This window comes from Arthrobacter sp. 10T416 (assembly GCF_056394165.1).
This window is the reverse complement of sequence record NZ_JBFTHI010000001.1, coordinates 739,057-796,193: the sequence shown is the minus strand read 5'-3', so window position 1 is coordinate 796,193 and position 57,137 is coordinate 739,057. Positions and strand designations below refer to the sequence as shown.

General features: G+C 67.6%; 48 protein-coding genes, 2 tRNA genes and 1 pseudogene (2 of these 51 only partly in view). 24 read left to right on the top strand and 27 right to left on the bottom strand.

Annotated features, from left to right (window positions below; translation table 11 throughout):
* The 6 genes from hpaD to AC1DBE_RS03635 form a co-directional block, all read right to left on the bottom strand.
* A protein-coding gene (gene hpaD, locus AC1DBE_RS03660) for a 3,4-dihydroxyphenylacetate 2,3-dioxygenase (protein ID WP_476969625.1) crosses the window boundary here: on the bottom strand, window positions 1-819 show its 5' portion. 255 nt of this gene lie to the left of the window's left edge; 819 of the gene's 1,074 nt are visible here — the first part of the coding sequence; it begins with the start codon at window positions 817-819; its stop codon lies beyond the left edge, outside the window.
* A gap of 69 nt (window positions 820-888) precedes the next feature.
* The gene (hpaE, locus tag AC1DBE_RS03655; RefSeq protein ID WP_476969624.1) at window positions 889-2,394 is read right to left on the bottom strand and encodes a 5-carboxymethyl-2-hydroxymuconate semialdehyde dehydrogenase; all 1,506 of its coding nucleotides are present in this window, start codon (window positions 2,392-2,394) and stop codon (window positions 889-891) included.
* A gap of 42 nt (window positions 2,395-2,436) precedes the next feature.
* Window positions 2,437-3,381, bottom strand: coding sequence for a 4-hydroxy-tetrahydrodipicolinate synthase (dapA, locus tag AC1DBE_RS03650; protein WP_476969623.1), 945 nt, complete (start codon window positions 3,379-3,381; stop codon window positions 2,437-2,439).
* 48 nt (window positions 3,382-3,429) lie between these two features.
* Window positions 3,430-4,122: a GntR family transcriptional regulator gene (locus AC1DBE_RS03645; RefSeq protein WP_476878033.1), complete on the bottom strand. Its 693-nt coding sequence runs from the start codon at window positions 4,120-4,122 to the stop codon at window positions 3,430-3,432.
* Window positions 4,119-5,624, bottom strand: coding sequence for a fumarylacetoacetate hydrolase family protein (locus tag AC1DBE_RS03640; RefSeq protein WP_476878011.1), 1,506 nt, complete (start codon window positions 5,622-5,624; stop codon window positions 4,119-4,121). Before AC1DBE_RS03640 ends, AC1DBE_RS03645 begins: the two co-directional genes overlap by 4 nt.
* 94 nt (window positions 5,625-5,718) lie before the next feature.
* On the bottom strand, window positions 5,719-6,435 hold the full coding sequence (locus AC1DBE_RS03635; protein WP_476878012.1) for an IclR family transcriptional regulator: 717 nt from the start codon (window positions 6,433-6,435) through the stop codon (window positions 5,719-5,721).
* Window positions 6,436-6,812: 377 nt separating this feature from the next.
* Between AC1DBE_RS03635 and AC1DBE_RS03630 the strand changes: the two genes are divergently transcribed.
* The gene (locus tag AC1DBE_RS03630; RefSeq protein WP_476969622.1) at window positions 6,813-8,147 is read left to right on the top strand and encodes an MFS transporter; all 1,335 of its coding nucleotides are present in this window, start codon (window positions 6,813-6,815) and stop codon (window positions 8,145-8,147) included.
* A gap of 92 nt (window positions 8,148-8,239) precedes the next feature.
* Here AC1DBE_RS03630 and AC1DBE_RS03625 read toward each other — a convergent pair whose 3' ends face one another.
* The 5 genes from AC1DBE_RS03625 to AC1DBE_RS03605 form a co-directional block, all read right to left on the bottom strand.
* Window positions 8,240-9,067 carry an alpha/beta fold hydrolase gene (locus tag AC1DBE_RS03625; RefSeq protein WP_476969621.1) on the bottom strand — a complete coding sequence of 276 codons (828 nt, stop codon included), beginning with the start codon at window positions 9,065-9,067 and terminating at the stop codon, window positions 8,240-8,242.
* 4 nt (window positions 9,068-9,071) lie between these two features.
* Window positions 9,072-9,401 (bottom strand): biotin/lipoyl-containing protein, encoded by a 330-nt coding sequence (locus tag AC1DBE_RS03620; protein WP_476969620.1) that lies wholly within the window; start codon window positions 9,399-9,401, stop codon window positions 9,072-9,074.
* Window positions 9,394-10,377, bottom strand: coding sequence for an alpha-ketoacid dehydrogenase subunit beta (locus tag AC1DBE_RS03615; RefSeq protein ID WP_476969672.1), 984 nt, complete (start codon window positions 10,375-10,377; stop codon window positions 9,394-9,396). The genes AC1DBE_RS03620 and AC1DBE_RS03615 overlap by 8 nt, the downstream gene beginning before the upstream one ends.
* Before the next feature lie 67 nt (window positions 10,378-10,444).
* Window positions 10,445-11,494 (bottom strand): thiamine pyrophosphate-dependent enzyme, encoded by a 1,050-nt coding sequence (locus AC1DBE_RS03610; protein ID WP_476969619.1) that lies wholly within the window; start codon window positions 11,492-11,494, stop codon window positions 10,445-10,447.
* Between the two features lie 129 nt (window positions 11,495-11,623).
* Entirely contained in the window at window positions 11,624-13,000 is a 1,377-nt protein-coding gene (locus AC1DBE_RS03605) for an amino acid permease (protein ID WP_476878018.1), read from the bottom strand.
* A gap of 172 nt (window positions 13,001-13,172) precedes the next feature.
* On the opposite strand from AC1DBE_RS03605, the gene AC1DBE_RS03600 reads away from it, so the two are divergent.
* From AC1DBE_RS03600 to AC1DBE_RS03575, 6 genes are all read left to right on the top strand, one after another.
* Window positions 13,173-13,646, top strand: a complete 474-nt coding sequence (locus AC1DBE_RS03600; RefSeq protein WP_476878019.1) for an Lrp/AsnC family transcriptional regulator — start codon at window positions 13,173-13,175, stop codon at window positions 13,644-13,646.
* A gap of 163 nt (window positions 13,647-13,809) precedes the next feature.
* Window positions 13,810-14,520, top strand: coding sequence for an NUDIX hydrolase (locus AC1DBE_RS03595; protein ID WP_476878034.1), 711 nt, complete (start codon window positions 13,810-13,812; stop codon window positions 14,518-14,520).
* Window positions 14,517-15,815, top strand: coding sequence for a quinolinate synthase NadA (nadA, locus tag AC1DBE_RS03590; RefSeq protein WP_476878020.1), 1,299 nt, complete (start codon window positions 14,517-14,519; stop codon window positions 15,813-15,815). Before AC1DBE_RS03595 ends, nadA begins: the two co-directional genes overlap by 4 nt.
* Window positions 15,812-17,596, top strand: a complete 1,785-nt coding sequence (locus AC1DBE_RS03585) for an L-aspartate oxidase (protein WP_476969618.1) — start codon at window positions 15,812-15,814, stop codon at window positions 17,594-17,596. The genes nadA and AC1DBE_RS03585 overlap by 4 nt, the downstream gene beginning before the upstream one ends.
* A complete protein-coding gene (gene nadC / locus AC1DBE_RS03580) occupies window positions 17,593-18,507 on the top strand; it encodes a carboxylating nicotinate-nucleotide diphosphorylase (protein ID WP_476969617.1) in 915 nt (304 codons plus the stop codon). Before AC1DBE_RS03585 ends, nadC begins: the two co-directional genes overlap by 4 nt.
* 8 nt (window positions 18,508-18,515) lie before the next feature.
* Window positions 18,516-19,667: a cysteine desulfurase family protein gene (locus AC1DBE_RS03575; protein WP_476969616.1), complete on the top strand. Its 1,152-nt coding sequence runs from the start codon at window positions 18,516-18,518 to the stop codon at window positions 19,665-19,667.
* On the opposite strand, the gene AC1DBE_RS03570 is transcribed toward AC1DBE_RS03575, so the two are convergent.
* Both AC1DBE_RS03570 and AC1DBE_RS03565 read right to left on the bottom strand, forming a co-directional pair.
* Entirely contained in the window at window positions 19,664-20,182 is a 519-nt protein-coding gene (locus AC1DBE_RS03570; RefSeq protein ID WP_476969615.1) for a GtrA family protein, read from the bottom strand. The genes AC1DBE_RS03575 and AC1DBE_RS03570 overlap by 4 nt on opposite strands.
* Window positions 20,183-20,186: 4 nt before the next feature.
* A complete protein-coding gene (locus AC1DBE_RS03565) occupies window positions 20,187-20,861 on the bottom strand; it encodes a DUF1684 domain-containing protein (protein ID WP_476878025.1) in 675 nt (224 codons plus the stop codon).
* Between the two features lie 85 nt (window positions 20,862-20,946).
* Here AC1DBE_RS03565 and AC1DBE_RS03560 point away from each other — a divergent pair, with 85 nt between their 5' ends.
* Genes AC1DBE_RS03560 through AC1DBE_RS03550 form a run of 3 tightly spaced genes read left to right on the top strand, consistent with a single transcriptional unit; the run spans window position 20,947 to window position 24,027 of the window.
* Window positions 20,947-22,341 (top strand): M20/M25/M40 family metallo-hydrolase, encoded by a 1,395-nt coding sequence (locus AC1DBE_RS03560; RefSeq protein ID WP_476969614.1) that lies wholly within the window; start codon window positions 20,947-20,949, stop codon window positions 22,339-22,341.
* A gap of 29 nt (window positions 22,342-22,370) precedes the next feature.
* Window positions 22,371-23,204: a hypothetical protein gene (locus AC1DBE_RS03555; protein ID WP_476969613.1), complete on the top strand. Its 834-nt coding sequence runs from the start codon at window positions 22,371-22,373 to the stop codon at window positions 23,202-23,204.
* Window positions 23,205-23,220: 16 nt separating this feature from the next.
* Entirely contained in the window at window positions 23,221-24,027 is an 807-nt protein-coding gene (locus tag AC1DBE_RS03550; protein WP_476878028.1) for a transglutaminase-like domain-containing protein, read from the top strand.
* Between the two features lie 23 nt (window positions 24,028-24,050).
* On the opposite strand, the gene AC1DBE_RS03545 is transcribed toward AC1DBE_RS03550, so the two are convergent.
* On the bottom strand, window positions 24,051-24,509 hold the full coding sequence (locus AC1DBE_RS03545; RefSeq protein WP_476878029.1) for a MarR family winged helix-turn-helix transcriptional regulator: 459 nt from the start codon (window positions 24,507-24,509) through the stop codon (window positions 24,051-24,053).
* Window positions 24,509-25,612: an LLM class flavin-dependent oxidoreductase gene (locus AC1DBE_RS03540; protein ID WP_476902995.1), complete on the bottom strand. Its 1,104-nt coding sequence runs from the start codon at window positions 25,610-25,612 to the stop codon at window positions 24,509-24,511. The genes AC1DBE_RS03545 and AC1DBE_RS03540 overlap by 1 nt, the downstream gene beginning before the upstream one ends.
* A 195-nt stretch (window positions 25,613-25,807) precedes the next feature.
* Between AC1DBE_RS03540 and AC1DBE_RS03535 the strand changes: the two genes are divergently transcribed.
* Window positions 25,808-27,265 carry an MFS transporter gene (locus AC1DBE_RS03535; RefSeq protein WP_476902994.1) on the top strand — a complete coding sequence of 486 codons (1,458 nt, stop codon included), beginning with the start codon at window positions 25,808-25,810 and terminating at the stop codon, window positions 27,263-27,265.
* Window positions 27,266-27,301: 36 nt separating this feature from the next.
* On the opposite strand, the gene AC1DBE_RS03530 is transcribed toward AC1DBE_RS03535, so the two are convergent.
* The 6 genes from AC1DBE_RS03530 to bcp all read right to left on the bottom strand — a co-directional run bounded on the left by AC1DBE_RS03530 (window position 27,302) and on the right by bcp (window position 35,641).
* Complete coding sequence (locus AC1DBE_RS03530) at window positions 27,302-30,508, bottom strand: efflux RND transporter permease subunit (protein ID WP_476969612.1); 3,207 nt, start codon at window positions 30,506-30,508, stop codon at window positions 27,302-27,304.
* Window positions 30,509-30,591: 83 nt separating this feature from the next.
* Window positions 30,592-32,097 carry a malate:quinone oxidoreductase gene (locus tag AC1DBE_RS03525; RefSeq protein WP_476969611.1) on the bottom strand — a complete coding sequence of 502 codons (1,506 nt, stop codon included), beginning with the start codon at window positions 32,095-32,097 and terminating at the stop codon, window positions 30,592-30,594.
* Between the two features lie 79 nt (window positions 32,098-32,176).
* Window positions 32,177-33,832: an ABC transporter substrate-binding protein gene (locus AC1DBE_RS03520; RefSeq protein WP_476877974.1), complete on the bottom strand. Its 1,656-nt coding sequence runs from the start codon at window positions 33,830-33,832 to the stop codon at window positions 32,177-32,179.
* A gap of 228 nt (window positions 33,833-34,060) precedes the next feature.
* Window positions 34,061-34,735 (bottom strand): fasciclin domain-containing protein, encoded by a 675-nt coding sequence (locus AC1DBE_RS03515; RefSeq protein ID WP_476877949.1) that lies wholly within the window; start codon window positions 34,733-34,735, stop codon window positions 34,061-34,063.
* Window positions 34,736-34,982: 247 nt separating this feature from the next.
* Window positions 34,983-35,064: transfer RNA gene (locus tag AC1DBE_RS03510), tRNA-Leu, on the bottom strand.
* A 103-nt stretch (window positions 35,065-35,167) separates the two neighbouring features.
* A complete protein-coding gene (bcp, locus tag AC1DBE_RS03505; RefSeq protein WP_476969610.1) occupies window positions 35,168-35,641 on the bottom strand; it encodes a thioredoxin-dependent thiol peroxidase in 474 nt (157 codons plus the stop codon).
* 96 nt (window positions 35,642-35,737) lie between these two features.
* On the opposite strand from bcp, the gene AC1DBE_RS03500 reads away from it, so the two are divergent.
* From AC1DBE_RS03500 to AC1DBE_RS03490, 3 genes are all read left to right on the top strand, one after another.
* Window positions 35,738-36,211, top strand: a complete 474-nt coding sequence (locus AC1DBE_RS03500; protein WP_476877975.1) for a MarR family winged helix-turn-helix transcriptional regulator — start codon at window positions 35,738-35,740, stop codon at window positions 36,209-36,211.
* 81 nt (window positions 36,212-36,292) lie between these two features.
* The gene (locus AC1DBE_RS03495) at window positions 36,293-36,427 is read left to right on the top strand and encodes a hypothetical protein (RefSeq protein ID WP_476969609.1); all 135 of its coding nucleotides are present in this window, start codon (window positions 36,293-36,295) and stop codon (window positions 36,425-36,427) included.
* Window positions 36,428-37,242: 815 nt separating this feature from the next.
* Window positions 37,243-39,477 carry a S8 family serine peptidase gene (locus AC1DBE_RS03490; RefSeq protein WP_476969608.1) on the top strand — a complete coding sequence of 745 codons (2,235 nt, stop codon included), beginning with the start codon at window positions 37,243-37,245 and terminating at the stop codon, window positions 39,475-39,477.
* On the opposite strand, the gene AC1DBE_RS03485 is transcribed toward AC1DBE_RS03490, so the two are convergent.
* Window positions 39,474-40,214 (bottom strand): ABC transporter permease, encoded by a 741-nt coding sequence (locus tag AC1DBE_RS03485; protein WP_476969607.1) that lies wholly within the window; start codon window positions 40,212-40,214, stop codon window positions 39,474-39,476. The genes AC1DBE_RS03490 and AC1DBE_RS03485 overlap by 4 nt on opposite strands.
* A gap of 218 nt (window positions 40,215-40,432) precedes the next feature.
* Here AC1DBE_RS03485 and AC1DBE_RS03480 point away from each other — a divergent pair.
* Window positions 40,433-41,429: pseudogene (locus AC1DBE_RS03480) on the top strand (NADP-dependent oxidoreductase).
* A 45-nt stretch (window positions 41,430-41,474) separates the two neighbouring features.
* Entirely contained in the window at window positions 41,475-42,338 is an 864-nt protein-coding gene (locus AC1DBE_RS03475) for an alpha/beta fold hydrolase (protein ID WP_476969606.1), read from the top strand.
* Here AC1DBE_RS03475 and AC1DBE_RS03470 read toward each other — a convergent pair.
* Complete coding sequence (locus tag AC1DBE_RS03470) at window positions 42,329-42,910, bottom strand: SDR family NAD(P)-dependent oxidoreductase (RefSeq protein ID WP_476969605.1); 582 nt, start codon at window positions 42,908-42,910, stop codon at window positions 42,329-42,331. The genes AC1DBE_RS03475 and AC1DBE_RS03470 overlap by 10 nt on opposite strands.
* A gap of 189 nt (window positions 42,911-43,099) precedes the next feature.
* On the opposite strand from AC1DBE_RS03470, the gene AC1DBE_RS03465 reads away from it, so the two are divergent.
* Window positions 43,100-43,702: a TetR/AcrR family transcriptional regulator gene (locus tag AC1DBE_RS03465; RefSeq protein WP_476969604.1), complete on the top strand. Its 603-nt coding sequence runs from the start codon at window positions 43,100-43,102 to the stop codon at window positions 43,700-43,702.
* A 30-nt stretch (window positions 43,703-43,732) separates the two neighbouring features.
* On the opposite strand, the gene AC1DBE_RS03460 is transcribed toward AC1DBE_RS03465, so the two are convergent.
* The 4 genes from AC1DBE_RS03460 to AC1DBE_RS03445 all read right to left on the bottom strand — a co-directional run bounded on the left by AC1DBE_RS03460 (window position 43,733) and on the right by AC1DBE_RS03445 (window position 46,929).
* On the bottom strand, window positions 43,733-44,350 hold the full coding sequence (locus AC1DBE_RS03460; protein ID WP_476969603.1) for a hypothetical protein: 618 nt from the start codon (window positions 44,348-44,350) through the stop codon (window positions 43,733-43,735).
* A 97-nt stretch (window positions 44,351-44,447) separates the two neighbouring features.
* A tRNA-Lys gene (locus AC1DBE_RS03455) sits at window positions 44,448-44,523 on the bottom strand.
* Window positions 44,524-44,641: 118 nt separating this feature from the next.
* Window positions 44,642-45,820, bottom strand: a complete 1,179-nt coding sequence (locus AC1DBE_RS03450; protein WP_476969602.1) for a PQQ-dependent sugar dehydrogenase — start codon at window positions 45,818-45,820, stop codon at window positions 44,642-44,644.
* Window positions 45,821-45,852: 32 nt separating this feature from the next.
* Entirely contained in the window at window positions 45,853-46,929 is a 1,077-nt protein-coding gene (locus AC1DBE_RS03445) for a sunset domain-containing protein (RefSeq protein ID WP_476877960.1), read from the bottom strand.
* A gap of 104 nt (window positions 46,930-47,033) precedes the next feature.
* Here AC1DBE_RS03445 and AC1DBE_RS03440 point away from each other — a divergent pair, with 104 nt between their 5' ends.
* The 7 genes from AC1DBE_RS03440 to AC1DBE_RS03410 all read left to right on the top strand — a co-directional run.
* Window positions 47,034-47,972, top strand: a complete 939-nt coding sequence (locus AC1DBE_RS03440; protein WP_476969601.1) for a LysR family transcriptional regulator — start codon at window positions 47,034-47,036, stop codon at window positions 47,970-47,972.
* Window positions 47,973-48,110: 138 nt separating this feature from the next.
* The gene (ilvD, locus tag AC1DBE_RS03435; protein ID WP_476969600.1) at window positions 48,111-49,832 is read left to right on the top strand and encodes a dihydroxy-acid dehydratase; all 1,722 of its coding nucleotides are present in this window, start codon (window positions 48,111-48,113) and stop codon (window positions 49,830-49,832) included.
* A gap of 436 nt (window positions 49,833-50,268) precedes the next feature.
* Window positions 50,269-52,167, top strand: a complete 1,899-nt coding sequence (locus tag AC1DBE_RS03430; RefSeq protein ID WP_476877963.1) for an acetolactate synthase large subunit — start codon at window positions 50,269-50,271, stop codon at window positions 52,165-52,167.
* Between the two features lie 2 nt (window positions 52,168-52,169).
* Window positions 52,170-52,682: an acetolactate synthase small subunit gene (ilvN, locus tag AC1DBE_RS03425; RefSeq protein WP_476877964.1), complete on the top strand. Its 513-nt coding sequence runs from the start codon at window positions 52,170-52,172 to the stop codon at window positions 52,680-52,682.
* 84 nt (window positions 52,683-52,766) lie between these two features.
* Window positions 52,767-53,792: a ketol-acid reductoisomerase gene (gene ilvC / locus AC1DBE_RS03420; protein ID WP_476969599.1), complete on the top strand. Its 1,026-nt coding sequence runs from the start codon at window positions 52,767-52,769 to the stop codon at window positions 53,790-53,792.
* 128 nt (window positions 53,793-53,920) lie between these two features.
* Window positions 53,921-55,516, top strand: a complete 1,596-nt coding sequence (gene serA / locus AC1DBE_RS03415; RefSeq protein WP_476902989.1) for a phosphoglycerate dehydrogenase — start codon at window positions 53,921-53,923, stop codon at window positions 55,514-55,516.
* A gap of 203 nt (window positions 55,517-55,719) precedes the next feature.
* A protein-coding gene (locus AC1DBE_RS03410) for an ABC transporter permease (RefSeq protein WP_476902988.1) crosses the window boundary here: on the top strand, window positions 55,720-57,137 show its 5' portion. Its footprint extends 1,372 nt past the window's final position; the window shows 1,418 of its 2,790 coding nt (coding positions 1-1,418); the start codon lies at window positions 55,720-55,722; its stop codon lies off the right edge, out of view.

Sequence of the window (57,137 nt, the reverse complement as noted above, 5' to 3'; positions counted from 1 at the left end):
GTAGTCCTGCGTGTAGATCTCCACCCGGTGGCCGTCCGGATCCAGGATGTACAAGTAGAACGCGTTGGACACGCCGTGCCGGCCGGGCCCGCGCTCGATCCGGTCCGAGATCCGCAAAGCGCCCATCTTGTCGCAGATCTGGATGATGTTGTGCTTCTCGTGGGTGGAGAACGCGATGTGGTGCAGCCGCGGGCCGTCCCCGCCGGTCAGGGCGGTGTCGTGCACGGTCTGCTTGCGGTGCATCCAGGCCGCGTACGTCACGCCGTCGGAGTCCTTGATGTCCTCGGAGACGCGGAAACCCAGGTCCTCCAGGTACTTCCGGCCCCGGGGGACATCCGGCGTGACCTGGTTGAAGTGGTCCAGCCGGACCAGCTCGCCCGCGCTGTAGAGGTCGTAGCGCTGGGTGAGGCGCTCCACGTGCTCCACCTCGTAGAAGAACTCGTAGGGGAAGCCCAGCGGGTCCTCCACCCGGACCGCGTCGCCGATCCCTCGCGCGAAACCGTCCTTGCGGCGCTCCGTGCGGCAGCCCATCTCCGCGAAGTAGGCCTCGGCTTTGTCAACGTCCCCGGGGGTGCGGACCCGGTAGGCGAACGCGGCGGCGGCGGCCACCGGGCCCTTGCGCAGGACCAGGTTGTGGTGGATGAATTCCTCGAAGGAGCGCAGGTAGATCGCGTCCTGGTCCTCGTAGGTGACGTGCAGGCCCAGCAGGTCCACGTAGAACGCGCGGGACTTCTCCAGGTCGGTGACCACCAGGTCCATGTAGGCGCAGCGGACAATGTCCGGTGCGGGGGACGTGGGGGTGATGATGTCGTTAGGCATGGTGGGGACTCCTCTTTGAGTTCGCGGGTGAGTTCGCGGGTGGGGCGGCGGGGCGGGTCGGTGGAGGCGTCAGTGCGCCGCCGCGGCACCGAACTTCGGCGTGTGGACGCCGCCGAGGGTGATGTGGACGGCCTGCTGGTCGGTGTAGAAATCGATCGAGCGGTAGCCGCCCTCGTGGCCCAGTCCGGAGGCTTTGACGCCGCCGAACGGGGTCCGCAGGTCCCGGACGTTGTGGCTGTTGAGCCAGACCATCCCCGCCTCGAGGTTCTGCGAGAAGTTGTGCGCCCGCGTCAGGTCGTTGGTCCAGACATACCCGGCCAGGCCGTAACGGGTGTTGTTCGCCAGGGCCAGCGCCTCGGCGTCGTCCTCGAACGGCGTGATCGCCACGACCGGTCCGAAGATCTCCTCCTGGAAGATCCGGGCATCCGGCTTGACGTCGGCGAAGACGGTGGGCGCAATGTAGTTGCCGGTGGGCAGGCCCTCCGGGCGGCCGCCGCCCGCCAGCAGGCGGCCCTCGGACTTGCCGATTTCCACGTACCGGGCGACCTTCTCGTAGTGCTCGGGATGGACCAGCGCACCCACCTCGGTCTTCGGATCGTGCGGGTCGCCCACCACGATGTTTTTGGCCCGCGCGGCGTATTTTTCGCAGAACTCCGCGTAGATGCCGCGCTGGACCAGGATCCTGGAGCCGGCGGTGCAGCGCTCGCCGTTGAGGGAGAAGACCCCGAAGAGGGTGGAATCAATCGCCGCGTCGAGGTCAGCGTCGTCGAAGATGACAGCCGGGCTCTTGCCGCCGAGTTCCATCGAGAGGCCCTTGAGGTGTTCCGCGGCGTTGCGGAAGATCGTCTTGCCCGTGGTGGTTTCGCCGGTGAAGGAGATCAGGGGCACATCCGGGTGTTTGACCAGGGCGTCGCCGGCTTCCTCGCCGAGCCCGTTGACCAGGTTGAACACCCCGTCGGGCAGGCCGGCGTCCTTGAAGATCTGCGCCCAGAGCGAGGCGGAGAGCGGCGTGAATTCGGCCGGCTTCAGCACCACGCAGTTGCCGGTGGCCAGCGCCGGGGCCAGCTTCCAGGACTCGAGCATAAACGGCGTGTTCCAGGGTGTGATCAGGCCTGCGACGCCGATCGGCTTGCGGTTGACGTAGTTGATCTGCGCGCCCGGGACCTTCATGGCGTCGTCGAACTGCGCCACGATGAGGTCGGCGAAGAAACGGAAGTTCTCCGCCGCCCGGAGCGCCTGCCCCTTGGCCTGGGTGATCGGCAGTCCGGTGTCGAACGTCTCAAGCTGCGCGAGCCGGGTTTCCTGGGCCTCGACGGCGTCCGCGATCCTGTTCAGGACCCGGGCACGTTCGCGCGGCTTCATCCGCGGCCACGGGCCCTCGGTGAATGCCGTCCGTGCCGCGGCGACGGCGCGGTCAATGTCTTCCTTCTGCCCGGCAGCCGCGGTGGCGTAGGTCTCGTTGGAGACCGGGTCCAGGACGTCGAAGGTCTCACCGCTGACGGAGTCGACGAATTCGCCGTTGATGTAGTGCTGGATGCGGGTGGGCAGCCCGTCCGGAATGTAGTGCTCGGCCATGGGGTTCAGTCCTTTGCTTCGGCGGTGAAGTGTACGGGCGGGTTACTGCGAGAGCCGGAAGCCGTCGACCGGAGTGAGGTACTCGCGGCCGGCTTCCATCAGTTCGTTGATCTTTTTCAGCCCGGCGTCGGTGGGCGTGATCAGCGGCGGGCGGACATGGGCGGAGGAGATCAGCCCGGCCTCGGCCATCAGCCACTTGCTGGGGGCCGGGTTGGTCTCGACGAACAGGAGGTCCACCAGGGGGTGGACGCCGTAGTGGATTTTGCGGGCCGTCTCGAAGTCGCCCTCCACCCAGGCCCGGTACATGTCCGCGGAGGCCTTCGGCGCGATGTTCGCCAGCGCCGAGATGAAGCCGACGCCGCCAATGGCCATCAGCGGCAGGCACAGCAGTTCGATGCCGGACCAGACCAGCAGGTCCTTGCCGGCGAGGTGCATCACGCGGGAGAAGTGCTCGAAGTCCTTGGTGGTTTCCTTGATTCCGACGATGTTCTCGAAATCGCGGAACAGCCGCGCCACCGTTTCGGGGGCCATGTCCACGGCGGTGCGGGAGGGCACGTTGTAGATCACGAACGGCATGTCGGGGAACTCGGTGGCGATGGTGGCGTACCAGCGGTACAGCGCCTCCTGCGTGGGCCGGGAGTAGTAGGGCGTGATGATCATCGACGCGTCCGCGCCGGCGTCGACGGCGGCCTGGGTCAGTTCCAGGGTTTCCTGCAGCTTGGCCGTGCCGGTGCCCGCCATAAAGGGGACGCGGTCGCCGATGGCCCCGGCGGTGGCGCGGATGGCGGCGGCACGTTCCTCGACGGACTGGGCGCTGGGTTCGCCGGTGGAACCGCCGATGGTGATGCCGGAGGAGCCGCTGGCGATCTGCCACTCCACCATGTTCCGCAGGCTGTGGTGGTCGACGTCTCCCGCCTCGGTGAACGGGGTGAACATGGCGGCGAGGGAGCCTTTGAGGTGGAGCTGGGGATCGGAACGGAACTTCATTGTTTTTCCTTGTCGCTCGGGGCGGGGGCTGTAACGGCCCGCCGGGGTTCAGTGTGCGGTGGCCCGGTGGGCGAGATATGCGTCGAGGGTGGCGGCGCGGTGCGCCCTGGCGGCGCGTTCGACGTCGTCCGCCGGTGCGCCCGCTTCCAGCAGCCGCAGCAGTGCCTCATGTTCTTCCACCGACTGGCGGGCGCGGCCGGGCACGTAGCTGAAGGTGGAGGACCGCAGCGCCTGCAGCCGGTTCCAGCCGCGGTGCACCAGGTCCAGGATGTGCGGATTGGGGCAGTGTTCGAACAGCACCCCGTGGAAGTCACGGTTCAGGCTTGTGAAGCGGACGGGGTCGAAATCCGCCAGGCAGTCGCGCATGAGCTCGTTTACGGCACGGGCGCGGGCGATGTCGGCTGCGGATATCAGCGGTGCCGACAAGGCGGTTGCGGCGCCCTCCACAATCCCCAGCGTCTGCATGGTGTAGAGGTATTCGGTGGGATCGATACCGGCCACCGTGGCGCCGACGTTGCGTTCGAAGACCACCAGGTTTTCGGCTTCAAGCCGCCGGATGGCCTCCCGGACGGGCACCACGCTGAAGCCCAGGTCCTCGGCTATTTTGCCCAGCACCAGGCGGTAGCCGGGGGAGTACTCGCCGCTGAGGATGCCGGCCTTGACCGCGGCATAGGCCTGCTCGGACTTGCTGCCCGCGCCAGTTGGGGACGCTGCGCTGGCTGTGGAGGCGGCGCTGGTCATGGCGTCGGCTGCCCGTTGTCCGCGGACCACTCCCGGTACTTTTCCCGCCACTGGGCGTTCATCGGGTAGAGCCCGTCCACGCTGTGCCCGGCGGCAACCATGTGGGCGATGAAGGACTCCTCGGCCTCCTGGATGATGGCGTCGTCGGCCACTTCCCCGGCGATCGCCGGCGGGATCACGAGGATGCCGTCGGCGTCGCCCACGATGATGTCCCCGGGCTGCACGGTGGCCCCGCCGCAGGAGATGGTCAGGTCCACGTCCCACGGGATATGGCGCCGGCCCAGGACGGCCGGGTGGGCGTTTGCAAAGAAGGTGGGCATGTCCAGGGCGCCGACGGCGGTAACGTCGCGGACGCCGCCGTCGGTGATGACGGCCACGGCGCCGTTGACCTGGGCGCGCAGGGCCAGGATGTCCCCGACAGTGCCGGTGCCCTTCTCCCCGCGGGCCTCCATCACCAGGATCTCGCCCTCCCGGAGCGAATCAATGGCCCGCTTCTGGGCGTTGAAGCCCCCGCCGTGGGTCTTGAAGAGGTCCTCGCGGTTGGGCACATACCGGAGGGTCCTGGCCACCCCGACGACCGTGCGGTCCGGCCGGGTGGAGTGCAAACCATCGATGCTCACATTGTTCAGCCCGCGCTTACGGAGCTGCGAGCTCAGGGTGGCGGTCGCAACGGATTCCAGCTTGGCCTTCAGCTCGGGTGAGAGTGCCCCGGCGGGTGCGCTCTCGGCGGCGGGCGCGGATGCCTCGGCGGCGGGCGCGGGCTGGGCCGCCGGGGTGCCGTAAGCCTCGGCCCGCTGGGCTTCGTCGCTGCGCGGCTGGGCCCCGTAGCCGGCCAGCGGCACCGTCCCCTGGGCCGCCGTCGTGGTCAGCCGGCCCGTGCTGAGCCCGGACGCGGGGGCGTCCACCTCCACTTCCATCACGTCGCCGGGCTGCGCGACCGAGGCGCCGGCGGGTGTGCCGGTCAGGATGATGTCGCCCGGTTCCAGGGTGAGGAGCTGGGAGAGGTCCGCCACCAGCTGGCTGAAGGGGAACAGCAGGGTGCCGGTGGAGTCCTCCTGGACCAGCTCGCCGTTGAGCCAGGTGCGGATCCGCAGGCCGGCGGGGTCCAGGCCGGCCGCCGGGAGGAGTCCCGGGCCCACCGGGGTAAAGCCGTCGCCGCCCTTGGAGCGGAGGTTGGAGCCTTTGTCCGCGTAGCGGAGGTCGTAGACGCCGAGATCGTTCGACGCGGTCACGTGGCCAACGTACTGCCACGCCTCGTCGGGGGCGACACGGCGGGCCCGGGTGCCGATCACCAGGGCCACTTCACCCTCGAAGGCGAGCAATTCGCAGCCGGCGGGACGTTCGACGACGCCGCCGGTCAGGCTGAGCGAGGAAGAGGGCTTGAGAAAGTAGGACGGCTGGTCCGGGGTGCGGCCGCGCTGGGCGGCACGGCTGGGGTAGTTGATGTGCACCGCGATGACCTTGCCGGCGGCGGCCAGGCCGTCCTGCGACAGCTGCTCCATCGCATCCTCCTCATTGAGTATGAAATCGTATACGATACAAAACTGCCTGAGCGGGAGCCGGTTGTCAAGGAAGCCACCTCTGCGGCCGGGGCGTTCAGCCCAGCTGGGCTTCGATGCGCGCGGCGCTCGCGGTCAGGGCGGCGGCCACCTCGTCGGGATCCTGCGCGGCGCGGATGTAGACAACCGCCAGCGCCGCGGGCCGGCCGCCGGGAACCTGGATCGGCACCGCTAGGGAGGAAACGCCGGGGATCACTTCATCGTGGCTGGCGGCATAGCCCCGCCGGCGGGCTTCGGTCGCCTCGGAGCGGTAGGGGACCCCCGGGGCGAGGCGGTGCCACTCGGGCTCGGTGAGGGCCGACTGGATCGCGATGCCGGGGGCCCCGGCGTTGATCGGGTGCCGGGATCCGGGGTGCTGCACGACGGCAGGACCCGTGTGGCGGGGGTCGACCGTCACGAGGGTGACGCAGTCCTCCCGGTCCCAGACGGCCACAAAGGCGCTCATGGTGAGGGCGTTGGCCAGCTGCGTAAGTTCTGGCAGGGCCGCGGTCTGCAGGCTGCGCGCCACCCCGCGGGCCAGGACTGCGAGTCCGGGGCCAGGCTGGACCCGGCCGCCGTCGTCGCGGACCAGCAGCGAGTGGTCCTCGAGGGTGCGCAGGATGCGGTACGCGACCGACCGGTGAACGCCAAGGGCATCGGCGAGTTCGGCAATGGTGAGCGGCTCCGCGGCATCAGCCAGGATTTCCAGGGCCCGGATGCCGCGGGAGAGCGTCTGGGACGGTGAGGCCTGGGCGCTGCCGGCGTTCGGGGTCATGCTGTCCATCCTAGGCGGGGAGCGGGCGGCCGGGCAGCAGCCCGACGGTGGACCCTTGTGCTCGGGGTCACTCTCACGTAGCGTTCCATATACGAACTGTCTGTTCAATTATAGAACGCACAGGTAGCGCACGGGAAACACGCCGCCGCCGCGACGGGTGGTCGGGTGCCAGCGCTGCGTCCGGGCGTCCGACGGCGCGGGTCGGCGTCATTTTCGGCACACAGCGGAGTGTTTCCGCCGGGATGTGTGATTTACCACACGCTTCAGGGTAGTATCGCGGATACCAACTGACCGTTCGATCAGTAATTCAAGAGGCACTCACCAAGTCACAACGCACCCACCCGGGCAGTACCTCTGCCCCCAGCAACGGAGTTCCAATGACCGCAACTTCAACCGTCGATTCAGCGACGGGCCCCAGCAGCAAACATGAGGAGCGCAAGGTCCTCGCCGGGACGCTGGTCGGTACCACCATCGAGTGGTACGACTTCTTCATCTTCGCCCAACTGACAGCAACGCTGCTCTCACCGCTCTTCCTCGCTCCGCTGAACTCATCCAATCCCGGCCTGGCACAGATCCTGTCCTTCGCCCTGATCGGTATCAGTTTCCTGTTCCGGCCGCTCGGCGCCATCATCGCAGGCCACCTCGGCGACCGGCTGGGCCGCAAAGCGATGCTGGTCTTCACCCTGGTCATGATGGGTGCCGCCACTGCCCTGATCGGCATGCTGCCCACCTACGGCCAGATCGGCGTCTGGGCGCCGATCCTGCTGATCACCCTGCGCATCATCCAGGGCTTCTCCGCGGGCGGCGAATGGGGCGGAGCTGCCCTGATGGCCGTCGAACACGCCCCGCTGGGCAAGCGCGGCCTCTTCGGCGCGTACCCGCAGATCGGCGTCCCCGTCGGCATGATCCTCGCCACCGGCCTGCTGTACTTCCTCAACACCGGCATGTCCAAGGAAGACTTCGCCGCGTGGGGCTGGCGGGTGCCGTTCCTGCTCTCCATCGTGCTGATCGTCGTCGGCTACCTGATCCGCCGAGCCGTGGCCGAGAGCCCGGTCTTCAAGGAGATGCAGGACCGCAAGGAAGAAAGCAAGGCCCCGCTCGGCGAACTTATCCGCAAGCACAAGAAGGCCGTGCTGTACTCCACGATGATCTTCATCGGCAACAACGCCGCCGGCTACCTGCTGATCGCGTTCTTCATCTCCTACGCCACCAAGTCGCTGAAGATGCCCACCCCGCAGATCCTGCTGGCCACCACGCTGGCGTCGTTCGGCTGGCTCATCTTCACCCTGGTGGGCGGCTGGCTTTCGGACCGGATCGGCCGGGTCAAGACCTTCCTGATCGGCTACGGAATCGTCTTCGCCTGGATGATCCCGATGTTCGCCCTGATCGACACCAAGGAAATTGTGCTCTATGGCGTCGCGCTGTTCGTACTGACCATCGGGCTCGGCCTGTCCTACGGCCCCATGTCCGCCATGTATGCCGAGATGTTCCCGGCGAACGTCCGTTACTCGGGCATCTCCATCGGCTACGCTTTCGGCGCCATCCTCGGCGGGGCCTTCGCGGCCACCATCGCCGAGGCCCTGCTGCAGGGCACGCACTGGACCGGTTCCATCGGCATCTACATCATGATCCTCTGCGTCATTTCGGCCGTCGGCGTCGTCCTGGCCAAGGAGACCCGCGGGCGCCCCTTGGGCGTCAGCAGCCACCACTAGCCCGGACAGCCCACAAACGCGGGGCCACGTGCCGCCCATCCGGAATTTCGGATGGGCCGCCCGTGGCCCCGCGGTGCTTTAACGCTGATGAACTAGACGCCCAGGAAGCTGATGGCTCCCTGCTTGAAGGCCCTGCTGGTCACTGCGTTGGTGTGGTTCCGGGCGGGGAGGATGAGCTGTTCCACCATCGCTCCGGCTTTCGCGCCCAGGGCGGCCAGTTCCGGCATCGATGCGGCCCGCTCGTCCTTCTCGCCGGCCACCAGCAGCATCGGCATCGGCGGAACCGCCTCGGCCGGGTCGAACGGTTCGTCCTTGATCGCCTCGACCAGCGAGAGCAGCGCGAAGATGTTGTTGCTCGGCAGCAGCTGGGCCATCTTCAGGAGCCCGGCGGTGGATTCATCGGCGATCGGCGTTCCGTCGGCCAGGTAGTGCTGCGCCGCGACCAGGTCGAACTCGGCCAGCGGGTCGGCGACGTTGGGGCCGCCCAGGACCAGCCGGTGGACCAGCTCATGCTGAGTGGCGCCGAATTCCCACGCCAGCCGCGATCCCAGGGAGTAGCCGATGACGTCCAGGCCGCTGGCGGGGTCCCCATCACGCAGCGGGCGGGCGCCGGCGTCGAACGCAATCTGCAGGAGGTCCGCGCGGATCCGGCTGGGGGAGTAGGAATCGCGGTCCTCAGGGGCGCCGCTGCGGCCGTGGCCGGGCAGGTCTACCGTGATGACACGCCGGCCGGCCTCGGTCAGTGCGCCGATCCAGCCTGTGTCCTCCCAGTTGAGCTTGGCGGAGGAGGAGAAGCCGTGCAGCAGCAGGACCGGCCGGAGCCCGGCGTCGTCCTTGGGGTCGTGCACCGCCACAAACAGCTGCGGGTCGGTGCCCTCAACGGTGTGCGAATGCTGTTCGCCGGTGTGCCTGCCGCTCATGGTGTCAGTCCTCATCAAGTACGGCGCTCAGGCGGACCCGGCGCTTCGGTGCCTCTTCCTTCGGTACCGTGCCCACGATGCCGGCCGTGTTGTCCGGCACCTCGAACACGATCAGCGGCTCGCCAACGTTGATTTTCTCACCCGGTTCGCCGTGAATACGCACTACCTTACCCGCCTGCGGGCTSGGCAATTCGACGGCGGACTTGGTGGTYTCGACCTCCACCAGCGGCTGGTTCCGCTCCACCTGGTCCCCGGGCGAGACGAGCCATTCGAGCACGGTCGCCTCGATCAGGCCCTCGCCGAGGTCAGGCAACGGAAAGGAAATTTCAGCCACGTTTGTACTCCAATACTCGCTGGATGCCGAAGAGGATCCGGTCAATGTTCGGGATGTATTCGTCCTCGAGGTCACCCGAGGGGTAGGGCACGTCGAAGCCGGTCACACGCTCCACGGGCGCCTTAAGGGTGTCAAAGCAGCTTTGGGTGATCAGCTGCGCTACCTCGGCGCCCAGGCCGGAGGTCAGCGGCGCCTCATGGACGACGACGGCGCGGCGCGTCTTGCCCACGGAGGCGGCCAGGGCCGCGGCGTCGATCGGCTTGAGCCAGCGCAGGTCCAGGACCTCGACGTCGATGCCGTCCTCAGCAGCCAGCTCCGCCACCTGCAGGCAGCGGGCCACCATGGCGCCCCAGGCCACCAGGGTCAGGTGCCGGCCCTCCCGCATGACCTTGGCGCCGGTCGGAGCTCCGCCGTCGGCGTCACCCTGGGCCAGGTCCACCTCGCCTTTTTGCCAGTAGCGGGACTTCGGTTCCATAAAGATCACCGGGTCCGGGCGCGTGGCGGCGTACTTGAGCAGGTGGTAGGCATCGTGCGGGTTCGACGGCGAGACCACCTTGAGCCCGGGTGCGTGGGCGAAGAGCGCCTCGAGGCTCTCGCCGTGGTGTTCGGGGGCGCGGATGCCGCCGAAGCTGGGGACCCGCAGGGTGATCGGCATCGGCAGGGTCCCGCGGCTGCGGTAGTTCATTCTGGCAATCTGGCAGACAATCTGGTTGACGGCCGGATAGGCGAAGCCGTCGAACTGGACCTCGGGGATGGGGTGGAAGCCCGCCATGGCCAGGCCGACGGACATGCCGAGGATGCCGGACTCGGCCAGCGGTGTGTCGAAGACCCGCTCCGCACCGTGTTTGGCCTGCAGGCCGTCGGTGATCCGGAAGACGCCGCCCAGCTGGCCGCAGTCCTCGCCGAAGATGACGGCCTTCGGGTTCTCGGCCAGGACCTCGTCCAGGGCCCGGTTCAGCGCCTGCTGCATGGACATCACGGTGCCGGGCGCCGGGGTGCCGGCGCTGGTGCCGCCGGCCGCGCGCGGGCTTTCAAGCATCGAGTTAGACATGTTCGGACTCCTCGCGCCAGTTGGCGGCCTGGGCCTGCAGGGCAGGGGTGGTTTCCTGGAAGACAAGGTCGAACATCTCGGCGCCGGGGCGGGAGCCCAGGGCCTGGATGCCGGCCCGGATCTGTTCCTCTTCGGCCTTGGCGGCGGCCAGGGCCGACTCGAAAAACGCCTCATCGGCGAGGCCGTCTGCCAGCAGCCGCTGCTTGAGGCGGGCCAGCGGGTCCTCGCCGGCGCCGGTCCGTTCCTCATCGAGGGACCGGTAGCGGCCGGGGTCATCGGAGGTGGAGTGCGGGCCGCGGCGGTACGTCATCGCCTCAATGAGCACCGGGCCGTTCCCGGACCGGGCGTGCGCGAAGGCGCGGCGGGTGGCCTCGACGACGGCGACGACGTCGTTCCCGTCAATCTGCAGGGCCGGGATGCCATAGCCGGCGGCGCGTGCGGCGACCGAGCCGCCGGCCACCTGGCGCTCGGTGGGGACAGAGATGGCCCAGCCGTTGTTCTGGACGAAGAAGACCACCGGGGCCTTCATCACTGCGGCGAAGTTCATCGCCTCGTGGACATCACCCTGCGAGGATGCGCCGTCGCCGAAGTAGGTCAGCGCAACGCCGGTGGTGCCGTCGGCGGTAGCGGAAAGGGTCTGGCCGTGGGCCCAGCCGACGGCGTGCAGCACGGACCCGGCGACGACGGCCTGGATCGGGGCCAGCCGGGATTCCATCGGATCGTAGAGGCCCCCGTGCCAGGTGGCCTTATGGGTGGACATGTACCCCACCATGTCCACGCCCATGGTGCGGGCGACGCCCATCTCGCGGTAGGTCGGGAAGACGAAGTCGCGGGCGGTATCCACAACGTAGCCGCTGCCCACCTGGGCCGCCTCCTGGCCGAGTTCCGGGGCGTAGCCGGGGATGATGCCCTGCCGCTGCCAGGCGATGGCCGAGGTGTCGAGGTGCCGGACGGCGACCATCAGCGAATACAGCTCGCGGAGCTGGGCGGGGCTAAGCGGCCCGGCGTCGTCGCCGGGAACCGCGAGGGGGAGAGTGTCCATGCCTGTGACCCTAGTCACGGACGCCGGGCTGGGCAATCAGCTCAGGATGTATTGACCATTCTGCACAAACCTGCCCAGCCCGGCGGTATCGCGCATAGCAATTTGTTTACTACGGCGGATACCCGGGGACTAGTCGGAGGTGCGGGTCCTCGCGACGCGGGCGCCGATCCAGCAGGCGGCCGCGATCCCGGCGATCAGGGCGATGGTGCTGAAGAGCTGCCTGCTGCTCTCCGGGCTGCTGAAGCCGACGGCGAAGATCAGGGCGAGGAGGACCAGCCCGAAGATGGTCAGGCCGGGGAAGCCCTTCATCCGCAGGGGCAGTTCCGTGCCTTCCCGGTCCGCCCGGCGCCGCAGGATCAGCTGCGAAACCAGCGCAGAGCCCCAGACCACCAGGCAGGTGGAGCCCACCAGCTGGAAGAGGGCGGGCAGGACCCGGTCCGGGAACAGCAGTTCCAGGACCGCGGCCAGGAACCCGAACGCCACGGAAATGCTGACGGCAATGACCGGCACGCGCGCCTTGTTCAGCCGGGACAGGAACCGCGGTGCCTCGCCGCGCTCGGAAAGCGAGTAGGCCATCCGGGAGGCACCGTAGAGGTTGGCGTTCAGCGCGGAGAGCAGCGCGACGACGGCTACCAGGGTGATGGCCGTTCCGGCGCCGGGGATGCGTGCCAGGTCCAGGACGCCGGCGAACGGCGACTTCAGGGCGGCCGAGGTGGTGGGCAGGACGGCCGCGATGACAAAGACGGAGCCGATGTAGAACACCAGGATCCGCCAGACCACCGTGCGGATTGCGTGGCCCACGCTGCGGGCCGGGTTCTCCGTCTCGGCCGCGGCCACACTGACGATTTCCGTGCCGCCGAAGGCGAAAATCACCACGAACAGGGCCGTCGCAATGCCGCCCAGGCCGGCGGGGGCGAAGTTGGTGGTGATGTTACCCAGTCCGGGGCTGGCCACGTCCGGCAGCCAGCCGAAGAGGAGGGCGGCGCCGATGGCCAGGAACACCAGGATGGCGGCCACCTTGAGGATGGCGAACCAGAATTCGAATTCGCCGAAGTTCTTCACGCCGGCGAGGTTGATGGCCGTGAACACCGCCATAAAGACCAGGGCGAGTCCCCAAACCGGAATGGCGGGCCATACAGTGAACAGGAGGCCGGCCGCACCGAGGGCCTCGGCGGCGATGACCACCACAAGCTGGAGCCACCAGAGCCAGCCCACGGTGGCACCGGCCGTTTTTCCCATGGCCTTTTCGGCGTAGACGGAAAACGCGCCGCTGTTGGGGTTGGCGGCGGCCATCTCGCCCAGGGCCCACATGACCAGGATGATCAGTGTTCCCGCGACGAGGTAGGAGATCAGGACGGCCGGACCGGCGGCCTGGATTCCGGCCCCGGATCCGAGGAACAGGCCGGCGCCGATGGCGCTGCCGAGTCCCATCATGGTGAGCTGGCGGGGCTTCATGCTGTGGCCGAGTGTGGGGGCCGGGCGCTCCGCGGTGGACTTCATTGTCATGCTTGCGAACCTTCTTACGGTGATGGAGTTGTCCTTTTGGGACCATTTGAATTTACCGTCCCCGGGGCGTGTTTCCGGACCGCGCGCGTGAGAGCATGGTTGCAGTTTGTTGATAAACCGGCCCGAATCGTGACGATTTGTGCTGTTGATTCCCGCAGGCAAGGACCCGGATATGAATGTTGACCCGCTGGACGCGAAAATTGTCCGGTTCTTCACGGACTCGCCCCGGGCCTCGGTCCTGGAGGCGTCCCGGGTGCTCAAGGTTGCCCGCGCCACCGTGCAGTCGCGCCTGGACAGGATGCAGGACAGCGGCGTCATTGGCGCCTGGGTCCCGCAGCCGGACCCGGCGCACTTCGGATATCCGGTGGTGGCCTTCTGCTCCCTGACCATCAACCAGGACCTTGGGCATGATGCCGTCGTGGAGGCCCTGGCGCGGATCCCCGAACTCATTGAAATCCACACCGTCTCCGGCAGCTCGGACCTGATGGCGCGGATCGCGGCGCGCTCCAACCCGGACCTGCAGCGGGTTCTGGACGCCATGATCGCGACCCGTACGGTGTTGCGCTCGTCCTCGGTGATCGTCCTCAATACCCATTTCGAGGGCCGGACGCTGCCGCTGCTCGAGGCCGCTGCCCGCGGTCAGTAGTTCCCGCCGGAACCGGCTCTCCGCAATATTTGGTGCCGCGCCGGCGCCGTCGTAGAATTAGTTCTAGTCAAAGTGACTATAACTACTCCGGCGGTCAGGCCGGAACCGTCCGGGCAGCCGTTCCCACCACGGCCCGGGCCCCGGAACGCGGGGGTCGATCTCCATCTACACCTCTCCAGCCAACGTCTCCGAGCGCCAGCTCGCGCCGCCGTCGCTGGCCATCTCCACGGTGATTTTCGCCCTGCGGCCCAGCGAGCGCTCCGGCCGCCCCACCCTGTGGATCCCCCTGGTGCGCAGAATCAGGGAACCGTTCAAAGGGCTCTGGGCGCTGCCCGGCGGACCGCTGACCCATTCGGAATCGTTGCAGGACGCCGCGTCCCGCAACCTGCGTGAGACCACCGGGCTTGCCCCCAATTACCTTGAGCAGCTCTATGCGTTTGGCGGCCTGCACCGCTCACCCTCGCAGCGGGTGGTGTCGATCGTCTACTGGGCGCTCGTCCAGCCCACGGAGGCCGCCCTCGCCGACGAATCCGAAAACGTCCGCTGGTTCCGGGCAGACCGCCTCGGCGAGCTGGCGTTCGACCACAACACCATCGTCGACTACGCCCTGTGGCGGCTCCGCAACAAGATGGCCTACGGCTCCATCGCCTACCACCTGCTCGGCGAATACTTCACCCTCGGTCAGGTCCGCGAAGTCTACGAAGCCGTCCTGGACCGCGAACTGGATCCGGCCAACTTCCGCCGCCAGATCAAGGCCACACCGGAGATCGAAGAAACCGACGAATACCTGCAGGGCGGCAAACACCGGCCTCCCCGTCTTTACCGCTTTACCGGCCGCCCCGGCCTTGACCCAGACAACAGGAGCACACCATGAGCAGCGTCAACACGGCGATCCAGCTGATCACCCGCGACCAGGCCGAACGCAGCACGCCGGGCTCCACCTGCAGCCCGGCCCTGGCCCGCGGCCCCTGGGACTTCGACCTGGCTGAAGCCCTGGCCGGCGTGCCCGCCTACGGCCCGGGCGCCTCCGTGGCCGACGTCGCTCCGCCCTCGACCCCCCGGCAGGGCCAGCTCCCGGAGGAATACCGGCTTGCCGGCGACGCCGAACTCGACGCCCGGATCCGGGCCGCCAAGGCTGAGCTGGGGGACCGCGCCGTCATCCTGGGCCACTTCTACCAGCGCGACGAAGTGGTCGAATACGCCGACTTCGTGGGCGACTCCTTCCAGCTTGCCAACGCCGCCCTGACCCGGCCGGACGCGGAGGCCATCATCTTCTGCGGCGTGCACTTTATGGCCGAAACGGCGGACATCCTCTCGGCCCCGGACCAGGCCGTCATCCTGCCCAATCTCGCCGCCGGCTGCTCCATGGCCGACATGGCTGACATCGACTCGGTCACCGAATGCTGGGAACAGCTCGAGGAACTGTTCGGCACCGAGCCCGACGCCGACGGCCGGGTTCCGGTCATCCCGGTCACCTACATGAACTCATCGGCCGCGCTGAAGGGTTTCTGCGGCGAGCACGGCGGGATTGTCTGCACCTCGTCCAACGCGGCCACGGTGCTGGAATGGGCGTTCGAACGGGGCCAGCGGGTGCTGTTCTTCCCCGACCAGCACCTGGGCCGCAATACCGCCAAGGCCATGGGCGTGCCGCTGGAACAGATGCCCATGTGGAATCCGCGCGAAGACCTCGGCGGCAATACCGTGCAGGACCTTGAAGACTCCCGGGTCATCCTCTGGCACGGCTTCTGCTCGGTGCACAAGCGCTTCAACGTGGCCCAGATCGAGAAGGCCCGCGCCGACTTCCCGGGCGTGCAGGTCATCGTCCACCCGGAGTGCCCCATGGAGGTGGTCGACGCAGCCGACTCCGCAGGTTCCACCGACTTCATCCGCAAGGCCATCGCCGCCGCCACCGAGCCCACCGTGTTCGCCGTGGGCACGGAGATCAACCTGGTCAACAGGCTGGCCGCCGAGTATCCGCAGCACACCATCTTCTGCCTGGACCCGGTGATCTGCCCCTGCTCCACCATGTACCGGATCCACCCCGGCTACCTCGCCTGGGTCCTGGAAGCCCTGGTGCGCGGTGAGGTGGTCAACCGCATCACGGTGGCGGACGGCGTCGCCGCCCCCGCCCGGGTTGCCCTCGAGCGGATGCTGGCGGCGCGGCCGTGACCAGGCGGCTGGTGGTTGTCGGTTCCGGAATCGCCGGACTGTACGCCGCGCTCCTGGCCTCCGAGCCGGCCGGGGGTCCCGGCGGGGCTCCGGCCGCCGAGGTGGTACTCCTGACCAAGGGCACGCTTGAGGACAGCAACACCTTCTACGCCCAGGGCGGCGTGGCCGCCGTGCTGTCACCGGGGGAGGCCGCGCCGGGAGACTCCGTGGCGGCGCACATCGCCGACACACTCGCCGCAGGGGCCGGGCACAACGATCCCGAGGCCGTCCGGATCCTGTGCACGGAAGCCGTGCGGGACATCGCCGGGCTGCGCCGTTTTGGCGTGGACTTCGACGTCCGGGACGACGGCGGACCGGCGCTGGGCCTTGAGGCGGCACATTCGGCCGCCCGTATCCTGCACGCCGGCGGTGACGCCACGGGAGCCCGGATAGCCCGCGGGCTGGTGGCTGCGGTCCTCGACCGCGCCGTCCAAGGCCTGCTCCGCGTCGAGACCGGTGCCTTCGTCACCGGGCTGCTGACCGGTGACCCGGGAACCGGGGACCAGGCCGGATCAGTCACCGGCGTCGCCTACCTCGCCGGCGGGCGGCCGAAACAGCTCGACGCCGACGCCGTCCTGCTCGCCACCGGCGGCGCGGGCCGGCTCTTCGCCAGGACCAGCAACCCCGCCGTTGCCACCGCCGACGGCCTGGCCCTGGCCTGGCGCGCGGGTGCGGCCGTCCGGGACCTTGAGTTCTTCCAGTTCCACCCCACCACCCTCGCCGCGGCAGAAGTCCCCGGCGGCCCGCCCGCACTGCTGATCTCCGAAGCGGTGCGGGGAGAGGGTGCCGTCCTGCTGGATCCGGCAGGCTACCGCTTTATGCCGGATTACCACCCCGACGCTGAACTGGCACCGCGCGACGTCGTCTCCCGCAGCATCGCGCTGCACCTGGCCGCCGCAGGACTGCCGGCCGACACCCCGGTGTACCTGGACGCCCGGGGCGTCGAAGCCAGCCGCGGCACCGGGTTCCTGGCCGGGCGCTTTCCCACCATCACCGCAGCCACCCGCGCCACCGGTTACGACTGGACCACCGAGCCGTTGCCCGTCTCTCCGGCGGCACACTACTGGATGGGCGGCGTGGCCACGGACCTGCACGGGCGCACCACCGTGCCCGGGCTCTACGCCGCCGGCGAGGCCGCCTGCACCGGTGCGCAGGGCGCCAACCGGCTGGCCAGCAACTCGCTGCTCGAGGGGTTGGTGTTCGGGCGGCGGGCCGTGGAGGATTTCCTCAGAGTTGCAGCCCCGCGCGACGGCACTGCTCCGCGTGCTCCCCACGATCGCCCTAACCTCGCAAGCTCGGCCAGGGAACCCGGATCGTGTGGGCCCACGGCCGCTGGCGGCCTCCACTTGACGCACGCTTCCGCAGCATCGTCGCGCGACTCCTCCCGGGCAGGAACCTCCCCGGCGGTTTCCGAAGCTGGGGAGAAGCCCGGGCCCGGTCCGGGGGAGTTTTCGCGGGCGGCACTTCGGCAGCTGATGACCACCCACGCCGGGGTGCTCCGCCGTGGCGACGGGCTCACTGCCGCCGCGGAGCAGCTGGACCGGTGGGCCGCCGTCGTGCAGCCGGAGGCCCTGACCGACGCCGTCGACCCGCGGGAGCACGAGGACCGCAACCTGCTCCTGGCCGCCCGGCTCCTGGTAGGCGCGGCCGGGGCCCGGACTGTTTCCCTGGGCGCCCACTATCGCGCCGACACGGACCCGGCACCCGGCCCGACCCACTTCATGCAAAGGATCTCGCTATGACCACCCTTCAGGAATCACCGGCGCAGACCCGCCCGGATCTCGCCGGAAGCCTTCCCGCGGCCGCCGTCGATGCTGTGTTGCGCGCCGCCCTGCTGGAAGACGCCCCGCACGGGGACATCACCTCGCAGACGCTGATCCCGGCCGACGCCCGTGCCACCGCGGTGCTGGCTGCCCGGGTGCCCGGCGTCTTCAGCGGCGGGGACGTCTTCGCCGCGGCCATGATGCTGGCTGACCCCTCCGCCGTCGTCGATATACTCGTGCCGGACGGCACCGCCTTCGACGCCGGCACGGCCCTGGCGCGGGTGACCGGCAACGCCCGCGGGGTGCTCCTGGCCGAACGGGTGGCGCTGAACCTGGTGCAGCGGATGAGCGCTATCGCCACCCGGACAGCCGAATTCGTGGCGCTGGCGGCAGGCACCGGGGCCCGCATCACCGACACCCGGAAGACCACCCCGGGGCTGCGTGTACTGGAACGCTACGCCGTGCGCTGCGGTGGCGGCGCGAACCACCGGTTCAGCCTCTCCGACGCCGTCCTGGCCAAGGACAACCACTTGGCCGTGCTCACCGGCGGCGACCCCGCGAAGCTCACCGCCGTCCTGCGCAGTGCCAGGGAACAGCTGGGGCACACCACGCACTTCGAAGTGGAAGTGGACAGCATGGCCCAGATCGAGCCGGTGCTGGCCGCCGGCGTGGACACCATCATGCTGGACAACTTCTCGCTGGCCGAACTCGCCGACGGGGTCAAGCTCGTGGCCGGCCGGGCCCGGGTGGAGGCCAGCGGCAACGTCAACCTGGCCACCGTGGCCGGCATCGCAGCCACCGGCGTGGACGTCATCTCCGTCGGGGCGCTCACCCACAGCGTCACCGCTCTGGACCTTGGCCTCGACGTGGAACTCGAACCGGCCGGCTGAGGCAAGCCGTGATCTTCCTGGACGCCGCGGCCACCACACCGGTCCGCCGCGAGGTGCTCGAGGCAATGTGGCCCTACCTCAGCGGCGACTTCGGCAACCCCTCGAGCCACCATTCCCTGGGTGACACGGCAGCCGCGGCGCTGGCCGCGGCCCGGGCCACCACAGCTGAAGCGCTCGGTTGCCGCCCCGGCGAGGTTATCTTCACCTCCGGCGGCACCGAGGCGGACAACCTCGCCGTGAAGGGCATCGCACTGGCCCGGCAGAGCGCGGATCCGCGACTTGACCGGGTGGCGATCAGCGCCGTCGAGCATCCCGCGGTGGAAGAGTCAGCACGCTACCTCGAACGCGTCCACGGTTTCGCGGTGGACGTGATTCCCGTGGACCGCTACGGGCAGGTCACCGACGAGGCGCTCGCGGCAACGCTCCGGCCCGAAACGGCGCTGGTCAGCGTGATGTACGCCAATAACGAGGTGGGGACGGTCCAGCCCGTGGCCCGGCTCGCGGCGATGGCCCGCGAACGTGGCATTCCCTTCCACACCGACGCCGTGCAGGGAGCGGGCTGGCTGTCCCTCGACACACGGGCACTCGGCGTTGATGCCCTGAGTATTTCCGGCCACAAGATCGGCGCCCCCAAGGGCTGCGGCGCGTTGTATGTCCGCGGCCGGACCCGGCTGGAGCCGCTGGTCCACGGCGGCGGGCAGGAACGCGGACGCCGCTCCGGGACCGAAAACGTCGCTGGAGCGGTGGCCCTGGCGACCGCATTGCGCCTCGCCGGGGCGTCCCGCCCGGAGGCCGCAGCGCGGGTCGCGGACCTGCGGGACGGCTTTATCCGTTCGATCCTGGCGGAGGTGCCAGGGGCGGTGCTCACCGGGCATCCGGGGGAGCGGCTGCCCTCGGTCGCGTCCTTCTGTTTCCCCGGGACCAGCGGGGAATCGGTGCTGCTGGAACTTGAGCGGCAGGGTGTCATTTGTTCCAGCGGTTCGGCCTGCGCCGCGGGCGCCGACGAGCCCTCGCCGGTGCTGCTGGCGATGGGCGTCAGCGCCGAGGTGGCCCAGACCGCCGTTCGCTTCAGCTACGACTCCAGCATTACGGAAGCCGAACTGTCCGATGCCGCGGCCGCGGTGCGCACCGCCGTCGGCAGCATCCGCTCCCTCGGCTAGCGGTGCCTGGCCCGGCGGAAGATCCAGTGCCGCAGCATCGTGAACCGTACCGCCGTGGCCAGGAAACCGGACAGCGTGGTGGTCCAGAGCTCGTCGGCCACGCTGGCGTCCGGGTTGATCCAATGCAGGATGCCGAGGCTTCCGCCGGTGATCAGCAGGGCCACCAGGATGACAATCAGCCCGTTGAGGTGATCGCGCTTCATCCGGTGGCGCTCGGTGATCTTGAAGGTCAGGCGCCGGTTCAGGGCCGTGTTCAGCAGCGAGGTGATGATCAGCGCGGCGGCGTTGGCCGGCTGCGGCCCGATCCACGGCCGCAGGAACGCATACAGCGCCAGTGAACAGAGCGTGCAGATAGCTCCGACGCCGGTGAACCTCAGGAGCTGGCGGACCAGGGGATACCGAAGCAGGCCCCGGTACCGCCGGCGCGTGGCAACACCCGACGCCGGGACACCTGGCGCGGACACACCGGGCGGGGACTGCGGGGGCGGATCTGCCTGTTGAAGCTGCGACTCCATCCGGTTAGTACAGCTCGCCGGCCGGCAGCTCCACGGCGAGGCGGTTGGAGGGCCCGGCCAGCGGGCACGCCCACGCCTCGTTGTAGGCGCAGGAAGGGTTGTACGCAAAGTTGAAGTCGAGCACGAACTCGGCACCGGATCCCGTGCCGGAGACGCCGTGGAAGGAGCCCTTGATGGTGTCCAGCAGGTAGCGGCCCGCCCCGTAGCTGCCGCCGGGCCGGCCCGCGGTGGCATCGCGGAACGGCACGAAGATTCCGCCGCCGTAACCGTTGAGCTTCCACACCGCCAGCTGCCCCATCTCCGGCAGGTCGAAGGTGCCGAGCCGGACAAACCGGACCACCCCGTCGGTTCCGGTCTCGACGTTCATCTCCCGGCCGGCGCCCTCCGGGGTGATGGGGACGTGGAAGCGGTAGATCGGATCGTAGTCCGCGGTCTTCAGGCCGCCGAAGCTGGCCTTTGCGGCGTCGGTGAGCGGCGAAGCGGGGTGCGTGCCGAACATCCGGTCCCGTTCCTGCCGCCAGTAGGAGTGGGCTTCCGCGGGATTATCCGCCGCGATCTTCCGGACGGTTGCGTAGAGCGCAAAGGTCCGGAGCCGCCAGTCCGCGATGTCGACGGCGGACATTCGGGTGACGCTGTCCTGTTCGTCGAGGTCCGCTCCGTCAAAGTGCTCATCAGCCATCCCCCAAGCCTAGCCCCGATCCCGTGCCGGAAACGCAGCCGCTGCTGCGGACCTCCCCGGGCTGCCGGCCCGTAGACTTTCGCGCATGCACAACACCGCCGCCGCCGGGGCCGCCGCCCGCGCCGCTGTCCCCGCGGACCGCGCCCGCCGCGCCGCCGCATCCCTGGCTGAACTGGTCAGGTACCGTACCGTCTCCTCCCGGGTTTCCGCCGAGGTGGACGCCGACCAGTTCGAGGCCTTCCTGGCCGCACTCCCGGTTCTGTACCCCGCAGTCCACGCAGCGCTGGAGGTGGAACGCGTCAACGGCCATGCCCTGCTCTTCCGCTGGCCGGGGACCCGCGGAACGGACAGCACTGACAACGGAAACGGCCCGGCGGTACTGATGGCCCACTACGACGTGGTCCCCGCAGGGGACGAGCAGGCGTGGACCCACCCGCCCTTCGCCGGCCACAACGACGGTACCCATCTGTGGGGCCGCGGTACCCTCGACGACAAGGGCCAGCTGGTTGCCATCCTGGAAGCCGCAGAGGCCCTGCTCCTCGATGGCTTCGCCCCGGCACAGGACGTCTACTTTTCCTTCGGGAACAACGAGGAGACCGCCGGCGACAGTGCCGTGGCGGCGGCGGCCCTCCTCGAGGAGCGCGGGATCCGGCCCCGGCTGGTGCTCGACGAAGGCGGCGCCGTGGCCGGTGGCGCCTTTCCCGGCGTCAGCAGGCCGGCCGCCGTGGTGGGCGTTGCCGAAAAGGGGATCCTCGACGTCGAACTCCTCACTCGTGACCCCGGCGGCCACGCCTCGACGCCGCCGCGGATGGGAGCGACGGCCCGGCTGGCCAGGGCCATCACCCGGCTGGAGCGCAGCCCGTTCCCGCAGCGGCTCCCGGACGTGACCGTCGAGATGCTCCGGCGCTTCGGCCCCCATGCACCCGTCCCGCTGCGGATCGCCTTCGCCAACCTGTCCCTGCTCAGGGTCCCGATGACCTGGCTGTTCGGCCGGCTCGGCAACGAAACCAACGCCATGACCCGCACCACAGTGGCCGTCACCACCCTCGAGGGCAGCCCTGGCGCCAACGTGCTCGCGGCCACGGCACGGGCCAACGCAAACATCCGCGTCGCGGTGGGGGATACCGTAGCCGGCACCGTGGAGCGGCTGCGCAAGGTCATCCGCGATCCGAAAGTCGAGCTGCGCGTCGTGGAGGGCAACGAACCCACCCCGGTGTCCGCTTCCACCGGCCCGCAATGGGAGCTGCTGGAAGGCTGCATCGCTGCGACCTTCCCGGAGGCGATCATCACCCCGTACATCATGATGGGGGGAACGGATTCACGCAGGTTCACCGCGATCTGCGATGCCGTGTACCGCTTCGCCCCCTTCGCCATGGATGCGGCGGACCGCGGGTCCATTCACGCCGTTGACGAAAAGATCTCGCTCGAAACGCTGGGCCGTGGCGTCAGCTTTTACGAAACGCTGCTCCGGAAGCTTTGATGCCTAATGGGCCCGGCTACGCTGGCAGCATGACTGGCACGGCACCCTCCCGCGGACTCCGGATCACTGTTGCGCTGGCGCTCGCTGCGGCAGCGCTCGCCGGCTGCAGCAGCGAAAGCAAGGGTGCGCCCACCTGGACGGCGGGCACCCCCGGCGGGAGTACGACGGCGGAGTCTTCCGGCGGCGCTTCGACGCCTGCCGCAGCCGGATCGGCCGGCGGGACGGCGCCGGGGACGGCGACTGCCGGCGCGAGCTCTTCTGCCGGAGCCACCGCCGGAGCGACCGCCGCGGTATGGAAGACCTTCTACGACCCCGGCAAGACTGTCAGCTTCGACCTCCCGCAGGAGTGGATAGCACAGTCGGTCACACCGGCGCAGGGCACCCTCCCTGGCGCCCTCAGGATCGAGGTCAAGGATGCGGAGGGCCGGTACCTGGCCACCCTGCAGACCGGACTTCCGCCGCAGGCACCGGCCGCTTGCAAGTCCGGGGCCGCCAAGCCGTACGTGGTGGTCAGCAGTGTTCCCGTGGAGCTGCCACACCAGGCCGGGGAAGGAACCATCGACCCGCACGTGGTGTTCCGGGTCATCCAGGGCTACAAGTACTTCGGCTCCTACGGCATCACGAACGTGGTCGGCGGTGCGGCCGGAAAGTCCTGCTCCCTGCGGAACATCGTGCGCGGCCCCGGCGGCAAGGGGGACTACGCCTTCGGCGACCTGGCCGAGCTCAAGGCGTTCGCCCCGGACCAGAAGGTGGCACCCGCCAAATCCTTTGACACCCTGGCGCAGGCCGACAAATACGTGAACGACGGCTCGGAATTCGCCAACGTCCAGCGGATGCTACTGTCGCTGAAGATCAATAACTAGCACCCTCCGGAGATTCATGGAACGCATTGTGTCCGCACGCCTGGCATTCAAAACCGTGGCTAATACCAAGGTTGCGATGGCGGTGGCCGCGGCTCTCAACCCCGGCTACAGCGGGTTCGAGGAGTCGCTGTCCGTGACCGCCGGCGGGGAGGACGTGGCGCTGACCGAACTCTCGGACCACCACGGCGGGCGCTTCCACTACATGGAGTTTGCCGAACCCACTGAAGTCCTGGTCGAATACGGTGCCACCGTCACGGGGTTCGCCGCCCCGGAGGAGCCCTCCCTCATGGAGCTGATCCGCTACGTCCGGCCGAGCCGGTATGCGGAGTCGGACCGGCTGCTTCCGACCGCCTACGCCGAATTCGGCGGGCTCGACGGTCCCGAACTGCTGTATGCCGTGCGGGACTGGGTCTTTAGCGAACTCCGGTACGTCAGCGGGTCCTCGCGCGGGACCGACGGCGCCGTCGAAACACTCCTGCACCGCCGCGGGGTGTGCCGGGACTTCGCCCACCTGGCCATCTCGCTGCTGCGGTCCAAGAACGTGCCCGCGCGGCTGGCAGCCGTGTACGCTCCGGGACTGACCCCCATGGACTTCCATGCGGTGGCGGAGGCCCACATCAACGGGGCCTGGCACGTCATCGACCCGACAGGACTGGCACCGCGGGAAAGTATGCTCAGGATTACCGCCGGCCGGGATTCTTCGGATACGGCGTTCCTGTCGACGGTGGGCGGCAGCCTCTCGCTCAGGGAGCTCAAGGTTACCGCCACCGTCACCGGCGAGCTGCCGGCCGAGGACCCCGCGGAACTGGTCGCTCTGCGCTAGTCCCGCCGCCGGTGCCGGCGCGGTCAGCGCGCCTGGACCGAAGCCCTGAGCTTGTCCGTCAGCCGGAGCAGCTCGCGTTGTTCCTCGGCGGTCAGGGCGGGTGCCACCAGCGAGGCGATGTCGCGGACGTGTTCGCGGCCAATTTCCTTTTGCAGTTCCCGCCCCGCGTCGGTCAGCCGGACCAGCACGCCGCGGCCGTCGTCGGGGGCGGGTTTGCGCTCCACGAAGCCCCGCTTCTCCAGCCGCTCCACCAACCGGCTGAGGCTGGACTGGCTCAGCAGCACGTGGTCGTTGAGCTCGTTCTGGCGCAGCCAGCCGGACGGGCAGCCGGAGAGCGTGAACAGGACGTCGTACTCGTTCACGGCCAGGGACTTGAACGCCGGTCCGGTTTGCAGCCGGCGCATCACGGCAACCTGCGCCCGGAACAGCGACTCCCAGGTCTGCGCTGCCAGCCGCACCGGCGATTCAATCCTGGCGGACATCAGGCCTCCTGCGGGGCGGCTTCACGGGCTGCCAGCGACGCGGCCACCCGGCCGGCGTGCGTCGGCGGTTCCGGAACGTGCGCCGGGGTCTTCTCGGCGTACTCCTTGCGCAGCACCGGCAGAACTTCCTCGCCGAACAGGTCCAGCTGCTCCAGGACGGTCTTCAACGGCAGCCCTGCGTGGTCGATCAGGAACAGCTGGCGCTGGTAGTCGCCAAAGTACTCGCGGAAGGTGAGGGTCTTCTCGATGACTTCCTGCGGGCTGCCGACGGTCAGCGGGGTCTGGGAGGTGAAGTCCTCCAGCGACGGGCCGTGGCCGTAGACGGGGGCGTTGTCGAAGTACGGGCGGAACTCCTTGACGGCGTCCTGAGAGTTCTTCCGCATAAAGAACTGGCCGCCGAGGCCCACAATGGCCTGGTCCGCCTTGCCGTGGCCGTAGTGCTCGTAGCGTTCGCGGTACAGGCCGATCAGCTGCTGGTAGTGCTCCTTGGGCCAGAAGATGTTGTTCGCGAAGAAGCCGTCGCCGTAGTAGGCGGCCACTTCGGCGATCTGTGGCGTGCGGATCGAGCCGTGCCAGACGAAGGGGGCCACGCCGTCGAGCGGGCGGGGGGTGGAGGTGAAGTTCTGCAGCGGCGTGCGGTGCTTGCCGGACCAGTTCACCGTGTCCTCGTCCCACAGCCGCCGCAGCAGGCTGTAGTTCTCGATCGCGAGCTCAATCCCGTCCTGGATGTTCTTGCCGAACCAGGGGTACACCGGTGCGGTATTTCCGCGGCCCAGGACCAGGTCAACGCGGCCGTCGGCCAGGTGCTGGAGCATCGCGAAGTCCTCGGCGATCTTCACGGGATCGTTGGTGGTGATCAGCGTCGTGGCCGTGGAGAGGATGATCCGCTCGGTCTGCGCCGCGATGTACGCGAGCGTTGTGGTGGGGGAGGAGGAGAAGAACGGCCGGTTGTGGTGCTCGCCGATGGCGTAGACGTCCATGCCGATTTCTTCGACCTTCTTGGCGATCGCCACGGAGGCCTTGATGCGCTCGTGCTCCGTGGGGGTACGGCCCGTGGTGGGGTCCGTGGTGATGTCGCTGACGCTGAATACGCCGATCTGCATGGTTTTCCTTTCCGGGGCCGGAGACTTCCGGTTGCTACTACTATAACCGATTTATATGCATTTGCATCTATCACCCTCTATAACGTGCGCCACGCCGGGATATTCCACGGTTCCTGCACTGGCCCGGCGGCGGCCGGACCTAGGATGCAATCAGTCGGCTGGCCGCCCGGAGCCCAGCCCGCCCGGAAGGTCGACATGCGCCGCGTTATCGCTTTTCTGTGCCTGGTGGAACTCACCAGCGGAATCCTCCAGGGGTACTACACACCCATCCTCACGGACATCGCCCGGCACCTGGGGATCCACGATGCCGACGTGAACTGGTTTGAGGCGGCCCAGCTGACCGTGAGCGCCCTGGCGGTGCCGGTGCTCGCAAAGCTTGGCGACATGTACGGCCACCGCCGGATCCTCCTCGTCTCCACGGCCCTCACCGCAGCCGCGTCGTGGGGTGTGGCGCTGGCACCGGATTTCTGGACGTTCCTCGCGGCGTGGTCGCTGCAGGGTTTCTACGTGGTCTGGCTCCCGCTGGAAATCGCCCTGGTCTTTAGCCGGGTGCACGCACTGCCCGACGGCGCTGCCCGCACCCGCCGCGCCGCCGGCGCCCTGGTAGGGGCGCTCGAGTTCGGCGTCATCGCCGGCGCCCTCGCCGCCGGTGCCCTGGTGGAAGTCTTCGCCGGAGCGCTGCAGCTGGTCCTGATGCTTCCGGCCGTGGCCGTCACCGCGTGCTGGTTCGTGGTCCGCTTCGGGGTGCCGGAGTCCACCGAACGGAGCGGTGGCCGGGTGGACACCCGCGGCTTTGCACTGCTCGCCGTCGGGCTGCTCCTGATCACCTCCGGGCTGACCTTTATGCGGCTCAACGGTCCCGGCGCCTGGTGGCCGTGGGCACTGGCAGCGGCCGGGCTGCTGGTCTTTATCCCCTTCACCCGGGTGGAGCTGGGCCGGAAGGATCCATTGGTCGACATCCGGATGCTGCGCGCGCCATCCATGTGGCCGGTGCAGCTGACGGCAGGGCTGTTCGGCGTCTCGGTGCTGGGCGCCCAGGCCCCGCTGTCCACCTTTGCCCGGACGGATCCGGCTCTGCACGGTTACGGGCTGGGCCTGCGCGCGGGGCATGTCTCCATCATTATCGGCGTCTACGTCCTTGCCCTGCTGGTGGGAGCCCTGCTCTATCCGGTGGTCACGCGAAGACTCACCCCGCGGTGGACACTGGTGGGCGCGGCGGTCTGCGTCGGACTGGGCTATCTCCTCTTCCTGCCGTTCCACGCCAGCCTGGCGGAGGCCCTGGTGAACATGGCGGTGGCCGGCCTGGGCTCCGGCGCGCTGGTGGCAGCCCTGCCCTCGGCAGCTGCTGCCGCGGCACCCCTTGACCGCACCGCCATGGCGACCGGCCTGACCAACACCACCAAGACGATCGGCGGCGCCTTCGCCTCGGCCGTGTTCGGCATCGCGCTGCTCAGCCATGTCCTGGGCGACGGCGGTGCTGCCGCCACCGCGGGATCGACGGCGGCCCCCCTGGCCGGCTACCTCACTGTGTGGAGCATCTGCGGGATCACCGGCCTGGCAGCGGCAGCGGCGCTGGTCCTCGTCCCCAAACTGGCCTTCTCTGACCCGGCCCCGGCCCGCGCCGCCGAGGCCACCGCCGTCGCTCCCCACTAGCCGTAGCAGCGCGGCAGGGCGACGCGGTCGCGGACGTCAGTTACGGAGGGCTGGGGCCTCGTCCGGCTCATCCGCCCCGGAGTCACGGTACGCCGGTGCGCTGGCCGCAGCAGGCTGGGCCAGCCGCCCGTGGGAGGCTTCGCTGCCGCCGGCCCGCTGAAGTGACTTCCGTTCGCGGCGGCCCTCCACGAGCCGGTACAGCACGGGCACCAGGATCAGCGTCAGCGCGGTCGAGGAGATGAGGCCGCCAATCACCACGATGGCCAGGGGCTGCGAGATGAACCCGCCGCCGCCGGTCAGGCCCAGCGCCATGGGCGTCAGCGCGAACACGGTGGCCAGCGCGGTCATCAGGATCGGGCGGAGGCGCTGCCGCGCCCCGTGGGTAATCGCCTCGGCGACGTTCATCCCGGGCCCGCCGTCGCGCGGCTGGCGGTACTGGTTGATCAGGTCAATGAGCACAATCGCGTTGGTCACCACGATGCCCACCAGCATCAGCATGCCGATCAGGGACGGGAGGCCGAGCGGAACACCGGTCAGGACCAGCAGGGCGATAGCACCGGTAGCCGCGAAGGGGATCGACACCAGCAGGATCAGCGGCTGCACGAGCGACTTGAACGCGGCCACCATAATGACGTAAACAATCGCGATGGCGGCGAGCAACGCCAGGCCCAGCTGGGCGAAGGAGTCGGCCTGCTGGGTGGTGGCGCCGCCGATTTCCGCGGTAACGCCGGGCGGGAGCTGGACCGACTTCAGCCGGGCCTGCACCTCGGTGCTCACGGCACCAAGGTTGGCGCCCGACGGCGTGACCGAAACCCGCGCGGTGCGCTGGCCGTTGCTGGCCGTGATGGAGACCGGAACGTCAACCTGGTCCACGGAGGCGATCGAGGACAGCGGAACCGGGCCCCGCGCCGTCGGCAGCGGGAGGTCGCGGACGGCGGCGATGCTGGTGAACTTGGTGCCCTCGCCGATCCGGACCGGGAAGTCATTGGTGCCGATGCGGACGGTGCCGGCCGGGATCGGGCTGACGGTGGACGCCAGGATGCCCCCGACCTGCTCTTCGTTCAGGCCGGCCGCGACGGCCTTGGCACGGTCCACCTTGACCTGCACGACCGGCTGGTTCGCGGCCAGGTTGGTGCTGACCTCGGACGAGCCCGGGACGCCGTCCATGGCCTTGACCATGGCGTCGCTGGCCGTTTTCAAGTCGCTGGAGCTGGCAGCCTTGAGCGTGATGTCCACCGTGGAGGTGGTCCCGAAGCCACCCTGCTGCGAGCCGACGGTGATTTTTCCGGCGCCGGAGATCCCTGCAAGGGCGGTGCGGACGGTGTCCTGCAGCTTGCCCTGGTTGGCCTTCTCTTCGGTCACCACGGTGAAGGTGGAGTTCGATGCGCCGGTGGACTGCAGGGCGGAGAAGCCGGTCTGAGCATTGCCTGTGGTGACCTGCACATCCTTGATCCCGTCGATGCCGCGCAGGGCCTTCTCCACCTTGACGGCAGCCGCGCTGCCCTCGGACAGGCTGGTCCCGGCGGGGAGCGCCTGCCGGACGGTCATGCTGTTCTCGCCGGAGCGGCCCAGCAGGTCGGTCGCGAGCAGGGGCGACATGGCGGCAGTGCCGCCGAGCACCAGGACGGCGGCGATCAGGGTGATCACGGGGTGGCGCTGGGTCTTGGTGAGGATCGGCAGGTATCCGCGCTGCAGGAAGCTGCGCTGCTCCGCCTCATGTGCCTTCGCGGCCGCTTCCTTGGCGGAGGCCGCGGTGGCCGCAGCCTTATCCGCCGGTGTCCGCAGGAACCAGTAGGCCAGGACGGGGACGATGGTCAGGGACACCAGGAGCGAGGAAATCAGGGCGATAGTCACGGTCAGGGCGAAGGGCCGGAACAGCTCTCCCGCGAGACCGGCGACGAAGGCGATCGGCAGGAACACGGCCACCGTGGTGAGGGTGGAGGCCGTGATGGCGCCGGCGACTTCGCGGATGGAGGTCAGGATGGCGGTGATCTTCTGCTCGCCGTAGCTCAGGTGCCGCTTGATGTTCTCGATCACCACAATCGAGTCGTCCACGACGCGGCCAATCGCGATGGTCAGTGCGCCGAGGGTCAGGATGTTCAGCGAGTAGCCCGTGGCCGAGAGCCCGATGAAGGTGATCAGCAGGGACAGCGGGATGGAAACGGCCGTGACAAGGGTCGAGCGGACGGAGAGCAGGAACACCAGGATGACGGCGACGGCGAAGCCAAGGCCCAGGAGGCCCTCGGTGGTGAGGTCCTTGATGGACTTTTCGATGAACGGGGCCTGGTCGAACACCGGCGTKAACTTGGCGTTGGACCCGAGCTCGGCCTCGAGCTGCGGGATGGCGTCCTTGACGGCGTGCGAGATGCCGACGGTATCGCCCTCGGGTTTTTTGGTGACCGAGACGGCGAGGGTTTCCTTGCCGTTGGTCCGGGTGATTGAGGTCCGGGCGTCCTCGGCGATGCTGACGTCCGCCACGCTGCCGATCGTCGCTGCGTTGCGGGCGCCTCCCAGCGGCAGGGCCTTGATGGCGCTGACCGAGTCCACCGGGCTGCCGATCTGCAGCGAGAGCGTTTTGCCCTTGTCCTCGATGCTGCCGGCCGGAACCAGGGAGCCGTTGTTCTTCAGGGCATCCGAAATGGTCCGGATGCTGGTGCCGGCCACAGCCATGTCCTTTGGCCGCGGCAGGATCTGGATGTGCTGGGTGGCCCCGCCGGTCACCTCCGCGCCGCGTACGCCGTCGAGCTTCTGCAGCCGCGGCACACTCAGCCGGGCAAGGTCCGCGTTGAGTTCACTCAGTGGCTTGTCCGAGGACACCGCAAGGTAGACGATCGGGAAGTCGCTGATGCTGCCGGCGATGGCCTGCGGCTGGACGTCCTTGGGCAGCGACTGCTTGGCGTTGGAGATGGCCCGGTCGATCTGGTTTCGCGCACGGTCCAAGTTGGAGCCGTAGGTGAACGCCAGTGTGATCTGGGAGACCCCGTTCCGGGAGGTCGAGGACGTCGACTCCAGCCCCTCGACGCCGTTCAGTGCCGTTTCCAGCGGTCCGCTGATCTGTTTGTCAACCACCTCGGGGGAGGCCCCCGGCATGGAGGTGATGACGGTGATCTGCGGGAACTCGATGGACGGAATGAGCTCCTGCTTGAGCGAGGACATCGTGATCACGCCGAAGACCGACGCGAAGACGGTGATCAGCGCGATCAGCGCCCGGTTTGCTAGCGAAAGCCTGGCCAGCCGGAACATCTTATGGTCTCCTGGTGGGTCGACGGACGTGCGTCAACGGCGTGACGTCACAGGGATGGAACGTGCCGCCCCCCGGATTGGTTTCAGCCGCGGGTGGCGGACACCGGTTCCAGCTGGAGTGCAGCGGCCGTGTCGGCCTCGAGGCGGGCGGCCAGTTCCGGGTTGTCGTTGAGCTTGACGCCATAGCCCGGCATCATTTCCTTGAGCTTGGACTGCCAGCCCTTGAAGCTCTTCGGGAACGACTTCTGCAGCAGTTCGATCATGATCGGTACGGCGGTGGAGGCTCCAGGGGAGGCGCCGAGCAGCGCGCCGATGGTGCCGTCGCGGCCGGCGATGACCTCGGTGCCGAACTGGAGCACGCCGCCCTTCTTGGGGTCCTTCTTGATGATCTGGACGCGCTGGCCGGCGGTGATGAGTTCCCAGTCGCCGTCCTTGGCCTCGGGGTAGTACTCGCGCAGCGCCTCGACCTTGGCCCCGTGCCGCTTGGCGACTTCCTTCACCAGGTAGGCCGTGAGGTCCATGTTGTCCTTCGCCACGGCCAGCATCGGGATGATGTTGGAGGGGCGGATGGACAGCGGCAGGTCCAGGTAGGAGCCGTTCTTGAGGAAGTTCGTGGAGAAGCCGGCGTACGGGCCAAAGAGCAGGGAGCGCTTGCCGTTGACGTACCGGGTATCCAGGTGCGGCACGGACATGGGCGGGGCGCCGACGGAGGCCTGGCCGTAGACCTTGGCGCTGTGCTGGCTGGCGAGGGTTTCATCCGTGCAGCGGAAGAACTGGCCGGAGACGGGGAAGCCGCCGTAGCCCTTGCTTTCCGGGATGCCCGACGCCTGGAGGAGGTGCAGGGCACCGCCGCCCGCGCCGACAAAAACGAACTTGGCGTGGATGGAGCCGTGCTCGCCGGAGCGCGGGTGCTTGAGGGCCAGGTCCCAGCCGCCGTCGGAGGCGCGCTCGATGCCGGTGACATCGTGCCCGTAGTTGATCTCCACACCGTTATTGCCCAGGTAGCTGGTCAGCTCGCGGGTCAGGGCACCGAAGTCGACGTCGGTGCCTTCCGCTGCGCGGGTTGCGGCAACGCGCTGCTTGGGATCGCGGCCCTTGACGATCAGCGGAGCCCACTTGGCGATCTGGGCGTGGTCTTCGGAGAACTCCATGGACCGGAACAGCGGGTTCGGCTTCAGCGCCTCATAGCGGGTGCGCAGGAACTTGGCGTTGGCATCGCCCACCACAAAGCTCATGTGCGGGACGGTGTTGATGAACCCCTTGGGGGACCCGATCAGGGAGTTGGTCACCAGGTGGGACCAGAACTGGCGCGAGAGCTGGAACTGCTCGTTGATGTGGAGGGCCTTCGCGGGATCCACCGAGCCGTCCTTGGCCGCGGGGGAGTAGTTAAGCTCACACAGGGCGGCGTGGCCGGTACCGGCGTTGTTCCACGGTCCGGAGCTTTCCAGGCCCGGCTGGTCCAGCCGTTCGAAGAGCGAAATAGTCCAGTTCGGCTCGAGCTGCTTGAGGAAGGCGCCCAGCGTGGCGCTCATGATGCCGCCGCCAATCAGGACGACGTCGGCGTGTTGGGTCTTGGAAATGAAAGTCACAATCAGTCTCCGATAGCAGCGGCTCTGGCTGTCACAGAATATCCCTGCACGGTCCTCTAACTGAAATTGGGCCGTTCCGTCAAGGTTTTAATTCGACCTTGGTGAAAACTTCGTTCAGGACCGGTGACGCCGGGTACTTGATCACGCGGTCGGACAAGGCCAGCGCCGAGATCGGGAACGCGATCGGAACCGCCGGGACGGTCGCTGCGATCTGGGCATTGATGGTCTGGTACTGCTCGGTGCGCTCCTTGCCGTCCGGCAGGCCGCGGGCGCGGGAGATCTTGGAGAACACCTGGGGATCCTGGTAATCGAACTCGCCGGTGTTCTCGCCAAAGAGGGGGCCCACGAAGTTGTCCGGATCGGAGTAGGAACCGTTCCAGCCCAGCAGGTGCAGCGCATGGTCGCCGGGGGAGGTGACCTTCTGCAGGTAGCCGTCCGACCAGTCCACCGGGACGGGCTTGATGTTGAGGCCGACGGCGGTGAGCTGGCGGCTGATCTCCGCGTAGACCTTCTCCGGCGTCGGCAGGTAGGGACGGGTGACGTTGAGCGGGTAGTAGAACTTCAGTTCCTCGCCCTTGTACCCGGCCGCGGCCAGCAGTTCCTTGGCCTTGTTCTGGTCATAGCCCAGCGAGGGGGCGTTGTTGTTGAAGCCGCTGAGCTTCGGCGGAACGAACTGCGAGGCCGAGGTGGTGTTGTCGATGAAGAATTTCCGGATCAGCGTGTCCTTGTCCAGGGCCATCTCGATGGCCTGCCGGACCTTGAGGTTCCGCAGGACCGGCACCTGCTGGTTCATGCCCAGGTACATCACGGAGAAGGGGTCGCGCTGGACAATCTGCTTGCCGCGCTTGACCAGCTGATCGAAGTTGCCCACAGTGACGGAGTCGTAGGCATCGATCTTGCCGTCGAGCAGGGCCTGCATCCGGGTCTGCGGGTGGTCGTAGCTGACGAAGTGGATGGTCGCGATCTGGCCCCGGTCGCCCCAGTAGCCCTTATTGCTGCTCAGGGTCACGGTGTTGTTGTCCCACGAATCAAAAACGTACGGTCCGGTGCCCACCGGGTGCAGGGCGTAGGCCGAGACGGGCTGGCCCTCGCGGGTCTGGGTGAGCTGGTCGGCGGACTTCGCGGCGAGGGCACGCGGGGAGGAGATGGCAAACGCCGGCAGGGTCAGGGCCTGGATGAAGCCCGTGAACGGCTGGGTGAGATCGATCCGGACACTGGTGGCCGCCACCGGGGCGCAGTCCTTGTAGATGGACAGGGAGGCCTGGTCCTCATGGGCCATGAATACACCCTTGAATGTACTGCCCGGCGCCTTCTTGCGGAGGGCCGGGGAGAAGTTGAACCAGCGTTTGAAGTTGGTGCACACGGCGGCCGCGTTGAACGGCGTGCCGTCCTGGAACTTGACGTTCTCGCGCAGCTTGAAGGTGTAGGAGCGGCCGTCATCGCTGGCGGACCACTCTGTGGCCAGCAGCGGTGTGGGCTTGCCGCTGGTCTGGTCAACGCCCACCAGGCCCTCCAGGACCTGTCGGGTGATGCGGTAGGAGTCGACGTCGGAGACGAGGGCCGGGTCCAGGCCGAGCGGACGCGAAGCGGTCCCGAAAGTGAACGTGGCGGTGGGAGCGGCGTCGGACGTCTTGGCAGAGGAAGACAGCGACGGTGCGGGGCCCGGGGCTCCCGTGCAGGCAGCCAGGGGGAGCAGGAGCAGGGCCGCGCTGAAACCTGCCGCCAAGCGGCGCAATGTCCGGCCGTGGCCGGTCCTGATGGGCGCGGTACTGCTGGGCACTCGGGAATCACCTCTGGGAAAGTCGTAGGCCGCCGGCTGCGGAACAGCCCCAGTCTAGTTGACCGGGGCGGCGGCCCGGCCCCCGAAACAGGCGAAGGCCCGCACCAGCAGGTGCGGGCCTTCGTTTCTCCAGGTGGATCCGGGGAGTCACGCCGGATCCGAATCAGGAGGGTTTAGCGGTGCCTACTTCGGCATCAGCACGGAGTCGACCATGTAGACCGTGGCGTTGGCGGTCTTGACGCCGCCGCAGACAACGTTGGCGCCGTCAACCTTCAGGGCATCCTTGCTGCCGGTGACCGTCACGGAGCCGCCTTCGACCGTCTTGTGGGTACCGACGATCTCGGACGGGCTGATCTTGCCCGGGACAACGTGGTAGGTCAGGATCTTGCTCAGCAGGGCGTCGTCCGTCTTGAGCTTGTTGATGGTGGCGGCGTCAATCTTCTTGAACGCGTCATCCGTCGGGGCGAAGACAGTGAACTCGCTGCCGTTCAGGGTGTCGACCAGGTTGACCTTGGGGTTGAGCTTGCCCGAGACGGCCGCCGTGAGGGTGGTCAGGATCGGGTTATTCGAGGCCGCGACGGCGACCGGGTCAAGGGCCATACCGGCGACGGAGCCCTTGCCGCTGGGGACCTTGGAGGCGTAGCCGGCGCAGCCGGAGCCAACGAGGTCTGCAGCGGGATCCATGGCTGCAGCGGAGGAGCTCATGGACGGCGACGGCGCCATGCTGGATTCGCTCGGGGTGGAGGCCGGAGCCGAGGAGCTGGGGGCCGTGCTGGAACCGCCGCAGGCAGTGAGGCTGAGCATGGCTGCAGCAGCGATACCTGCAACGGCGAAAGTCGTGCGCTTGATGGTCTGCATTTCGATTCTCCTTTGTTGTGCCGATTTCATTGCTGCAGTGAACGTCTTTGCCACTGCGGCTTTCCTCCGACTGGCGGGCACCGACCCTTGGTTGGTGTCTCAATGGGTATTCGGGTGCTCGGCGGAAAGGGATGGGTGGGAATCGAAAATCTTTTTTGCGGTGGCGATCCGGCCGCGCTCATCGCCGCTAATCCGGGCTTAAACCAGCAGAACCCCGGTCCGAAGACCGGGGTTCTGCTGGTTACTGTGCGCAAGGGGGGACTTGAACCCCCACGCCCGAAGGCACAGGAACCTAAATCCTGCGTGTCTGCCAATTTCACCACTCGCGCGCGGCTCCGCCGTTGCCGGTCCGCGGGGACCGGGTGATGGATGCCAGCCATCATTCTACAGTTCGCGTCCGCAGTCCGTGGCAGGCGCCGGCAGTGGCGGAAGTTAGGCCCCCAGCTTCAGGTCGCGCAACAACTTCGCGACGTGCCCGGTGGCGCGCACGTTGTACTGTGCCAGGGCGACTTTGCCGTCCGGGTCAACCACCACGGTGGAGCGGATCAGCCCGTCGTAGGTGCGGCCGTAGTTCTTCTTCTCGCCCCAGGCGGCGTAGGCCTCGGCGACGGCATGGTCCGGGTCTGAAAGCAACGGAAAAGTCAGCCCCTCGTCGGCTGCGAAGGCCGCGAGCTTGGCAACCGGATCGGGGGAGATGCCCACCACCTCATAGCCGGCGCGCTGGAGCGCCGTCAGCGAATCGCGGAAGTCGCACGCCTGCTTGGTGCACCCCGGGGTGGCGGCAGCCGGATAGAAGTAGACCACGGTGTTCCGGCCGCGGAAATCCTGCAGGCCCACCTCCCGCCCCGCCGAGTCGGACAGCCGGAAATCCGGTGCGTCGGCGCCGGGAATGAGTCGTTCAGGCATGGTTTTCTCCTTGGCAGAATTCACGGAATTCCAGCTTAGTGAGTGCCGGTGAGACCGCCGAATCGGACAATCGTTATACTCTTTGGTATGCCTGATATGGATCGCTGGCCTACGGGCCGCCTACTGTCCACGGCAGCACGGCTTGTTGAACACTCGTGGAACGAGAAGCTGGGCGCCATCGGACTGACCCACGCCGGGGTCATTGCGATGGAAGTTCTTTCCGCCCAGGGACCGATGACCCAGGCGCAGCTGGCGCAGCTGGTGCGGGTCCAGGCCCAGACCATGGGCAAGACGCTGAGCCGCCTTGAACTCCACGGACACATCTCGCGGGAGCGCAGTGTCTCTGACCGGCGCAGCCACGTTGTCACCCTCACCGAACGCGGCCGGGAGGCGGTTGCCGAAGCCGCCGACATGGAACGCTCCGTCCTTGCGGCTGCCTCGATTGACCCCGACTCGCTGCGGCACGAACTCCAGTCAGTGGTCCGGGAGCTGGCCAACCGGATGTCTACTACCGAAGCGAAAGCCATTGTGGCGACCTCCGATCCCGCCATCTCCGCGGACGCCAACTAGGACTTTGTTCCGCCCCTCGGGCTGAGAGTATCCTCCGTGTCCTGCACCCGCGCGGGAGTGGCCTCGGTTAATGTTTTGGATATGGAAACGGTGCCACCACCCGAGCTCGAAGGGCAGACCTCGATCAACGAGCTGCTCGACGAACCCCTGGGCACCCTCCCGATCCAGCTGGCACTGCCCATCCACTTCCAGCTCGCCGCAGCGGCGCGGGCGTAGCGCCCCTGCCGCAGCAGTCCCGAACCGCCACCGGAAATCCCCAGAACCCCTGCACCCGGAACATAGGATGTCTGGGATGAGAACGCCTAGGAGTACCCTCGGGGCCGCTGTGGCCTCGGCCATCCTTATCCTGGCCGCCCTCTCAGTGCTGGCCGCTCCGGCTCCTGCCCATGCCGAAACTTGTGGCCCCGTGGTGGTGGTTCCCTTGGGCCGCTGCGATCCATCGCCGCCACCGACGGCGAAGCCCTCCAGCACTCCCAAGCCCGCTCCCTCCGCACCTCCAGCACCTCCAGCACCGCCGGCACCCCCGGTCCAGCCGACGCCGGCGCCCACAGCGCCTGCCGCGCCATCGACGGCACCCAAACCGCCGAAATCGGCAGTCCCTACGACCTCCGCGCCGCGTCCCGGAGGGTCGACGACCAACCACGACAGCGGCCGTCCAACGCCGCCACCCGCGACCGCCGCGGCGACGCCGTCGTCAGTCCCGGCTGCGGCCCAGCAACCGCCTCCACCTGCTGCGCGGGCACCCGAAGACGGCGACGCCGGGATCAGTGCCGGGGGAGCGCTACTGGCCGTCGGCGGGCTGCTGCTCTCCGCCTGGGCCTTGCTGGCCCTCAGGCGCCGGGGCGAGCCGGCGGTCTAGGGGCAGAACGGTACGGCTTCTTCTGGGGCTCGTGTTACTGAAGTAACCAGTTGTGGTTTAGAATGTGCGTCGGGAGCCCGGGCTGCGGGATGAGCATAGAGTTTCCCGCCACGTAACTGCCCGCCTTGCGGCGCCCGCCACCAGCCCGCGCCCCGCGTTACCGAGGACGCCCATGCCAGCTCTCCCCAAAATCCGACTCTCCCGCACCGTCGCATGCGCCGCCGCCGCCGCCGTGCTGGCCGGCTCTGCCGTTGCCCTTCCGGCCGCCGCGGACTCGTCCCCCGCGCGGAACATGCCCTCCGGAGCAGCCACTCAGCGCGCCACCGCACCAACGGAGCGGATCATCATCAAGTTCAAGGCCTCCGTCCGGGGAAAATCGGCGGAGCGGGCCAAGGCCTACGGCCGCGCAGCCCAAGCGGCCGGCGTCTCCGTCAAGGAACTCCGGGCGACCGCCGGCGGAGCGAACATCCTGACGGCTCCGGCCGGGACCAGCGCCGACAAGGTCGATGAACTCGCTGCCGCCCTCGCTGCGCAGCCCAATGTTGTGCTGGCTGAAAAGGATGCCTTCGTACACACGGCGGCGGCACCGGACGATCCCGGCTATCCGCAGCAATGGAACCTGCACGGCGCCGCCGGACTGAACCTTCCCGGAGCCTGGGACACGTCCACGGGGGCCGGAGTCACTGTGGCCGTGGTCGATACCGGCATCACCGCGCACCCGGACCTGGCGCCGAACCTCGTTCCCGGGTACGACTTCATCTCCGAAGACCCCGACCCCGTCAACACGTTCAGCACCGCCGGCGACGGCGACGGCAGGGACGCCGATCCGTCCGATCCCGGCGACGCCTGCGGCACTGAGCCCTCGTCGTGGCACGGCACCCACGTGGCCGGCATCATCGGCGCGGTGGCCGGAAACCACGAAGGCATCGCGGGCGTGGCCTACGGCGCCAAGGTCCAGCCAGTACGGGCCCTGGGCTCGTGCGGCGGCTACATCAGCGACATCGCCGATGCCATCGCGTGGGCGGCCGGAGCCACGCTGACCGGCATCCCGGTCAACAGCACGCCGGCCCGGGTGATCAATCTGTCCCTCGGCGGGGACGGCAGCTGCAGCAGCTACCTCCAGGGGGCGGTGGACATGGCGACGTCGCTTGGCTCGGTGGTGGTCGCCGCGGCCGGAAACAGCGGCGGTCCGGCTTCCAACTCGAACCCGGCGAACTGCAACAACGTGGTGGCCGTCGGCGCCACCGGGCCTAGTGGATCCCGGGCCGGCTACTCAAACTTCGGACCCGAAGTGGACGTCAGCGCCCCCGGCGGAGACATGTCCTCCGCAGGCTCCAACGGCATCCTGTCGACCTACAACAATGGCACGGTCACGCCCGGCCAGGCCGAGTATGCGTACCTGCAGGGCACCTCGATGGCTTCCCCGCACGTGGCGGGCGTGGCCGCTCTCATGCTTTCGGCCAACCCCGGCCTCACCCCGGCCCAGGTCGAGGAGAAGCTCAAAGCGTCGGCCCGGCCCTTGCCAGGCATCTGCGATCAGGGCGGATGCGGAACCGGGCTGGTGGACGCGGCAGCGGCCGTCGCCTCGGTCCTGCCCGGAGCCGTCCCGTACGTTGCCTCGGGGACACCGACGATGAGCGGGCTTGCCGCCGTCGGACAGCATATGACGGCTGTAGCCGGCACCTGGTCCCCGTCCGGGGCCGCGCTCACCTACCAGTGGCGGCGCGCCGGTGCACCCATAACCGGTGCAACGGCGTCGTCCTACGCTCCGGCGGCCGCCGACGCCGGAACACTCCTGAGCGTCACGGTCACGGGAACAGCCGCCGGCTACAAACCGGCCGCAGCCACCTCGGAGCCGGCTCTGGTGGCGCGCGGTACGCTGACGGGGCCGACGCCCATAATCAGCGGCACGCGCAAAGTGGGCTACACGCTGACCGCGGTCCCCGGCGCCTGGACTCCCGGAGCGGTCCTGAAGTACCAGTGGTACCGTGCCGGGGTTGCCATCAGCGGCGCCACCGCCTCCAAATACACACTGGTGGCCGCCGACCAGGGCAAGCTCATGCGGCTTCGCGTCGGTGCCATCAAGGCCGGCTACACCACCGCCGTCAAGGACTCGCCGACCACCAGCGCCATCGCTGTGGGCACCCTGGTCTCGTCTCGGCCGTGGATCTCCGGCACTCCCCGGTGCGGGTACACCCTCACGGCGAATCCGGGCACCTGGACGGCGGGGACGGCCTTTCGCTACCAGTGGTACAGGTCCGGCGCGGCGATCAGCGGCGCCACTGGCCGGTACTACCGCTTGGCATGGGTTGACCGCTACGACGTTATGAGCGTGCGCGTCGTCGGCTCCAAAGCCGGTTACGCCAGCGTGGCAAAGTACTCCGGCTACACCGCCCGGGTTCCCTAGCCGGCCTCGGGGCGGACCCGCACCGGGCCGAGCCAGGCGGTCAGCCCGACGGCCACCAGGCTGCCGGCGGCGATGATCGCGGCCAGCACAACAATCTGGAACCTGCCCGCCTCAAGGGGAGACACGCCACCGAAGATCGCGCCCACGAAGGCGCCGGGAAGCGTGACGAGTCCGGTGGTTTTGGTTTGGTCAACTGTGGGGACCAGCGCGGCCGACACGGCCCGCCGGACGAGTTCTGAGGTGGCCTGCCGGGGGCGGGCGCCGAGGGCCAGCCACCCCTCCACTTCATCCCAGCGGTCGTTCACCAGTTCCACGAACCGGCGGCCGGACAGGGTGGCGATCGTCATCGCGTTTCCGATCACGATCCCGCCGACGGCGAGGACGTACCGCGGCGTGAAAGCAACGGCTCCGGTGGCGAAAACCACCGTGCCTGCGACCAGGATGCCTCCCCCCATGCAGCCCGCGACGGGCAGGAGCCGTGTTCGCAGGGTTCCGAGCCGGCGCGCCGATGTTGCGGCGGCCACCGCGAACATAACGGACAGGGCGGCCGCGATCAGCCACGGCGACTGGATGATGCCGGACAACACGAAACTGATGGCGGCCAGCTGCAGCATCCCGCGGAGCACTGCCAGCGCCGGTGACCAGGGAGCATGCACCCGCGCGGCCAGCAGGACAGTGGTCGCCACCCCGATCAGGACAACGACGCCGAGAATGGTCCGGGGGAGTTCGTCGACCATTAGGAGGGTTTCCGCAGCTGTAGGAACTCGGTCATCCTGCAAGTTTTACACGGCGTCCCGATGCAGTGATTGTGGATCTTCCGGATCGGTGTTCTCTGCAGTGGGGCAGCTCGTTGCGGGGCCGTGGATTGACAGAATAACTGAGCGCGCTCATTATTGATAGCACTCGGTAATTTGCCGTGGGGAGTCTTGTTGACTCGAGGAGCGTTAGGAAGATCATGAAGGCTTTTGCCGTCACCTCATACAAGGGTCCGCTGCAGGAGGTCGACGCGCCCGAGCCCGTCCTCGGCGAGCGGGATGTCCTCATCAGGGTCCAGGCTGCGGGCGTCAACGTATTGGACGAAAAGATTCGGGCGGGCGAGTTCAAACAGATCCTGCCCTACAAGTTGCCCCTCATTTTGGGGAACGACGTCGCCGGAACGGTGATCCGTGCCGGCGCGGCCGTGCGTCGATTCAGGGAGGGCGACGTGGTGTACGGGCGCCCAAGCAAGGACCGCATCGGCACTTTCGCCCACCGAATCGCCGTAGCTGAAAGGGACTTGGCCCTGGCGCCCTCCTCGATCAGCATTGAAGAGGCCGGTTCACTCCCGCTTGTGGCTCTCACTGCCTGGCAGGCCCTGGTCGAGAAGGGGCACGTCCAGCCGGGCCAGAAGGTCCTTATCCACGCCGGCGCCGGCGGGGTGGGAACCATGGCGATCCAACTCGCAAAGCACCTCGGCGCGACCGTTGCGACCACGGCGAACCGAAAAAACGCGGACCTCGTGCGCGAGCTGGGAGCGGACATGGTCATCGACTACAGGTCGGAAGACTTCGAGGATCAGATGAGTGGCTTCGATCTGGTGCTGGACAGCCTGGGGGGGCGAAAACCTCGAGAAGTCATTGCGCGTCCTGAGGCCAGGTGGCAAGGCTATCGGCATCTCCGGCCCGCCCGACCCCGCGTTCGCCCGTGAAATCGGACTAAACCCGGTCCTGCGCCTCGCGATCACGGCTCTCAGCCGAAAAATCCGGAAACAGGCGAAGAAGCTCGGCGTCAGCTATGAGTTCCTCTTCATGCGGGCCGACGGCGACCAGCTCGGCCGCATCACTGACCTCGTCGACGCGGGGGTGCTGAAACCCGTCGTCGGCCGCGTGTTCCCCTTCGAGGCAACCATCGAAGCGCTGCGCAGCGTGGAGCAGGGCGGCACCCGCGGCAAAACTGTCATCTGCATCCCCTGACCCACACCACTTCCCGACGGCCGACTGTCCTACCGAAAGATGATCATGACAATTCCAAACGGCGAACCCGCCGTTATTTCTTATGCCAACGTGCCCACGCAGTCCATCACCGCCGGCGGGATCAGCTTTGCCTACCGTGAACTGGGGCCCAAAGGCGGCATCCCAGTCGTGTTCTTCGTGCATCTGGCCGCTACCCTGGACAACTGGGACCCGGCCATCATTGGCCCGATCGCCCAAAACCGTCACGTCATCGCCTTCGACCAGGCCGGCGTGGGAGGCTCCTCTGGCGGGGTACCTGAGACCATCGAGGAAGCAGCGGACGACGCCTACACCTTTATCACCGCCCTGGGGTTCGAGACGATCGACATCTTCGCGTTCTCCATGGGCGGCATGATCGCGCAGGACCTGGTCGTCAAACACCCGGAACTCGTCCGCAAGCTTGTCCTCACCGGCACGGGTCCGCGCGGAGGCAAGGATATGGACAGGGTTACCCGCACCACCTACTACGACATCCTGCGTACAACGCTCTCCCGGTCGGATCCAAAAGAGTTCCTCTTCTTCGACCGCAATACCACTGGTAAACGCGCCGCGAAAGAGTTTATTGCGCGTCTGGGAGTACGCACGGCCAACCGTGACAAGAAGATCACCACCAAGGCTTTCCGCACGCAGCTCAAGGCGATCCAGAGATACGGCCGCTCCCGGCCATCGGATCTGTCGATCATCACGCAGCCGACCCTGATCGCCAACGGCGACAACGACCGTATGGTTCCCTCAATCCTCTCCGGGGACCTTCACCAGCGCATAGCCGGCTCGGAGCTGATCATTTATCCGGACTCCGGACACGGGGGGATCTTCCAGTTCCACTCCGTGTTCGTGCCGGTTGTCCTTAAGTTCCTTGGCTACGCGTGAGGTGCCTTCAGCTCCGGGTACAGCGCCTCTAGGGGTGCACTGAGCGCGGCCTTCACGCCGGCGGTGGTTGCGTCCGCGATGACCTCGTAAGCGCCTTCCTCGACCCCCGCGTATACGGCCTGAACAAGGTCAGCGGGGGTCATTTTGGGACCGTGGGCGTTGGCGGCCATGGGGGTGTCGACATAGCCCATATGTACGCCGAGCACATGGACGCCCTGCGGTGCCAGCTCGAGCCGGAAAGAGTTCGTCGCGGACCAAAGTGCAGCCTTTGAAGCGCTGTAGACCCCGCCGAACGCGTACCAGCTCGCCACGGAGTGCACATTCACCAGTACCGAGTCCGGCGCCGCAGCGAGTATCGGGGCAAAGGCGCGCGCGACGAAGACTGGGCCAAAAAAGTTCGTCTCCATGTTTCGGCGGAGGTCCGACTCCGGGATCTCCAACAGGCTGGCAGTTGGCGGATTCGCGCCGTAGACCCTGGAAGCTCCGCGAGCGAGGGCGTCCTGCACGAAGTGCTCCCCGAGGCCCCCGTTCGCTCCGGTGACGAGGACAACGGCATTAGTGATCGATGGCATGAATTGTCGCTTTCTCTCCTGCGGTGCACCCGTTCAGGCGCAGCCCTTTACGGGATGTCACTGCGGTTGTCCCCACCGGGGGTGCCCGGACGTCTCCATGGAAGAATAATCAGGATATCGCCGAGCATAATCGACAGTGACTATACTCATAAATGAGCTTGGTCAATCTTTATTCCCGAAGGAAGCATCATGCCCACCGCTCCAGCGGCGCCCGGCCGGCGCGAACGCAACAAGCAGGACAAACTTGAGCGCATCACCCTCGCTGCTCGCGAACTCTTTTCGATGTACGGCGTGGACGACGTAACGACACAGCAGATCGCCGACAAGGCGGATATCGGGACCGGAACCCTTTTCCTCTACGCCAGGACGAAGGGCGAACTGCTCCTGCTGGTGCAGAATTCGGCGTATGCCGATGCCCTCGTCCAGGGCATTGCCGCCGCCGACGATACCGCTGACATGCTTGATGCCGTGATGGCCATCGTGCGTCCGGTGGTGGAGTGCAACCGCACCCAGGTGGACAACGGGCGGACGTACCTGCGGGAGATTGTCTTCGGCGACCCCGAAGAGCCGCACCACCGTGACGCCCTCGGGCACACGCTGGAGACTGAGAGGGCTATCTCCGCAGTGCTCCAGCGGGAAGGCCGGGTAGAGTCGGCGGACGCGGCAACCCTGGCGCACGTCATCTCTGCGATCGTGTTCACCACCCTGGCAGTCACGAGCAATGTCGCAAGCAGTGTTCCCGATCTTCTTGTCGAGATCCGGACCCAGGTCCGCGCGATTCTTCCAGCCTGACGGCTACCCGACTTTTGGGTGCCGGGAGCTTCACAGGCCGGCGGGGAACGTGAATGTTGCAGGCAACGGTGCGGGCGCTGTTCCCCGGAACAGGACGATCTCATCGTGGGCCTTGAGCGCGAGGGCCCGGATCGGGCCGGTCCGCTGTTTGCCGTTGACCATGACAGACCAGCCGGTTGTGTCCGAGTGGGCGGTACCCGGCTGTCCGGTGCCGTCGAGGACGCCCCACTCGGTGAGGAGCTGGCCAAGGGTGTAGGTGTCCCCGGCTACGGGCGCCTCAATGTGGACGATGCCCGAATCGTCGTGGGTATGCAGCGCCGAGATGCCATTCGGCTGGCCGCCCGGATTGAAGCTGAAGCCGATGTCCGCCGGGACAGCGACGCGCTTTCCGTCAGCGAACACGTCCAGGTGCGCGTGGAAATGCTCTGCCGCCCCTTCCATGTCGAGGATCGGCAGGCCCGCGGCCTTGATCCGGTCCGCGCCGCGTTGGGCATCCAGTTCCCAGCCGCTGGCGGGGGTTTGCGTGGCGGAGGGGCTGGCTGCGGGCGTTGAGGCGGCGGCGCCCGGGGCCGGGGCGGCCGTGGAACACGCGGTGAGGGTGAGCGCGGCAGCTCCCAGCACCAGGGAGAGGGGGATCAGCTTCGTCACGGTGCGTCCTTCGTTTGAGGAGTGATTGCGCGGTTGGAGTGGTACACAAAAAACCCCGCCTTTACGGCGCTTGGCCAATAAAGACGGGGTTTTTCTTTGGTGCACCCCCCGGGACTCGAACCCGGAACCCATTGATTAAGAGTCAATTGCTCTGCCAGTTGAGCTAGAGGTGCAGCTGTTGTTTTTGTTTCCCTCGGGCTTTTTATTTCCCGCGGTGTTCTCCGCAACGACATGAAACTCTACACGAGTTTTGGTGGAGTGTGAAATCGGGCGTTCGACGCCGGCCCTCGCCTAATCGGACAGGGTCAAAACCAGCACAAAGTCGGGGTTTTGGCCGTTGCTGAGAACCCAAAGACGCCCGTCCGGCGCAAGCGAAACGTCGCGGATCCGGCCGTACTGTCGTGTGAAATAGCCCACAGGTTCACCGGCGTTGGTTCCACGCAGCGGCACACTCCACACACGCTGTCCACGGAGCGCGCCCAGATAGGCCGTACCGCGGACGATCGTGAGCCCGCTCGGGGAGGATTCCGCCGTCGACGGCCACACCACTTTCGCGTCCTCGAAGCCCCCGCGGTGCGGTGCCCCAGTCACCTGCGGCCAGCCGTAGTTGCCGCCGGGGACAATCAGGTTGAGTTCATCGTCCACGTCGGGGCCGAACTCGCTCGCCCACAACCGTCCGGCGCTGTCCCAGTCGAGGCCCTGCACGTTGCGGTGGCCCAGGCTGTAGACCGGGTTGTCGCCGAACGGGTTGCCTGGCGCCGGCTTCCCGTCCGGGGTCAGCCGCAGGATTTTCCCGCCGAGGGCGTTGCGGTCCTGCGGCTGTTCACGGCGCTGGGAGTCGCCGGTCCCCACGAAGAGGAATCCGTCGGGGCCGAACCGGATCCTTCCGCCGTTATGGGTGGAAGCCTTGGGTATGCCCGTGAAGATCACCTCGGGCGCGTCGAGGGCAGGCAGCCCATCGGCGCCAAGCCGGAAGCGGGCGATCCGGTTGTCCGATTCCGACGTGTAGTAGGCGTACAGGTACCGCCCGACGGCGGGGCCGGCACCGGGGGAGCGGGTGGGGGAGATGGCCGGGGACAACGCAAGGCCCAAGAGGCCCCCTTCGCCGTTGGGGACGACGCCGGGCACCTTGCCGACGGTCGCTGCCGCGCCGGTGGCCCCGGGGGCCAGGAACTTCACCACGGCGCTGTCACGCTCCGAGATCAGGGCCGTCCCGTCCGGCAGGAAGACCGTCGACCACGGCTGCTGAAGGCCGGCGTCGATCCGGGCCGTCAGCCTTGGGGCCGCCGGGCCGGTTGGGCTGGCTGCGGGCTGGCTGGCCGCGGGCGTGCCGGTTTGGGGCGCAGCACTGGCGGTTGGCCCGCCAGTCGCGGAAGCGCCGGCCTGACTGCCCGTCGGACCACCCGCGGGGCTGCCGGTGCAGCCGGCTGCGGCCAGAACCAGGACCGCCGTCGCCGCTGCGGTTGCCACGGCAGTGCGCCGGGGCGACCGCAGCGGTATCGCTACAGCCGTGACCGGCGCGGCGGCCGGAAGCCCGCCGCTTCGGCGTGGGCGGCCGACAGGAACCAGACCTCGGCACGGGTCTCTTCAAAGGACGGGCTGGTGTCCTCGTGGTAGATCATCGACGACGCGTTCCCCTTGACGGTGAAACCCTCCGGGCCGCTGCCGTCGGGGGCGGGCGCGGCCGATCCCTCGCCGTAGGGCTGCTCGACTGCCAGGTGTCCGGCGGGAGCGGTGGAGTGGCTGGCCGACCCCTCCGAGGCAGCGGCCGAGCTGGCGACCTGGGCGGTTTCAGCATCCGCAGCCTCAGCCGCCGCGGACTCTGCTCCTGGAAGTGTGGGGGCATGCGGCTCGGTGTATTCGGCGTGGTGCACGGGAGCCGGCGCAGCGGCTCCCGCGGTTCCCTCTACCGTTCGGGACGTCGGCGCCTCCGTGGTCCGGGTGTCCGCCATGGATTCGGCCCGTACGTCGGCAACGGGTTCGGCCGGGGTAATGGCGTCGGGCTGGGCAGAGGGCGCAGGCATTGCTTCGTGGTCGCCATGCGCGGCCTGGTCGTCGGGGACCGGAGCCTGCTCGCCGTGGTCCGCCGGGCCCTGGGCTCCCTGCGCTCCGTGCGGCAGGTCGTGGCGCGGGGCCGGGTGCGCGTCGGCCGCGGGCGTCTCCGACCACTGCGTTTCCCATTCTGCGGCGCTCGCGGTTTCTGGCGAAGCGGCAGCCGTGGGTGGGGTCGCTGCCGGGGAGGCGGCCGCGTCCCCGGATCGGACGGCCTCTTCGGACTGGCCCGCGACGGCATCGACGTCGTCGTCAGCCGTGGTCGGCGGCTCCGGCTCCGCATTGCTGAATCCGGCGGCGGTCGGTATGCCCGTGGTGGCAGCAGCGACGGCCGATGCCGCCGTCGTTCCGCCGGACAGGGCGCCGTCGTGGCCGGACGAGGTCCGCGGAGCCTGGCGGGCGGTAGCGGTTTCAGACCCGGCGGCCGTCGAGGTCCCGGCGCCGCTGCGGGCATTGTTGCGGTTCAGCAGCCACCACACAACGCCGACAATCAGCACGATGACGATGAGCCAGATAATCCAATCCATAGCCGAAACCTTCCGTCCAGGCGGCAGGGTTGCCGTTGCTTGACGTTACGTCCGGCCCAACACGGCTGTCCACCCTCGTGGAGCCGCCCGTGTAGCCTCGCCTGATGGACTTTAAGCGACTGCGGATTCTTCGCGAACTGGCGGACCGCGGCACGGTGGGGGCGACGGCCGAGGCCATGCGGGTCACGCCGTCGGCGGTCTCGCAGCAGCTCCGGACCCTGCAGGATGAACTCGGCGTGACGCTGGTGGAGAAAGCCGGCAGGGGAGTCCGGCTGACCGAGGCGGGGCTGGCCATGGCCGGTGCCGCGGCTGACGTGTCCACGGCCATGGCGCGCGCCGAGGCCACCATCGACACCTACCGGCTGGGCCGGCAAACCCACATCAAGGCGGCATTTTTCCCCAGCGCCGCGGAAATGTTCCTACCCGGGCTGCTGCACCGGGTGAAGCACATTGAGGGCCTCCGCTTCGAAGCGCATTTCGAGGACCCGGGAGTCGCCGGATTCGCTGCCCTTGCAGCTGACTACGACATCGTGCTGGCGCACAGCGTCGACGGGCCGGACGTCTTTGCCCGCCAAGGCCTCCAGGTCATCCCGCTCATCGACGAGCCCCTTGATGTGGCGGTCCCGGTCGACCACGCCCTGGCGGGACAACAGACGCTCAGCGCGGACGACGTCGTCGGGTTCCCCTGGATGGGCGTGCCGGATGGCTTTCCGTTCGACACTGTCCTGCGCCAGATCGAGTTCCAGGCCGATTCCCGGGCCGTGCGGGCCCAGCTCTTCCCGGACCTCCGGGTCCTCGAAGCCCTGGTCAGTGCCGGCCACGGGCTTAGCCTGCTGCCGCGCTACACCGCCCTGAAAAACCAAGGACGGGGATTCGTGCTCCGTCCACTCCGCGGCGTCAAGGCCAGCCGCAGCATAGTGGCCCTGGCCCGCCCCGAAGCCGCGGCCCGGACCACAATCCAGCAGGTACTCTCGATGCTCAAAGCGGAGGCGCAGACGGTGGCGGCGGCGCCCGAACTGCGTGACGGAGCCGGCCTGGCCTAGGCCCCATTAGCGGGTCTCTACATCGAATCCCAAAGTGTGAGACAGATGTCCACCATTTGGTCGAAATATTCCCGCATTTGGGCTTAATGAGCCAATTCGGCTCGTTCCTGCCAACGGCGGAGCCCTAGACTTTGAGCCATGAGTCAGGACACCCACACCCCAGCAGAGACCAAGCCGGACATCAAACCCCGTAGCAGGGTCGTCACCGACGGCATCCACGCAGCGCCCGCGCGCGGTATGTTCCGCGCGGTCGGCATGGGCGACGACGACTTCGCCAAGCCCCAGGTGGGCGTGGCCAGCTCGTGGAATGAAATCACTCCCTGCAACCTGTCCCTGAACCGGCTGGCCCAGGGCGCCAAGGAAGGCGTCCACGCCGGCGGCGGGTTCCCGATGCAGTTCGGCACCATCTCCGTCTCCGACGGCATCTCCATGGGCCACGAGGGCATGCACTTCTCCCTGGTCTCCCGCGAGGTCATCGCCGACTCAGTGGAGACCGTAATGCAGGCCGAGCGGATCGACGGTTCCGTGCTCCTGGCCGGCTGCGACAAGTCCCTGCCGGGCATGCTCATGGCAGCGGCCCGCCTGGACCTCTCCAGCGTCTTCCTCTACGCCGGCTCCATCATGCCCGGCTGGGTCAAGCTCGAGGACGGCTCCGAGAAGGAAGTCACCCTCATTGACGCCTTCGAAGCCGTGGGGGCCTGCGCCGCAGGCAAGATGAGCATGGAGGACCTCACCCGCATCGAGAAGGCCATCTGCCCGGGCGAAGGCGCCTGCGGCGGTATGTACACCGCCAACACCATGGCCTGCATCGGCGAAGCCCTCGGCATGTCGCTCCCCGGCTCCGCCGCCCCGCCCTCGGCCGACCGCCGTCGTGATGACTTCGCGCGCAAGTCCGGCGAGGCCGTCGTGAACCTGCTGCGACTGGGCATCACGGCCCGCGACATTATGACCAAAAAGGCCTTCGAGAACGCCATCGCCGTGACCATGGCGTTCGGCGGCTCCACCAACGCAGTCCTGCACCTGCTGGCCATCGCCCGCGAGGCCGAGGTGGAACTGACTCTGGAAGACTTCAACCGCATCGGCGACCGGATCCCGCACCTGGGCGACCTCAAGCCGTTCGGCCGTTACGTTATGACCGACGTCGACAAGATCGGCGGCGTCCCGGTCATTATGAAGGCACTGCTCGACGCCGGCCTGCTGCACGGCGACTGCCTCACCGTCACCGGCAAGACCGTGGCCGAGAACCTCGCCTCGATCAACCCGCCGGATCCGGACGGCAAGGTGCTCCGCGCCATGGACAACCCGATCCACAAGACCGGCGGCATCACCATCCTGCACGGCTCGATGGCTCCCGAGGGTGCCGTCGTCAAGAGTGCAGGCTTCGACGCCGATGTCTTTGAGGGCTCCGCCCGCGTCTTCGAACGCGAGCAGGGCGCCCTCGACGCGCTCGACAAGGGCGAGATCAAGGCCGGCGACGTGGTGGTCATCCGCTACGAAGGGCCCAAGGGCGGCCCGGGCATGCGCGAAATGCTCGCCATTACCGGCGCCATCAAGGGCGCCGGCCTGGGCAAGGATGTCCTGCTGCTCACGGACGGCCGCTTCTCCGGTGGTACCACCGGACTGTGCATTGGCCACGTCGCGCCGGAAGCGGTCGACGGCGGCCCGATCGCCTTCGTCAAGGACGGCGACCGCATCCGGGTGGACATCGCCTCGCGGACGTTTGACCTGCTGGTCGACGACGCCGAGCTCGAAGCCCGCAAGGTGGGCTGGGAGCCGCTGCCGGCCAAGTTCACGAAGGGTGTTCTGGCCAAGTACGCCAAGCTGGTGCACAGCGCCTCCACGGGCGCGTACTGCGGGTAGCTCCCTCAGCGCGGGCGACCACGCTTAATAAGGGAGGCTCCGAGGGGCCCCAAGCGAACGGCGTCCGCGCCGTCCGCTTGGGGTAGGAGACTCCCGCCTGCCGCCTGGGCGGGCCTGGTACGAGGGGGAGTGGGGAGTTCAGTAGGTGGACGATGAAGTCCACATGGTGAGACAGGAGTCGGGCTCGTTGACACCTGTCTCGCCCAGAGGGAACACTGAACGCATGATCGAGATCGTTTCCGGCGGCGCTTGCGCAGCTGCAGTCGTCGTACTTACCAAGCGCGTGGCTCCATAGCCCGACTGGTAACGACCCGTCACGCGCAACCCCTCGAAGAGCCGCCAGGCTGAGGGGTTTTTTTATTTCCGCAACACCAGCACCACCCGCATCACCAGATCGCCGAAGATCCACCCGTAGATCCACCGAAGGAAGAGTCCGATGAGCAAAGGATTGCCGATCAGCCCCTCGCTGATGGCCACAAAGTCCGCTGGAGCCCACAAGGCTCCGGAACGCGTCGAACGCCCGGCCGATGCCGGCGTCGAGCATGCTGCTGCCTCTCCCGTCCTTGGGCCGAACAACGTCGTACCCCCGACGATGATGACCGGCTCGCAAGCAATCGTCCGCTCGCTCGAAGAACTCGGCGTCGAGGACATTTTCGGTTTGCCCGGTGGCGCAATCCTGCCCACCTATGACCCCTTGATGGCCTCCAGCATGAACCACGTGCTGGTCCGTCACGAACAGGGAGCCGGCCACGCCGCGCAAGGCTATGCCATGGTCACCGGGCGGGTTGGCGTCTGCATCGCCACCTCGGGCCCCGGTGCCACCAACCTCGTTACCGCCATCATGGATGCCCACATGGACTCCGTGCCGATGGTGGCCATCACCGGCCAGGTTTCCAGCGGAGTCATTGGAACGGACGCCTTCCAGGAGGCGGACATCGTCGGCATCACCATGCCGATCACCAAGCACTCCTTCCTGGTCACCGACCCCAACGACATCCCGCACGTGATGGCGGAGGCTTTCCACCTGGCCTCCACCGGCCGGCCGGGTCCCGTCCTGGTGGACGTGGCTAAGGATGCCCAGCAAGGGCAGATGACGTTCTCCTGGCCCCCCAGGATCGACCTCCCCGGGTACCGCCCCGTGGTCCGCGGTCACAACAAGCAGGTCCGCGAGGCCGCCCGGCTGATCGCCGCCGCCACCAAGCCGGTGCTGTACGTCGGCGGCGGTGTGGTCAAGGCCCACGCCTCCGCGGAACTGCGGGAACTGGCCGAACTCTCCGGCGCACCGGTGGTCACCACCCTGATGGCCCGGGGCGTGTTCCCGGACTCCCATCCGCAGCACGTCGGTATGCCCGGCATGCACGGGACGGTGTCCGCTGTGACCGCACTGCAGCAGTCCGACCTGCTGATCACCCTGGGGGCCCGTTTTGATGACCGGGTCACCGGCATCCTGAAGTCCTTTGCCCCGCACGCCAAGGTCATCCACGCCGACATCGACCCGGCCGAGATCTCCAAGAACCGCACCGCCGACGTGCCGATCGTCGGCTCCGTCAAAGAGATCATTCCGGAGCTCAGCGAGGCCCTGCGCCAGCAGTTCGAGGCCTCGGGCACCCCGGACCTGACCAACTGGTGGGCCTTCCTGAACAACCTCAAGGAGACCTACCCGCTGGGCTGGACCGAACCCGAGGACGGTCTCAGCGCACCCCAGCGGGTCATCGAGCGGATCGGTGCCCTGACCGGACCCGAAGGCGTCTACGTCGCCGGCGTCGGCCAGCACCAGATGTGGGCGTCCCAGTTCATCAAGTACGAACGCCCCCACGCCTGGCTGAACTCCGGCGGGGCCGGCACCATGGGCTACGCCGTGCCTGCGGCCATGGGCGCCAAGGTGGGGGAGCCGGACCGCGTGGTCTGGGCCATCGACGGCGACGGCTGCTTCCAGATGACCAACCAGGAGCTCGCCACTTGCGCAATCAACAAGATCCCCATCAAGGTCGCTGTCATCAACAACTCCTCGCTGGGTATGGTCCGCCAGTGGCAGACCCTCTTCTACGAGGGCCGCTACTCCAACACCGACCTCAACACCGGCCATGACACCGTCCGGATCCCGGACTTCGTCAAGCTGGCGGACGCCTACGGCTGTGCGGCGTTCCGCTGCGAACGCGACGAGGACATCGACGCGACCATCCAGCAGGCCCTGGCGATCAACGACCGCCCCGTCGTGATCGACTTCGTCGTCAGCCCGAACTCCATGGTGTGGCCGATGGTGCCCGCCGGAGTCAGCAACGACCAGATCCAGGTTGCCCGCAACATGACCCCGGACTGGGAAGAAGAGGACTGAACATGACCCGCCATACACTTTCGGTTCTGGTCGAGGACAAGCCCGGTGTGCTGACCCGCGTGGCCAGCCTCTTTGCCCGGCGCGCCTTCAACATCAATTCCCTGGCCGTCGGCCCCACTGAGGTCCCGGGCATCTCCCGGATGACGGTCGTGGTCGACGCCGACGGCGAGCTGATCGAGCAGGTCACTAAACAGCTGAACAAGCTGGTCAACGTGATCAAGATCGTCGAGCTCACCCCCGAATCTTCCGTACAGCGCGACCACATCCTGGTCAAGGTACGTGCGGATGCCGCAACCCGGCTGCAGGTAACCCAGGCAGCCGACCTGTTCCGCGCTTCAGTGGTCGACGTCTCCACAGAGTCGGTGGTCATCGAGGCCACAGGCCACCCCGACAAGCTCACGGCACTGCTTTCGGTGCTGGAGCCCTTCGGCGTCCGCGAAATCGTGCAGTCCGGCACCCTGGCCGTCGGCCGAGGGTCCCGCTCCATGAGTGACAGGGCTTTGCGGTCCGCCTAACAGGCAGACCCCAGCCCCCGCATCAAATCCCCACCCCGTTTTTCACAGACAACACCAAAGAATCCATTCAAAGGAGACACCCCAGTGACTGAAATGTTCTACGACGACGACGCCGACCTGTCGATCATTCAGGGCCGCACCGTCGCCGTCATCGGTTACGGCTCCCAGGGCCACGCCCACGCCCTCAGCCTGCGCGATTCCGGTGTTGACGTCCGCGTCGGCCTGAAGGAAGGCTCCAAGTCCCGCGCCAAGGCCGAGGCAGAGGGCCTCCGCGTGCTCAACGTTGCGGACGCCGTCGCCGAGGCCGACCTCATCATGATCCTCACCCCGGACCAGGTCCAGCGCCACGTCTACGCCGAGGACATCGCCCCGAACCTGCAGGCCGGCGACGCCCTGTTCTTCGGCCACGGCTTCAACATCCGCTACGGCTACATCAAGCCGCCGGCCGACGTTGACGTCGCCCTCGTCGCCCCCAAGGGCCCGGGCCACATCGTGCGCCGCGAGTTCGAAGCCGGCCGCGGCGTGCCCGACCTGATCGCCGTCGAGCAGAACCCGTCCGGCAAGGCCAAGGAACTGGCCCTGTCCTACGCCAAGGCAATCGGCGGCACCCGCGCCGGCGTCATCGAGACCACCTTCACCGAAGAGACCGAGACTGACCTCTTCGGCGAGCAGGCAGTCCTCTGCGGTGGCGCCTCGCAGCTGATCATGTACGGCTTCGAGACCCTCACCGAGGCCGGCTACAAGCCCGAGGTCGCCTACTTCGAGGTGCTCCACGAGCTCAAGCTGATCGTCGACCTGATGGTCGAGGGCGGCATCGCCAAGCAGCGCTGGAGCGTTTCCGACACCGCAGAGTACGGCGACTACGTCTCCGGCCCGCGCGTCATCACCCCCGAGGTGAAGGAAAACATGAAGGCGGTCCTGAAGGACATCCAGGACGGCGCCTTTGCCAAGCGCTTCATTGACGACCAGGACGCCGGAGCCCCGGAGTTCAAGGCCCTGCGCAAGAAGGGCGAGGACCACCCGATCGAGGCCACCGGCCGCGAACTGCGCAAGCTCTTTTCCTGGATCAAGAACGAAGACGACTACACCGAAGGCTCAGTAGCCCGCTAAGGCGATTGACCGGCAGGGAAGCCGGACACCATTACTTGGGGTCCGGCTTCCCTGCGTTGAGCACCACACGTACCACCCGTTTCACCAAAATCCCCACCTGATACACAAGAGAGCTAAAGAGGTCACCGGTGACAAGCACCAAACCTGTTGTACTCCTCGCTGAGGAACTTTCGCCCGCCACAGTCGAGGCCCTCGGCCCGGACTTTGAAATCCGCCAGACCGACGGCGCCGACCGTTCCCAGCTGCTCTCCGCGATCGCCGACGTCGACGCGATCCTAATCCGCTCCGCCACCCAGGTGGACGCCGAAGCCATTGCCGCCGCGAAAAACCTCAAGGTCATCGCCCGCGCCGGCGTCGGACTGGACAACGTCGATATCAAAGCCGCCACCCAGGCCGGCGTGATGGTGGTCAACGCGCCGACGTCGAACATCGTCTCCGCCGCCGAACTGACGGTCGGCCACATCCTCAGCCTCGCCCGCCACATTCCGCAGGCCTCCGCCGCGCTGAAGGACGGCGAGTGGAAGCGCTCCAAGTACACCGGCACGGAGCTGTTCGAGAAGAAGGTCGGCATCATCGGCCTCGGCCGGATCGGCGCGCTCGTCGCGGCCCGGCTGAAGGGCTTCGACACCAAAATCCTCGCGTACGACCCCTACATCACCTCCGCCCGCGCCGCCCAGCTCGGTGTGCAGCTGGTGACCCTGGACGAGCTCCTGGCCCAGTCGGACTTCATCACCATCCACATGCCCAAGACCCCGGAAACCGTCGGCATGCTCGGTGCGGACGCTTTCAAGAAGATGAAGAGCACGGCGTACGTCGTCAACGTCGCCCGTGGCGGCCTGGTGGACGAGGAGGCGCTCTACGCCGCCCTTGAAGCCGGCGAGATCGGCGGCGCCGGCGTCGACGTCTTCGTCAAGGAGCCCAGCACTGACCTGCCGTTCTTCAAGCTCGATAACGTGGTGGTGACTCCGCACCTGGGCGCCTCCACCGACGAAGCACAGGAAAAGGCCGGCGTCTCGGTCGCCAAGTCCGTCCGCCAGGCCCTCGCCGGCGAACTGGTGCCCGACGCCGTGAACGTCGCCGGCGGCGTCATCGCCCCGGACGTCCGCCCCGGCATTCCCCTCATCGAGAAGCTGGGCCGGATCTTCACAGCCATGACCCACGCCTCGCTGACGCAGTTCGACGTCGAAGTGGCGGGCGAGATCTCCGAACTCGACGTCAAGGTGCTCGAACTCGCAGCCCTCAAGGGCATCTTCGCCGACGTCGTCACCGAACAGGTTTCCTACGTCAACGCCCCTGTCATCGCCGAGCAGCGCGGCATCAATGTCCGGCTCATCACCACCCCGGACACGGAGTCGTACCGGAACGTCCTGACCCTGCGGGGCGCCCTCAGTGACGGCAGCCAGATCTCGGTGGCCGGCACGCTGACCGGACCCAAGCAGATCCAGAAGCTCGTTGGCATCAACGGCTTTGAGGTGGAAATCCCGATCAGCGAACACCTCGTGGTTGTGGCCTACTCCGACCGGCCCGGCGTGATCGGAACCATCGGCCACATCCTGGGCATGAACAACATCAACATCGCCGGGATGCAGGTGGCCCGGCAGACCGAGGGCGGCCAGGTCCTGGCTCTGCTGACCATCGACAGCTCCGTCCCGCAGCAGGTCCTGGAAGCCATCAAGGCCGGAATCGGCGCTGACATGGTCCGCGAGGTCGACCTGGAGGACTGAGTCCCCGCCGCGGACGCCGGCGGCGGCAACACCGCCGCCGGCGGCCACGAATGAGCGGCCGGTCTGCGTACAATGGCTAGGTCCGAATTTCGGATTAGGCCGGCAGACCGGCCTTTACTTTTGCACACCGGGCCTTGGGACGCCTTCAGCTCCACACGGAGTGAACTGCGGTGTGCGCACGCAATCCAGCTTTCAGGAGCCCAATGAACGCCGTCCAGAGGTTCATCAGAAGCAGAGTGCTTTTGCTGACCGCGTCCATTTTGATCGTGGCCATGTGCCTGTCCGTCCTGGTGCAAGGCCAATCTCAGGCCGCGCTGAACCGCACCGTGGACCAGAACTCACGGGGCCTCTACGACGTCCTCGTCCAGGCCAAGGCGAAGGACAGCGGCGGCCTGATGCAGCCCGAAATCGCCACCGGCCAGGGCGGCATCAGCTTCGACCAGCTGGAATCGATCCGCAAGCTGTCCGGCACCTCGGTGGCGGCCCCCATCAGCCTGGTCTCCCGCGTCTCGCAGAACCTCGAAACGCCGCGGCTCGACGCCACCGACTACCTCGGCTACAACGCGGGCCTGGCCGGTACCGCGGGTGACCCCAGCGCCACCGATCCGTCCAAGTGGCCGGCTGCCGAGTCCGTCCTGAGCGATACGGCCAAGAAGTACCGCCTGACCGCCAGCGCCGTGAGCTCGGACGGCAAATCCGAGCAGACCCTGTTCAAGACCACTGCCGAGGGCTCCCTGGGCAAAGCCAAACTCGTCGAAGAGCAAGTGGCCGGCGGCAAGAGCGTCCGTATCGCGGGCCCGGAGGGGGAGACCGGCATCAAGTTCCCGGCCCCGGCCGGCGGCTCCGAACACAATCTCTTCAACCTCTCCGTCGGGCTGCCCCTCGCGCCCCAGGTCACCGAATCCGTCGTCGCCGTCGACCCCGTCTCAGAGCGCGCCCTCCTGGGCGGGTCCGGCGACTTCCTGGCCCCGCTGGAGAAGGCACCGCCGGCCGATGCCCGCAACGCCGGCGCAATCGGCCGCCACTTCGAAAGCCTCTTCACCAGCGGCATCAGCATGGAACAGCTCAAAGAAGGCCCCGACTTCCTTGGCGTCAAGCTCAAGTACTGGGCGCCCCTGATGACGCAGTACCAGCAGGCCAAACGCTCCGGCCAGCTCACCGCCGATTCGCAGGCCATTCCCCTGATCGTCCGCTCCGGCACGTCCCTGGACCTGAAGTACTCGGTCAAGATCGAGGAAATCGACGACGCCGGCAACGTCACCAAAGACGTCGGCACCGCCACCCGCTCGCTGGACAAGGACTACCTCCCGTTCGTGTCCAAATCGCCGTTCGCCCTGTCCTGGCCTGGTTCCAAGGACCTGTCCAAGCTGATGGGGGACACCGGCAGCTTCGGCCAGGGCCTGTACAACCCCGCAACGTGGAGCACCGATTTCGCCGCCGCGCCCAAGTACAAGGACGGGAACACGGCCGGAAACGGTGCCGTTGACAAGTCCGCTGTCCCCGGCGACTGGGTCACGGTCAACCGGCTTCCCGAAAAGGGCGCCAATGATGCCCCGGTCGACCAGACACAGCGCACCCCGGTGGATGAGCGGGCGTACCGCGAGAACCTCGCGACCGGCAA

Bases quoted from the DNA above. Each gene is read 5' to 3' on its own strand.
- AC1DBE_RS03495 (WP_476969609.1), top strand. From the start codon at position 36,293: ATGGAAACGGTGCCACCACCCGAGCTCGAAGGGCAGACCTCGATCAAC.
- AC1DBE_RS03605 (WP_476878018.1), bottom strand. From the start codon at position 13,000: ATGACAATGAAGTCCACCGCGGAGCGCCCGGCCCCCACACTCGGCCAC.
- AC1DBE_RS03540 (WP_476902995.1), bottom strand. From the start codon at position 25,612: ATGCAGATCGGCGTATTCAGCGTCAGCGACATCACCACGGACCCCACC.
- AC1DBE_RS03500 (WP_476877975.1), top strand. From the start codon at position 35,738: ATGGATCGCTGGCCTACGGGCCGCCTACTGTCCACGGCAGCACGGCTT.
- dapA (WP_476969623.1), bottom strand. From the start codon at position 3,381: ATGAAGTTCCGTTCCGATCCCCAGCTCCACCTCAAAGGCTCCCTCGCC.
- AC1DBE_RS03470 (WP_476969605.1), bottom strand. From the start codon at position 42,910: ATGCCATCGATCACTAATGCCGTTGTCCTCGTCACCGGAGCGAACGGG.
- AC1DBE_RS03630 (WP_476969622.1), top strand. From the start codon at position 6,813: ATGACCGCAACTTCAACCGTCGATTCAGCGACGGGCCCCAGCAGCAAA.
- AC1DBE_RS03610 (WP_476969619.1), bottom strand. From the start codon at position 11,494: ATGGACACTCTCCCCCTCGCGGTTCCCGGCGACGACGCCGGGCCGCTT.
- AC1DBE_RS03485 (WP_476969607.1), bottom strand. From the start codon at position 40,214: ATGGTCGACGAACTCCCCCGGACCATTCTCGGCGTCGTTGTCCTGATC.
- AC1DBE_RS03430 (WP_476877963.1), top strand. From the start codon at position 50,269: ATGAGCAAAGGATTGCCGATCAGCCCCTCGCTGATGGCCACAAAGTCC.
- AC1DBE_RS03545 (WP_476878029.1), bottom strand. From the start codon at position 24,509: ATGTCCGCCAGGATTGAATCGCCGGTGCGGCTGGCAGCGCAGACCTGG.
- AC1DBE_RS03560 (WP_476969614.1), top strand. From the start codon at position 20,947: ATGCACAACACCGCCGCCGCCGGGGCCGCCGCCCGCGCCGCTGTCCCC.
- AC1DBE_RS03645 (WP_476878033.1), bottom strand. From the start codon at position 4,122: ATGACCAGCGCCGCCTCCACAGCCAGCGCAGCGTCCCCAACTGGCGCG.
- AC1DBE_RS03570 (WP_476969615.1), bottom strand. From the start codon at position 20,182: ATGGAGTCGCAGCTTCAACAGGCAGATCCGCCCCCGCAGTCCCCGCCC.
- ilvD (WP_476969600.1), top strand. From the start codon at position 48,111: ATGAGTCAGGACACCCACACCCCAGCAGAGACCAAGCCGGACATCAAA.
- AC1DBE_RS03550 (WP_476878028.1), top strand. From the start codon at position 23,221: ATGGAACGCATTGTGTCCGCACGCCTGGCATTCAAAACCGTGGCTAAT.
- AC1DBE_RS03625 (WP_476969621.1), bottom strand. From the start codon at position 9,067: ATGAGCGGCAGGCACACCGGCGAACAGCATTCGCACACCGTTGAGGGC.
- nadC (WP_476969617.1), top strand. From the start codon at position 17,593: ATGACCACCCTTCAGGAATCACCGGCGCAGACCCGCCCGGATCTCGCC.
- AC1DBE_RS03515 (WP_476877949.1), bottom strand. From the start codon at position 34,735: ATGCAGACCATCAAGCGCACGACTTTCGCCGTTGCAGGTATCGCTGCT.
- AC1DBE_RS03440 (WP_476969601.1), top strand. From the start codon at position 47,034: ATGGACTTTAAGCGACTGCGGATTCTTCGCGAACTGGCGGACCGCGGC.
- hpaE (WP_476969624.1), bottom strand. From the start codon at position 2,394: ATGGCCGAGCACTACATTCCGGACGGGCTGCCCACCCGCATCCAGCAC.
- AC1DBE_RS03445 (WP_476877960.1), bottom strand. From the start codon at position 46,929: ATGGATTGGATTATCTGGCTCATCGTCATCGTGCTGATTGTCGGCGTT.
- AC1DBE_RS03635 (WP_476878012.1), bottom strand. From the start codon at position 6,435: ATGACCCCGAACGCCGGCAGCGCCCAGGCCTCACCGTCCCAGACGCTC.
- AC1DBE_RS03640 (WP_476878011.1), bottom strand. From the start codon at position 5,624: ATGGAGCAGCTGTCGCAGGACGGCCTGGCCGCCGCCGGCAAGGTCATC.
- AC1DBE_RS03465 (WP_476969604.1), top strand. From the start codon at position 43,100: ATGCCCACCGCTCCAGCGGCGCCCGGCCGGCGCGAACGCAACAAGCAG.
- AC1DBE_RS03565 (WP_476878025.1), bottom strand. From the start codon at position 20,861: ATGGCTGATGAGCACTTTGACGGAGCGGACCTCGACGAACAGGACAGC.
- AC1DBE_RS03555 (WP_476969613.1), top strand. From the start codon at position 22,371: ATGACTGGCACGGCACCCTCCCGCGGACTCCGGATCACTGTTGCGCTG.
- AC1DBE_RS03535 (WP_476902994.1), top strand. From the start codon at position 25,808: ATGCGCCGCGTTATCGCTTTTCTGTGCCTGGTGGAACTCACCAGCGGA.
- ilvN (WP_476877964.1), top strand. From the start codon at position 52,170: ATGACCCGCCATACACTTTCGGTTCTGGTCGAGGACAAGCCCGGTGTG.
- nadA (WP_476878020.1), top strand. From the start codon at position 14,517: ATGAGCAGCGTCAACACGGCGATCCAGCTGATCACCCGCGACCAGGCC.
- bcp (WP_476969610.1), bottom strand. From the start codon at position 35,641: ATGCCTGAACGACTCATTCCCGGCGCCGACGCACCGGATTTCCGGCTG.
- AC1DBE_RS03475 (WP_476969606.1), top strand. From the start codon at position 41,475: ATGACAATTCCAAACGGCGAACCCGCCGTTATTTCTTATGCCAACGTG.
- AC1DBE_RS03490 (WP_476969608.1), top strand. From the start codon at position 37,243: ATGCCAGCTCTCCCCAAAATCCGACTCTCCCGCACCGTCGCATGCGCC.
- AC1DBE_RS03600 (WP_476878019.1), top strand. From the start codon at position 13,173: ATGAATGTTGACCCGCTGGACGCGAAAATTGTCCGGTTCTTCACGGAC.
- AC1DBE_RS03615 (WP_476969672.1), bottom strand. From the start codon at position 10,377: ATGTCCATGCAGCAGGCGCTGAACCGGGCCCTGGACGAGGTCCTGGCC.